This is a genomic window from Rhodococcus sp. NPDC059968 (genome assembly GCF_042738615.1).
Taxonomy (GTDB): Bacteria; Actinomycetota; Actinomycetes; order Mycobacteriales; family Mycobacteriaceae; genus Rhodococcus_F.
Map to the genome: position 1 here is coordinate 1 of NZ_JBHWUE010000071.1, position 49,549 is coordinate 49,549.

The 49,549-nt window shown below is 63.4% G+C and carries 43 protein-coding genes; 21 read left to right on the top strand and 22 right to left on the bottom strand.

What is annotated here, in order from left to right:
- Nucleotides 1-244: 244 nt before the first annotated feature.
- A complete protein-coding gene (locus ACFWAY_RS38245; protein WP_378457602.1) occupies nucleotides 245-757 on the bottom strand; it encodes a DoxX family protein in 513 nt (170 codons plus the stop codon).
- 309 nt (nucleotides 758-1,066) lie between these two features.
- Between ACFWAY_RS38245 and ACFWAY_RS38250 the strand changes: the two genes are divergently transcribed.
- The 3 genes from ACFWAY_RS38250 to ACFWAY_RS38260 all read left to right on the top strand — a co-directional run bounded on the left by ACFWAY_RS38250 (nucleotide 1,067) and on the right by ACFWAY_RS38260 (nucleotide 5,430).
- On the top strand, nucleotides 1,067-2,635 hold the full coding sequence (locus ACFWAY_RS38250) for an MFS transporter (protein ID WP_378457601.1): 1,569 nt from the start codon (nucleotides 1,067-1,069) through the stop codon (nucleotides 2,633-2,635).
- Between the two features lie 616 nt (nucleotides 2,636-3,251).
- A complete protein-coding gene (locus ACFWAY_RS38255; protein WP_378457600.1) occupies nucleotides 3,252-4,010 on the top strand; it encodes an alpha/beta hydrolase in 759 nt (252 codons plus the stop codon).
- Nucleotides 4,011-4,557: 547 nt separating this feature from the next.
- Nucleotides 4,558-5,430, top strand: a complete 873-nt coding sequence (locus ACFWAY_RS38260) for an LLM class F420-dependent oxidoreductase (protein WP_378514221.1) — start codon at nucleotides 4,558-4,560, stop codon at nucleotides 5,428-5,430.
- Nucleotides 5,431-5,443: 13 nt separating this feature from the next.
- On the opposite strand, the gene ACFWAY_RS38265 is transcribed toward ACFWAY_RS38260, so the two are convergent.
- Nucleotides 5,444-5,821, bottom strand: coding sequence for a tryptophan-rich sensory protein (locus ACFWAY_RS38265; protein WP_378514242.1), 378 nt, complete (start codon nucleotides 5,819-5,821; stop codon nucleotides 5,444-5,446).
- A 417-nt stretch (nucleotides 5,822-6,238) separates the two neighbouring features.
- Here ACFWAY_RS38265 and ACFWAY_RS38270 point away from each other — a divergent pair, with 417 nt between their 5' ends.
- The gene (locus ACFWAY_RS38270; RefSeq protein WP_378457597.1) at nucleotides 6,239-8,479 is read left to right on the top strand and encodes an NADP-dependent isocitrate dehydrogenase; all 2,241 of its coding nucleotides are present in this window, start codon (nucleotides 6,239-6,241) and stop codon (nucleotides 8,477-8,479) included.
- Between the two features lie 276 nt (nucleotides 8,480-8,755).
- Here the strand turns inward: ACFWAY_RS38270 and ACFWAY_RS38275 are convergent, their stop codons facing one another.
- Nucleotides 8,756-9,388 (bottom strand): hypothetical protein, encoded by a 633-nt coding sequence (locus ACFWAY_RS38275; RefSeq protein ID WP_378457596.1) that lies wholly within the window; start codon nucleotides 9,386-9,388, stop codon nucleotides 8,756-8,758.
- Between the two features lie 363 nt (nucleotides 9,389-9,751).
- Here ACFWAY_RS38275 and ACFWAY_RS38280 point away from each other — a divergent pair, with 363 nt between their 5' ends.
- The 3 genes from ACFWAY_RS38280 (at nucleotide 9,752) to ACFWAY_RS38290 (ending at nucleotide 13,391) form a co-directional block, all read left to right on the top strand.
- Nucleotides 9,752-10,936 carry a DUF2207 family protein gene (locus ACFWAY_RS38280; protein ID WP_378514222.1) on the top strand — a complete coding sequence of 395 codons (1,185 nt, stop codon included), beginning with the start codon at nucleotides 9,752-9,754 and terminating at the stop codon, nucleotides 10,934-10,936.
- A 730-nt stretch (nucleotides 10,937-11,666) separates the two neighbouring features.
- Entirely contained in the window at nucleotides 11,667-12,698 is a 1,032-nt protein-coding gene (locus ACFWAY_RS38285) for an IS110 family transposase (RefSeq protein WP_378514223.1), read from the top strand.
- Nucleotides 12,699-13,196: 498 nt separating this feature from the next.
- Entirely contained in the window at nucleotides 13,197-13,391 is a 195-nt protein-coding gene (locus tag ACFWAY_RS38290) for a hypothetical protein (protein ID WP_378458370.1), read from the top strand.
- A gap of 63 nt (nucleotides 13,392-13,454) precedes the next feature.
- On the opposite strand, the gene ACFWAY_RS38295 is transcribed toward ACFWAY_RS38290, so the two are convergent.
- The 3 genes from ACFWAY_RS38295 to ACFWAY_RS38305 all read right to left on the bottom strand — a co-directional run bounded on the left by ACFWAY_RS38295 (nucleotide 13,455) and on the right by ACFWAY_RS38305 (nucleotide 14,824).
- On the bottom strand, nucleotides 13,455-14,066 hold the full coding sequence (locus tag ACFWAY_RS38295) for an FHA domain-containing protein (protein ID WP_378514224.1): 612 nt from the start codon (nucleotides 14,064-14,066) through the stop codon (nucleotides 13,455-13,457).
- A complete protein-coding gene (locus ACFWAY_RS38300) occupies nucleotides 14,063-14,485 on the bottom strand; it encodes a hypothetical protein (protein ID WP_378514225.1) in 423 nt (140 codons plus the stop codon). The genes ACFWAY_RS38295 and ACFWAY_RS38300 overlap by 4 nt, the downstream gene beginning before the upstream one ends.
- 63 nt (nucleotides 14,486-14,548) lie before the next feature.
- The gene (locus ACFWAY_RS38305) at nucleotides 14,549-14,824 is read right to left on the bottom strand and encodes a CD225/dispanin family protein (RefSeq protein WP_378458373.1); all 276 of its coding nucleotides are present in this window, start codon (nucleotides 14,822-14,824) and stop codon (nucleotides 14,549-14,551) included.
- 789 nt (nucleotides 14,825-15,613) lie between these two features.
- Here ACFWAY_RS38305 and ACFWAY_RS38310 point away from each other — a divergent pair.
- Together ACFWAY_RS38310 and ACFWAY_RS38315 are read left to right on the top strand one after the other, a co-directional pair.
- A complete protein-coding gene (locus ACFWAY_RS38310; protein ID WP_378458374.1) occupies nucleotides 15,614-16,138 on the top strand; it encodes a dimethylarginine dimethylaminohydrolase family protein in 525 nt (174 codons plus the stop codon).
- A 282-nt stretch (nucleotides 16,139-16,420) separates the two neighbouring features.
- Nucleotides 16,421-17,113, top strand: coding sequence for a response regulator transcription factor (locus ACFWAY_RS38315; RefSeq protein WP_378458375.1), 693 nt, complete (start codon nucleotides 16,421-16,423; stop codon nucleotides 17,111-17,113).
- On the opposite strand, the gene ACFWAY_RS38320 is transcribed toward ACFWAY_RS38315, so the two are convergent.
- Nucleotides 17,079-18,470, bottom strand: a complete 1,392-nt coding sequence (locus ACFWAY_RS38320; protein ID WP_378514226.1) for an ATP-binding protein — start codon at nucleotides 18,468-18,470, stop codon at nucleotides 17,079-17,081. The genes ACFWAY_RS38315 and ACFWAY_RS38320 overlap by 35 nt on opposite strands.
- 175 nt (nucleotides 18,471-18,645) lie before the next feature.
- Between ACFWAY_RS38320 and ACFWAY_RS38325 the strand changes: the two genes are divergently transcribed.
- Complete coding sequence (locus ACFWAY_RS38325; RefSeq protein WP_378514227.1) at nucleotides 18,646-19,551, top strand: phosphatase PAP2 family protein; 906 nt, start codon at nucleotides 18,646-18,648, stop codon at nucleotides 19,549-19,551.
- Between the two features lie 138 nt (nucleotides 19,552-19,689).
- Here ACFWAY_RS38325 and ACFWAY_RS38330 read toward each other — a convergent pair whose 3' ends face one another.
- The 4 genes from ACFWAY_RS38330 to ACFWAY_RS38345 form a co-directional block, all read right to left on the bottom strand.
- Nucleotides 19,690-19,983, bottom strand: coding sequence for a hypothetical protein (locus ACFWAY_RS38330; RefSeq protein ID WP_378514228.1), 294 nt, complete (start codon nucleotides 19,981-19,983; stop codon nucleotides 19,690-19,692).
- Nucleotides 19,984-20,129: 146 nt separating this feature from the next.
- A complete protein-coding gene (locus tag ACFWAY_RS38335; protein WP_378458379.1) occupies nucleotides 20,130-20,603 on the bottom strand; it encodes a hypothetical protein in 474 nt (157 codons plus the stop codon).
- Nucleotides 20,604-20,837: 234 nt separating this feature from the next.
- Nucleotides 20,838-21,182, bottom strand: coding sequence for a hypothetical protein (locus tag ACFWAY_RS38340; RefSeq protein WP_378458380.1), 345 nt, complete (start codon nucleotides 21,180-21,182; stop codon nucleotides 20,838-20,840).
- Nucleotides 21,183-21,838: 656 nt separating this feature from the next.
- Nucleotides 21,839-22,540, bottom strand: a complete 702-nt coding sequence (locus ACFWAY_RS38345; RefSeq protein WP_378514229.1) for an MspA family porin — start codon at nucleotides 22,538-22,540, stop codon at nucleotides 21,839-21,841.
- Nucleotides 22,541-23,198: 658 nt separating this feature from the next.
- Between ACFWAY_RS38345 and ACFWAY_RS38350 the strand changes: the two genes are divergently transcribed.
- The 3 genes from ACFWAY_RS38350 (at nucleotide 23,199) to ACFWAY_RS38360 (ending at nucleotide 25,922) form a co-directional block, all read left to right on the top strand.
- Nucleotides 23,199-23,444 (top strand): hypothetical protein, encoded by a 246-nt coding sequence (locus ACFWAY_RS38350; RefSeq protein ID WP_378514230.1) that lies wholly within the window; start codon nucleotides 23,199-23,201, stop codon nucleotides 23,442-23,444.
- 194 nt (nucleotides 23,445-23,638) lie between these two features.
- Complete coding sequence (locus ACFWAY_RS38355; RefSeq protein ID WP_378514243.1) at nucleotides 23,639-24,610, top strand: methyltransferase; 972 nt, start codon at nucleotides 23,639-23,641, stop codon at nucleotides 24,608-24,610.
- 163 nt (nucleotides 24,611-24,773) lie between these two features.
- On the top strand, nucleotides 24,774-25,922 hold the full coding sequence (locus tag ACFWAY_RS38360) for an ATP-grasp domain-containing protein (protein ID WP_378458383.1): 1,149 nt from the start codon (nucleotides 24,774-24,776) through the stop codon (nucleotides 25,920-25,922).
- Between the two features lie 25 nt (nucleotides 25,923-25,947).
- Here ACFWAY_RS38360 and ACFWAY_RS38365 read toward each other — a convergent pair whose 3' ends face one another.
- The 5 genes from ACFWAY_RS38365 to ACFWAY_RS38385 form a co-directional block, all read right to left on the bottom strand.
- Nucleotides 25,948-27,207 carry an acetyl-CoA carboxylase biotin carboxylase subunit family protein gene (locus tag ACFWAY_RS38365; RefSeq protein ID WP_378514231.1) on the bottom strand — a complete coding sequence of 420 codons (1,260 nt, stop codon included), beginning with the start codon at nucleotides 27,205-27,207 and terminating at the stop codon, nucleotides 25,948-25,950.
- A 237-nt stretch (nucleotides 27,208-27,444) separates the two neighbouring features.
- Nucleotides 27,445-28,299 carry an aminotransferase class IV gene (locus ACFWAY_RS38370; RefSeq protein WP_378458385.1) on the bottom strand — a complete coding sequence of 285 codons (855 nt, stop codon included), beginning with the start codon at nucleotides 28,297-28,299 and terminating at the stop codon, nucleotides 27,445-27,447.
- Entirely contained in the window at nucleotides 28,300-29,226 is a 927-nt protein-coding gene (locus ACFWAY_RS38375) for a hypothetical protein (protein ID WP_378458386.1), read from the bottom strand.
- Complete coding sequence (locus ACFWAY_RS38380) at nucleotides 29,192-32,635, bottom strand: ATP-binding cassette domain-containing protein (protein ID WP_378514232.1); 3,444 nt, start codon at nucleotides 32,633-32,635, stop codon at nucleotides 29,192-29,194. The genes ACFWAY_RS38375 and ACFWAY_RS38380 overlap by 35 nt, the downstream gene beginning before the upstream one ends.
- Nucleotides 32,629-33,681 (bottom strand): cupin, encoded by a 1,053-nt coding sequence (locus ACFWAY_RS38385; RefSeq protein WP_378514233.1) that lies wholly within the window; start codon nucleotides 33,679-33,681, stop codon nucleotides 32,629-32,631. The genes ACFWAY_RS38380 and ACFWAY_RS38385 overlap by 7 nt, the downstream gene beginning before the upstream one ends.
- 517 nt (nucleotides 33,682-34,198) lie before the next feature.
- Between ACFWAY_RS38385 and ACFWAY_RS38390 the strand changes: the two genes are divergently transcribed.
- Together ACFWAY_RS38390 and ACFWAY_RS38395 are read left to right on the top strand one after the other, a co-directional pair.
- A complete protein-coding gene (locus tag ACFWAY_RS38390) occupies nucleotides 34,199-35,455 on the top strand; it encodes a hypothetical protein (protein ID WP_378514234.1) in 1,257 nt (418 codons plus the stop codon).
- A gap of 2 nt (nucleotides 35,456-35,457) precedes the next feature.
- Nucleotides 35,458-36,453: a methyltransferase gene (locus tag ACFWAY_RS38395; RefSeq protein ID WP_378514235.1), complete on the top strand. Its 996-nt coding sequence runs from the start codon at nucleotides 35,458-35,460 to the stop codon at nucleotides 36,451-36,453.
- 178 nt (nucleotides 36,454-36,631) lie between these two features.
- On the opposite strand, the gene ACFWAY_RS38400 is transcribed toward ACFWAY_RS38395, so the two are convergent.
- Together ACFWAY_RS38400 and ACFWAY_RS38405 are read right to left on the bottom strand one after the other, a co-directional pair.
- The gene (locus tag ACFWAY_RS38400; protein ID WP_378514236.1) at nucleotides 36,632-36,772 is read right to left on the bottom strand and encodes a hypothetical protein; all 141 of its coding nucleotides are present in this window, start codon (nucleotides 36,770-36,772) and stop codon (nucleotides 36,632-36,634) included.
- Nucleotides 36,769-37,761: a potassium channel family protein gene (locus ACFWAY_RS38405; RefSeq protein WP_378458391.1), complete on the bottom strand. Its 993-nt coding sequence runs from the start codon at nucleotides 37,759-37,761 to the stop codon at nucleotides 36,769-36,771. Before ACFWAY_RS38405 ends, ACFWAY_RS38400 begins: the two co-directional genes overlap by 4 nt.
- A 1,336-nt stretch (nucleotides 37,762-39,097) precedes the next feature.
- Between ACFWAY_RS38405 and ACFWAY_RS38410 the strand changes: the two genes are divergently transcribed.
- Complete coding sequence (locus ACFWAY_RS38410; RefSeq protein ID WP_378458392.1) at nucleotides 39,098-39,472, top strand: CD225/dispanin family protein; 375 nt, start codon at nucleotides 39,098-39,100, stop codon at nucleotides 39,470-39,472.
- A gap of 60 nt (nucleotides 39,473-39,532) precedes the next feature.
- Here the strand turns inward: ACFWAY_RS38410 and ACFWAY_RS38415 are convergent, their stop codons facing one another.
- From ACFWAY_RS38415 to ACFWAY_RS38425, 3 genes are all read right to left on the bottom strand, one after another.
- On the bottom strand, nucleotides 39,533-39,946 hold the full coding sequence (locus ACFWAY_RS38415) for a sigma factor-like helix-turn-helix DNA-binding protein (RefSeq protein ID WP_378458393.1): 414 nt from the start codon (nucleotides 39,944-39,946) through the stop codon (nucleotides 39,533-39,535).
- Between the two features lie 161 nt (nucleotides 39,947-40,107).
- The gene (locus ACFWAY_RS38420) at nucleotides 40,108-40,410 is read right to left on the bottom strand and encodes a hypothetical protein (RefSeq protein WP_378458394.1); all 303 of its coding nucleotides are present in this window, start codon (nucleotides 40,408-40,410) and stop codon (nucleotides 40,108-40,110) included.
- A 706-nt stretch (nucleotides 40,411-41,116) separates the two neighbouring features.
- Nucleotides 41,117-42,298 carry a PucR family transcriptional regulator gene (locus tag ACFWAY_RS38425; RefSeq protein ID WP_378514237.1) on the bottom strand — a complete coding sequence of 394 codons (1,182 nt, stop codon included), beginning with the start codon at nucleotides 42,296-42,298 and terminating at the stop codon, nucleotides 41,117-41,119.
- Nucleotides 42,299-42,443: 145 nt separating this feature from the next.
- On the opposite strand from ACFWAY_RS38425, the gene ACFWAY_RS38430 reads away from it, so the two are divergent.
- From ACFWAY_RS38430 to ACFWAY_RS38450, 5 genes are read left to right on the top strand one after another with little or no spacing between them, the layout of a single operon-like run.
- Entirely contained in the window at nucleotides 42,444-43,955 is a 1,512-nt protein-coding gene (locus tag ACFWAY_RS38430) for a long-chain fatty acid--CoA ligase (protein ID WP_378514238.1), read from the top strand.
- Nucleotides 43,956-43,957: 2 nt separating this feature from the next.
- Nucleotides 43,958-45,649, top strand: a complete 1,692-nt coding sequence (locus tag ACFWAY_RS38435) for a PHA/PHB synthase family protein (RefSeq protein WP_378514239.1) — start codon at nucleotides 43,958-43,960, stop codon at nucleotides 45,647-45,649.
- Nucleotides 45,650-45,668: 19 nt separating this feature from the next.
- Nucleotides 45,669-46,121: a MaoC family dehydratase gene (locus ACFWAY_RS38440; RefSeq protein WP_378514240.1), complete on the top strand. Its 453-nt coding sequence runs from the start codon at nucleotides 45,669-45,671 to the stop codon at nucleotides 46,119-46,121.
- Nucleotides 46,118-46,951, top strand: a complete 834-nt coding sequence (gene phaZ, locus ACFWAY_RS38445; RefSeq protein ID WP_378457573.1) for a poly(3-hydroxyalkanoate) depolymerase — start codon at nucleotides 46,118-46,120, stop codon at nucleotides 46,949-46,951. The genes ACFWAY_RS38440 and phaZ overlap by 4 nt, the downstream gene beginning before the upstream one ends.
- Nucleotides 46,948-48,132, top strand: a complete 1,185-nt coding sequence (locus tag ACFWAY_RS38450) for an acyl-CoA dehydrogenase family protein (protein ID WP_378514241.1) — start codon at nucleotides 46,948-46,950, stop codon at nucleotides 48,130-48,132. Before phaZ ends, ACFWAY_RS38450 begins: the two co-directional genes overlap by 4 nt.
- Nucleotides 48,133-48,896: 764 nt before the next feature.
- On the opposite strand, the gene ACFWAY_RS38455 is transcribed toward ACFWAY_RS38450, so the two are convergent.
- Nucleotides 48,897-49,154, bottom strand: coding sequence for a hypothetical protein (locus tag ACFWAY_RS38455; protein ID WP_378457575.1), 258 nt, complete (start codon nucleotides 49,152-49,154; stop codon nucleotides 48,897-48,899).
- Nucleotides 49,155-49,549: the final 395 nt, after the last annotated feature.

Below are 49,549 nucleotides of genomic sequence, written 5' to 3' on the forward strand. Positions count from 1 at the left end.
ACGGGTAGTTGTTCGGGAGTCGCGGGGGGGCCCCCCCCCCCCCCGCCCCGGATTCGAGTCCGGAGCGGGCGGGCGGGCCGGTTCGTGTAGTGCCCTACTCCGGTAGCACTGTCGATCGCTCCACCGCGCTGACGCCTCGTGAAACTGAATATGTCAGCGGGGTGGACAACGGATGGCCTTCCACAGATACGGCTTGGGCCCCCACGGGATACGTGGGGGCCCAAGCCATTTGCCGGGCGGACTTTTAAGCCACCGTCTCGATCTTCGCAGGGCGATAGAACAGGAGTAGTTGGCCTACGCCGCCGAGGATTCCCAGCCCGGCCGCAACGGCGAGGCCGGCCCACCCCTCGGCCGGGTTGCCGCCGAACACCACCTGGTCGATGCTGATCCGTCCGGCACCGAGCATGGCAACGCACACCGCCGCTACGGCAATGACGAAGGTGTACTCCCAACCCGAGGTCATCACATAGAATCCCTTCGTGCGGTGCACCGTCCACGCTGCCACCAGCATCAGTGCCACGAATGCTGCCGCGGCGAGGGATGTGAAGATTCCAACCGCGAGAGCGATGCCGGCGACGATCTCGGTCCCGGCGGCCACCCGAGCATGAAGGAAGCCAGGGCGCATGCCGAGGCCCTCAAACCATTTGGCATTACCGGTAAGTCGGGCCCCGAGAAATATCTTGTGATAGCCGTGGGCGGCCATCGTCACGCCGAGGCAGGCACGCAACAGCAGCACGGCGAAATCGAACGAGCTCATCGCTGTGGCCTCCCGGCGACGGCCCGGGCGCAGGGGCCCTCATCTCTGTCGACCATCAGTGCCGGCCCGAGACGATTTCTGACGTGTGTCGCCGGTGGCGCATCTTTCGTGCTCAATGGTTTCTCCTTGACGATGTTGTGAGGTAGACCGCGGTCTCGCGGTGCCCAATGATCGACGTCGCTCCCACCAATCCGACGGCGAGCGTGTGCGCCCCTCGCTCGAGGGCGGGCGAATGTGCCCGACGATTGCGAGACCCCGGCGAGCGAAGCTTACGTTTCTATTCGATTACGGTCAATCGTCGTAACGTAATTGAAGGGCTCAAGGGTTGGGTTCGACGGCTGTTCCATTACAGCTGTTGACTGTAATGGAAAGCGCATCTACGGTTTCATCACCGACGTCGATGCCCCTCTGCTTCTTCCAGAAGGCGCGGCGCGACGACGGTCGCACGACCGACATCAACTCAACGCGCACCTGACCGAAAGTGAAATTGCAATGGCCTCTGAACTTTCGAGTTCGCACGTACCCGTAGCCGGTGTACGAGTCGGTGAACTCATCGACGGGCGGCCCGTGGGCCGCTTCCGTTACCTGCTCCTCGCTCTTGCCGGTGCGGTCATGTTTCTTGATGGCTTCGACACTCAGGCAATCAGCTTTGCGGCCCCGGCCATCGGGCGGGAGTGGGGACTTTCCGTTTCCGCCCTCGGTCCTATCTTCTCCGCGGCCATCGTCGGATTGATGGTTGGCTACCTATGCCTTGCGCCCCTCGCCCAACGATTCGGGCATCGACGCACGGTGCTTGTTTGTACAGCGATGTTCGGGATCTTGACCCTGCTGTGTGCGCTCGCAGAATCATCGATTCAACTGATCGCACTGCGATTCCTCACCGGAGCGGGGTTGGGCGCGGCCATTCCCAGTCTCGTTGCTCTGACCAGCGAATTTGCACCGGCACGGCGACGCTCTTCGTTCGTGATGTTCATATACTGCTGGTATGCATTCGGATTCGTCGCAGCCGGTGTCGTTTCCGGGATCGTGATTCCGACATGGGGATGGCGCGCGATGTTCGTCGTCGGAGGCTCGGTGCCCTTGGTGCTGCTGGTGTTCTTGCTGCGCTACTTGCCGGAATCTCCCCGGTACCTACTCCTGCGCGGTGCCCACAATCGCGTGCATGCCATCCTGCGCCGCCTCGACCCGGGCCTGCCCATCGATGCCATCGTCCTGGCGGACGCATCAGACTCCGCCCAGCCTGCCGCGCCCGCCAACGGCAAGGTGTCGGTGGTGCTCGACCTCGTACGGGGCCGCTGGTTCCTCAATACCCTCCTACTCTGGCTTGCCTTCGTCGCGAACCTGGCAGCGTTCTATGCCATCCAGAGCTGGCTGCCGACAATCGTTGGCTCCCTGGGCGAATCGTCACGCGTGGTCATCGCATCCACGGTTCTCACCACTGTCGGTGGCATTGTCGCGGCGATCTTCATCGGCCCTGCCATGGACAGAACCAGTCCGTTTCGCACGCTCGGTGTGGTTTATCTCGTTGGTGCCGGATTTGTAGCCCTACTCGGATGGGTGATCGGGGGAGGCAGCACTTGGCTACTCCTAGGAGCGGCTTTCCTGACCGGAACGTGTGTGACCGGTGGTCAGATGAGCGTGATCGCGTTGGCGACAGTGCTCTATCCGACAAGCATGCGCTCGACTGGTGTGGGATGGGCGCTCGGGATGGGGAGGCTCGGTGGTATTGCCGGACCCGTGATCGTCGGTGCGGCGCTGGGCGCCGGTGTAGCGCCCCGCGAAGTCTTCTTCGCGATAGCGATGATCCTCATCGGCGCCAGCATCTGCGTGCTGGCGCTCGAACGGCGCGTGCGATCCCAGCGCCGCACCGCGAGCTGATCGAAATGCCTGAGATGAGATGACGTCTCGATGTCCACGGCCATCGAGACCAGGACCGGCAACCTGCCGCACGAGCTGACAACTCTGTCTGACGTTGCCGGGAGGTGACCGAGGCCAAGCAACTGCTGTCGGTCGCGCGCCTGGTAACCATGGACCGGCACCGGTGGGGTAGGAGAGTCCGTCTCGCACTCCGAGTTGCCGCGGTGTCCGCAACGCTCGGACTCTCCATCGAGTCAACCGCAGATCCCGAGGCTCAAGTCGTCGAGTACTTCGCGACCAGGTCTGTACTGCTCGTCCCCGACTGTTGCGAGCAGCTTGTCGCACCGACCGCCGCGATCTGGGCCCCTGCTGAGACACCGTCCAGCAATACGAATCTTGACAACAAGCAGGCAGGCCTTGGGTGGCACCGGGGCTGGTACGCACAGCCCGCACTGCAAGCAAACTCGCCTGGATCGGTCGCGCACAAGTCGACTGGATCCTCGGCTCGAGGCCGAACGATCGAGCCTGCAGGCCGTGTCGGCACGAAGTCGGGAACTGGCCTCTCAAATCTGTTCAATACGAACGATATTGGGAGTGCGCTGGAACAGAACATACCAACCATGAACAAGGAGATTTCATGTCCTCTCATTCCCAGGAACGCCTCACAGTCCTCCTCGTGCACGGTGCATGGCATGGCGCATGGTGTTGGCAGGCCGTCAAGGAAGAATTGATCAGAAACGGATTGGAGGTCGAAACCGTCGACCTCCCCAGCGCCAACCCTCGAGGGGGACAACGAGGAGGACTTCACGATGACGCGCGTGTTGTGCGGTCCGCTCTCGATTCGATAGACGGGAACGTCATCGCGGTAGCACATTCCTACGGCGGCCTCCCACTGAGCGAAGGGGCGGCGGGCGCCCCCAATGTTGCACACCTCATCTATCTGACAGCGTTCCAGCTCGATATCGGCGAATCTCTGTGGAGCGCCCTTGGGGGGCAACCAACATCATGGTTGCAGATACGAGACGATGTCACGATGCCAACAGACACGCGAGAGATATTCTTTGCTGATATCAATGACGTCATTGCAGATGCTGCGACAGCAAAACTTTCGCCACAAAGCCTGTCCTCCTTCAAAGAATCGCAAACTGCCGCAGCGTGGAAATCGACCCCAAGCACTTACATCATTTGCGAGAACGACAATGCGATTCCGGTTCCGGCGCAGGAGGCCATGTCCGCACGGGCAGGACATTCCATACGCCTCGCCTCCAGCCACTCACCCTTCCTTTCGCGACCCAACGATATTGCGCAAATAATCACAGACCACGCAAACTCGACGTCAGCAGGATTCACTTCCTCTGCACCCCAAATACTCACCACAGCGATAAACGGCGATTGATCTGCGACCCACCGCGGAGGGAAAAGCCTCGATGGCAACGAGTGCCGCCGCGCAACCACTCGCCAACGGGGTTGCGCCGTCCGATGTACGACGGATGATCCGCACGCCCCGCGGTCTGGCTTCATCGAATTCGCCTGCAGGTGGCCGCCATCCGGGGGGCGCTACCGAGGGAGAAGATCCTTGTGAACTTCGGAATGACGAAGACCGGGTTCCGGTACCGACTGGGTGCGGTGATGTTCGGCGCGCGGATGACGAGGTGGATGGTGCGTGGCGCGGCCACGGACCAACGGCGTCGCGCGGCACGCAGGACGCGCTGGCCGGGATCTGATACGCGGGCGGCCACTGGATAGGAGATCCAGATCGCCCTCATCCGCGCAACTCGCTGCAAGACTACAAGAATGACCACGTCGCACACCTCGGACCGTCCGCAGCCACAGGAATCGAAACCTACTCGGCTCGACACCGAGACCATCTACCAGGCTGTCGGAGGCCAAGGTGGTACTGACGATCCCTGGGTAGTCCTCGGCAACACGCCTAACGTGGAGCTATGGAACTTGGACTGCACATCGCCGACTTCACCTTTCCGGACGGACCGTCGACCCTCGCGCACGACTTGTCTCGCATTGCCGTCACCGCCGAGGACGTGGGTTTCGCCAAGATCAGCGTCATGGATCATCTCTGGCAGATCGAACCGGTGGGACCGATCGACACCGAGATGCTCGAGGCCTACACCACTCTCGGCTACCTCGCTGCCGTCACGAAGAAGGTGGACTTGCTGGCCTGGGTCACCGCTACCGTCTACCGCGAGCCAGGCCTTCTTGCCAAGGCCGTGACCACACTCGACGTCCTGTCCAAGGGTCGTGCCTACCTGGGAATCGGCGCCGCCTGGAACGAGGACGAGAGTGTGGGACTCGGGCTCCACTTCCCGCCCACGGCCGAACGCTTCGAACGACTGGAGGAAACACTGCAGATCTGCCTGCAGATGTGGAGCGAGAACGACGGACCGTTCGAGGGAACGCACTACCAGCTCGGCAGCACGATGAACGTGCCGCAGCCGCTACGCCACCCACACCCGCCAATTCTGATCGGCGGTGGGGGTGAGAAGAAGACGCTTCGGCTGGTCGCGCAGTACGCGCAGGCCTGCAATCTGTTCGGTGGACCCGAGGTCGCGCACAAGCTGGAGGTGTTGAAGGGCCACTGCGACGCTCTCGGAACCGACTACGACGCCATCGAGAAGACCGTGATGTTCCCGCTCGACCCGGGTGCGGGCGGACAGAACGTGGACAGCCTTCTGGGTCAGCTCGAGGACTTGTCGAAGCTGGAAATCACCCACGTTCACGGATGGGTGCCGGAAGTCGCGTCGATCACGCCCCTCGAGATCTTGGGCGAGCGCGTCGTTCCGGTAATCGCGGACTGGTGATCCGACCGCTCGGTCATTGACCGGATCGCCGGGTCCGGTCATCCGCGGTTGTGCCGCCAGATCTCGGTGGAGAACATGGTGGCGAAGGTGCACCACACCGGGTAGGAAGCAGCGCCGCGGCCACCGTCCGATCGACCGCCGCCCTGCGCCGCGCCAGATTCGCGCTGCTGACTGCCATCAGGCTGGCGACGATCGGTGCCGCGGCGAGCGGGTGGACGCGGACGAACACCCAACTCCAGCTCTCATTGACTACCGGATTCACCCCAGGGCGCGGAGGTACTCGCGTTTGGCGGTCTCGGTGAGCCGGTCGGCGGTGACCGCCGAACACACGGCAATGGCCGGTGTAGTGGGCGGTCCCGACGATCGGGAACACCACCGGCGAAGGTTGGATAGTGCCTTCGTTGCCTGACTGTCATCGCGCGCTGCTCTCCGGGCGCCTCGACGTAGATGTTCTCGTTCGTTCTGGGCCTGGTGGTCACCGCGTCCACAACTCGAAATGCTTCGGCGACGCCGATGGTGGACGGATACTGGTCGTAGGAGGCGCGCAGCCTGGTCCACCGCAGGTAGACGGCGACGGGGCAGGTGCGGAGATTCCCGCGCCACGCAACGCCTCGGTGAACGCGATCGATGTGGGCTGACCACCGGAGTGTTCGAGTGGTGAACAACGAGTCGCAGTGAAGCGGAGATCGGAGTACCGCGCTTGAATATGGTCCTGGTGATGTCGCACGTAACCTGGTACTCGCCGCGATACGGATAGCCGCACGCGGAGCCCTTCGAAAGCGGACCGAACTGACGCGGGAGAACAACCATGAGCGCCGATAAACAGCCGACCATCATCTACACGCTGACCGACGAGGCGCCGTTGCTCGCGACCTACGCCTTCCTGCCGATCGTGCGCACCTTTGCCGGTGCCGCGGGCATCGAAATCGAGTCGAGCGACATCTCGGTACCGACGCGGATCCTGGCCGAGTTCCCCGACCGGCTCACCGAAGAGCAGCGCGTCCCGGACAACCTTGCCGAGCTGGGTCGTCTGACGCAACTGCCCGAGACCAACATCATCAAACTGCCCAACATCAGTGCGTCTGTGCCGCAACTCCTGGCCGCCATCAGGGAACTGCAGGGCAAGGGCTACCAGGTCCCGGACTTTCCGGACGACCCCAAGACCGACGAGGAACGGGACATCCGGCAGCGGTACGGCAAGGTCCTCGGCAGTGCGGTCAACCCGGTCCTGCGTGAGGGCAACTCCGACCGCCGCGCACCCAGGGCGGTGAAGGAGTACGTCCGCAAGCACCCGCACAGCATGGGTGAGTGGTCGATGGCCTCGCGCAGCCACGTCGCGCACATGCGGCACGGCGACTTCTACCACGGCGAGAAGTCGATGACGCTGGACCGGCAGCGCAAGGTCCGGATGGAGTTGGTGACCAAAGGCGGCGAGACGATCGTTCTCAAGCCCGGGTTGGACCTGGGCGAGGGCGACATCATGGACAGCATGTTCATGAGCAAGAAGGCCTTGCTCGATTTCTACGAGGAGCAGATGGAGGATGCGCGCAAGACGGGCGTGATGTTCTCCCTCCACGTCAAGGCGACGATGATGAAGGTCTCACACCCCATTGTCTTCGGCCACGCGGTGAAGACCTTCTACAAGGACGCGTTCGCCAAACATCAGAAGCTGTTCGACGAACTGGGCGTCAACGTCAATAACGGCCTCGCTGACCTCTACGACAAGATCGAGACGCTGCCCAGCACGCAGCGAGAGGAGATCATTCAGGACCTGCACGACTGCCATGAGCACCGTCCCGAGTTGGCCATGGTCGACTCCGCCCGCGGCATCTCGAACTTCCATTCGCCAAGTGACGTTATCGTGGACGCCTCGATGCCCGCGATGATCCGCTTGGGCGGTAAAATGTACGGCGCCGACGGGCGGCCCAAGGACGCGAAGGCGGTGATGCCGGAGTCCACTTTCGCGCGCATCTACCAGGAGATCATCAACTTCTGTAAGACCAACGGCGCGTTCGACCCGACGACCATGGGCACCGTCCCCAACGTCGGGCTCATGGCACAGAAGGCCGAGGAGTACGGCTCGCACGACAAGACCTTCGAGATTCCGGAGGAGGGCGACGCCAACTTCGTGGATGACGAAACCGGTGAGGTGCTTCTCACCCAGCACGTCGAGGCGGGCGACATCTGGCGCATGTGCACCGTCAAGGACGCGCCGATCCGCGACTGGGTCAAGCTCGCGGTCACCCGGGCGCGCAACTCCGGGATGCCGGTCCTGTTTTGGCTCGACCCGTACCGCCCGCACGAAAACGAGCTGATCAAGAAGGTCGACCTGTACCTGCAGGATCATGACACCGAGGGCCTCGACATCCATATCATGTCGCAGGTGCGCTCGATGCGGTACACGCTGGAGCGGCTGATCCGGGGGATGGACACCATCGCGGCGACCGGCAACATCCTGCGCGACTACCTCACCGACCTGTTCCCGATCCTGGAACTCGGCACGAGCGCCAAGATGCTGTCGATCGTGCCGCTGATGGCCGGCGGCGGCATGTACGAAACGGGCGCCGGCGGGTCGGCGCCCAAGCACGTCAAGCAGTTGGTGGAGGAGAACCACCTGCGCTGGGATTCGCTCGGGGAGTTCCTCGCGTTGGCTGTCAGTCTGGAGGACCTCGGCATCAAGACCGACAACGAGCGCGCCAAGATCCTGGCCAAGACGCTCGATGCGGCGACCGGCACGCTGCTGGACGAGAACAAGAGCCCGTCGCGCAAGACCGGCGAGCTCGACAACCGGGGCAGCCAGTTCTACCTCGCGATGTATTGGGCGCAGGAACTCGCCGCGCAGACCGAGGACGAGGAACTGGCGGAACGCTTCGCTTCGCTTGCCGAGGCGTTGACCAAGAACGAGGACACCATCGTGCGGGAGCTTATCGAGGTGCAGGGCGCGCAGGTTGACATCGGCGGCTACTACAAGCCGGACGGCGAGAAGGCCGTCGCCGTGATGCGGCCGAGCAAAACTTTGAACACCACGCTGGCTGCCGCGCAACGCTGAGCAGGAACCATCGAACCCCCGGTTAGGTCCTGGGGTCGGACTTGCATCAAAATTATTCCCGGACAATGTAGTTCAACGGTGTGGGTCGCCGGTGATGACGAGCGCATCGTCATCACCGGCCTCCCCTGCCGGGAACAACGGCCGCACACCTGCAGTGATACCTGGCGTGCGTCCGCTCAACCGGACCGGACCATGGGCGGTAACCATCGCCGGCACGTGAACTGTGCACGGGGCGAACGGTTCGATGAAGCGCAGGGCCCCAGCGGCCCCTGTGGGTCAGGTCCGCCCCTCCACGGACGGTGTGACCGCCAAGTCGTCGAGCAGCCCCAAAAATGCCCGGGCACAGGGGAGGTCGGCGGTGGCCCCCGCCACGGTGGTCCAGTCGACCTGATCGCGCAATGCGCGGGCGACCGGCAGCATCGGTACGAAATCACACCGATGAGAACCGAGATGACGGAGTTTGTCGATCATCAGATCGGTTCCGCTGAGGACCGGTGCCCAGATCTGCCCGATCCGCATCGTCTCGGCCCGCTCGAGGAGTCCCTCCCCGGTCCCGGTGGTACAGGCCGGATACAGCAGGGTGACCCGGAGATCACCGCCGACGAGCTGCCGTGATCCGAGCCGGGAGGACGCGATGGACCGCATCCCACCCGCAGCCAACGCGGTCCTTGCACCGGTCAGCTGTTTGTCCGGGGCGATGATGGTCACCTGGTGCTCGGCCGGCGGTCCGCCGCGGGCGTACACGGCGCAGTCCCCGCCGACCGCGAACGGCACGTCGGCGGTCGAGAGGATGTTCACCGCCCGCCCCAGCGTCCGCATCAGCTGGGCTTCGCGGGCCGCGACTATCCGAACGGTGGGGTAATCCTCCGCCCGCGGGGAACAGTGGCGCGACAGGTACTCGGTGGTCATGACCGGTGGATACCCGGCGTTGCGGACCTCAACCGTGCGATGGGTGATCTCGTTCCACGGAGTGCGCGGCCACGGGCGCGAGGGACCTTCGTGAGGGCGCGGCGAGTACTGGTCTGCCAGCTTGTCTCCGCAAGCGTGGAACGCACCGGCACCCCAACGGAGTAGTGAGCATCGGCGGCAGCGGGTGGATAGGGCTGCGGCCGCCTCGAGGGACACACCGTGCACGGCAACGTCGTCCCCCGAGCGGGTGAGGAGCCAGGCACCTCGAGGTGGGGTTGGTACTCCTGAGTGGTCTGGTTGCCTGGTGTGGATGTGTCGAGGATTGCGGTATCGGCAAATCTTCCCGGCAACGAGGTAGGCGAAATGTACGACAACGGCGATGACCGCGAGTCCAATTCTGGCGGAGAGGAACGCGCCGCGGCCCAGGCTGCGGCGGATGCGTCGAAAATGCGCGCTGCTGTTGCCGTTTTCCTCGGCGTCTCGGCATGCATAGGACTGCTGTGGCCCCTGGCGTGGGGACCGGCATCGAAGGTGCGTGGGCTCGCCGCGGTCGTCGGCGAGTCGTCGGTGCTTGCTGCGGTCGCCGTGGGGCTGTCGGTCGTCGCGTTGGGTGCGGGGCTTCTGTGGTCGCGAAGTGCCCGCGAGGAACTCCCCGAGGTTCCGGTGCAGTATGGGCCTGTCCCCGGTCTCGGGCCTGCGCAGACCGAATACGTGGTGAGGAAGCGGATCGGCGACAGCGCGTCGACGGCGACACTGCTCCACCTGGCCGAGCGGTCGGTGGTCCGGCTGACCTTTGTCGAGGACGACCTCTGGCAGATCGAGGGAATCGGCAACCCGGAGCGGTGGAAGCAGATCGACCCCATATCCCGGACGCTGGCCGGTGCCCTCGGAATCCGGACGCCGGGAGCGGTATTCGTCGCCGACGGCTCGGTGAAATCCGGTTACGCTCTGAAAGAGGGCATGCACGCGATGTCCGATGCCTGCCGGTCGTGGGCGGCGCAGGACGGTCTGCTCGCGATCTCCGTCAGAACGTGGATCGGACGGACGATGGCGTGCCTGTGCACGGTACTCGCCGTGCTCGGGTTCCTCGGCGTGCTCGGTCCCACGATCCTCGGTGTTCCCTTCGCCGTGTTCGTCATCGGCTCTCTCGGTGTGTTCGCGGCCGGAACGAGTCTTCGGCACACGCCGAGGGGACGGCAAATATGGGCGCGAGTTGCCGGTTTCGAACGGGTGCTGTCGGGTCGGTCGGCCGTGATCGGGTCCGCCGCGGTCGGTGAGTGCTTCCTCGCCGCCGTCCCCTACGCCTTCACCTTCGGTGTCGCGGACCGGTGGGCGGCGAGGTATCGCCGCGCGACCAGACGGGTTGCCCCCCAACCGGACTGGTACCCGGCGACCACGTTATACGACGACGCCGTGGGTTTGTACGCGGAGGTCGGATTCAACAACCTCGACGCCACGTTAAGTAACGCCCTCTATCGGCTCGAGGCGGCCGGGAGCCGGCCGGATGCCGGTGGAGCCGACAACGTCGGAGCGGTGGGCGGTTTCTGAGTGGGAACGCCCGGAGCGCCTGCGACCCGACGCCGGCCGGTCCCGCGACCGGCGTCGGGTCGCCTCTGATGGCGGCGCTGAGCTCGAGCGATCGCCTGTCTCACCGTGGCGGCGCGGGAATGAGTCTGCGGATCGTCGACCGTCCACGGCCGGGCCGACCGCACATGCAGATGGGCACCGCGTGACACGGAGTCGTGCAAGCGCGCCCGTGACGCTGCCGCCCGGGCAGCGCAGCTTCAGCGGTGTCCCCGCCGTGGATCTGATCGACACCGTGCTCCGCATCGGCGGTGCGGCTGTCCTCCTCCGCGACTGCCACGGGAGGCCAGGGTGCTGTGGTGTCGGCGCCATGCCACTTTCTCTGCGCCTTGAATGGCGCTCGCCGGTACAGCATTCGGCGCCCGAGTTGCGGCCGGTCTTTGTTTGTGAACTCAGGACCTTCCGGCACCTGTCGGCGCAGCGGCGGGTCGCGTTTTCGCGCACATCCGGCGGTGCGCGTGGTGGTCGGCGTGCGCGCTGCACACATCGTGGCTGCGCTCGCACGCGGGGAGGTAGGCCCCGACCTGGGCGCTGGTCCGGTTCGGGTGCCGCGCACCCGGGCGTTGGGCATTCTCCTCGCCTGCCCTGAGCACGGGAGCGTCCTGATGCGATGAAAGGGGCGGGGCCTCCCGCTCCTCGTGGTTCCCGGCGAATGCTGGGGGTGTCACATCCACACGTGTCGGAGGAGGCCCCTATGAGTGAGTATGACGGAAAACAGTTCGTCGGGATCGATCTGCACCGGCAACGCTCGGTGATCGTCCGGCAAACCGATTCCGGTGAGCAACTCGCGGTGACGCGAATCGTCAACGACCCCGCCTCACTGGCCCTGCAGCTCGAGAAGGCCGGAGAGCATCCGGAGGTGGTGCTCGAGGCAACCTATGGCTGGTACTGGGCGGCCGACACGCTGCAGGCCGCCGGCGCGAGCGTGCATCTCGCACATCCATTGGGTGTCAAGGGGTTCCGGTACCGGCGGGTGAAGAACGATGTACGCGACGCCCGGGACCTGGCGGATCTGTTGCGGATGAACCGGTTGCCCGAGGCGTGGATTGCACCGCCACCGACGCGGGAACTGCGGGAACTGGTGCGCTACAGAGCCAAGCTCGTCGCGTTGCGGTCGGGCCTCAAGGCCCAGGTGCACTCGGTGCTCGCCAAGGCCGGGGTGTTGATCCCGGTGTCGGACCTGTTCGGCGTCGAGGGACGTGAGCGTCTGACGCAGGTCCCGCTCGGTGTCGCGTACGCGCAACGGGTGATTTCGCTGCTCGAGCTGATCGACGTCCTCGACGCGCACGAGGGACGATTCTTCGACCAGATCGCCGCCGAGTTGCGTGGCCATCCTGGTTATCGGGCGATTCAGGAGCTGCCCGGGGTCGGTCCCACCCTCGGTGCCGTGTTTGTCGCGGAGATCGGTGACGTGCACCGGTTCACCGACCCCAGCCGCCTGTGTTCGTGGGCCGGCCTGACCCCCAAGCACCGCGAGTCCGACACCGTCGTGCGCCGCGGGCACATCACGAAGCAGGGCTCCAAACTGGTGCGCTGGGCGGCGGTGGAGGCCATCCAGCGGCAACCGGCCGGCACGAAGATCTCGGTCGACCGCAAACGCATCGAGGCCCGACGCGGCAGGAACATCGCCAAGGTCGCCGCGGCCCGCAAACTGCTCACCCTCGTCTACTACGGGCTGCGTGACGGACAGATCCGCGCGCTGGCCCACCATAAGGCGGCGGCGTGAGCACCCCGGACGCAACACGCGCGCGGCCGCAATCAGGTCTGACCCCCGTGTCAACGGCGTGGTCGTCGTTCTGAATGACCCCGCGTATTGCCAGCGCACCGCTCCATGCCCGCACCGCCGGGCGAAGGGATGACCGACAGCCGAGGGGGAACCCGGCCTGTCCCAACCCATTCGCATCACATTGGAGACCGTTCACTCCCACAACCGAATTGCCCGTTTCCGGGGGGCCGTGACCAGTCTGCGCCGGGCCGGGCCACGGTCAAGACCGTTCGTCCTCACTGGCGCTGCGGGCGCTCCGTCCTGACCGAAGGGGGCCCTCACCCAGCGTTGCCCGCACGGAGGCCGGAAACGGGCAAAACAGCAGGTCGGACAGGGGTTGACAGGACCCCGCCCTTTCAGGGATGACCTGATTTCTGCCACCTTCATGGGATCACTCGGACTGCCTGTGTGGGACCACCACCCTGGCGCGTCGCGCCGGAAATCCCGCGGGCGGCTCGTGTGATCGTCGTGTCGGTTTGCCCGGTCTCGAAGGCGGAGGGGCACGGCTTTCGGGACGTTGAAGTCAACGAAGTGAAGGAAGTGATCCCGCGTCTGGCTCGGTGCCCCCAAATTACCGCGTGGATGGTCGGCGGCGACAACCATCCACCGCTGACGATCACCGACATCGACGCTGAAGTCCCGCCGGGGCTGTGATCCTCCCGTGTCGGACGTTGCATCGCGCGGGTGTGTTGTCGATCTTGACGACGGTGACAGGTGTCAGGGGGTGTGTGGGGTGAGGGTGTTGTTGTGGGTCAGGGCCAGGGCGGCGAGTTGCGCGCGTTTGTGGTGTGGGGGGAGGTCGTCGAGGTGGAATTTGGTGTATAGGGCTTGCAGATGTGTTTTGACGGTTTCGGTGCGCACCTTCAGGGTGTCGGCGATGTGTTGGTTCGATGCGGGGATGGGGTGGTCGGTGCCGTCGTGGAAAGGCCGGCACAGTTCGGTGAGGACGGCGTTTTGGGCGGGGGTGAGGTCGAGGGGGCGCTCGAGGGTGCCGCCGATGTTGGTGATGCCGCAGTCCGTCGCGGGCTCACCGTGGTAGCTGAGGGTGCTTTCGCCGATCCGGATGACGTCTCCTGGGTGCAGGGTCTGGCGTCCCCGTATTCGTGTGCCGTTGACGAAGGTGCCGTTGCGGGAGAGGCTTTCGTCGATGACGGTCCAGTAGACGCCGATGCGTTCGAGTGTGGCGTGGAGGCGGGAGATGTCAGGGTCGGTCTGTAGTGACAGGTCGGCATCGGCGGAGCGGCCGACGGTGATGGGGGAGCTGTCCGGGATCAGCGGTATCTGGTGGGTGTGTCCGCGGTCGGTGTAGGTCAGCGTCGGGTCGGTCATTGGGGGCCTCCTTTTTGGTGTGGGTTGGTCGAGACGGGCCGGGTGGTGGGCATCTGGGCCAGGATCTGCTCGGTGGTGTCGAGCATCTGCTCGACGACGATTGCTGCGGCGATACCGAGGGCGAGACACACCGCGCTGGCGAGGGGGAGCCACGGGGTGAGGACTCGGGGAAGAACTACCACAGGACGGCCAGGACGAGAAGCGGGGCGGGACCGCGATCCGCTGGGCTCGGACAGTTGGTCGCGGAGCGCGGTCAGGGCGGTGCGTTGGGTGTAGTGGGGGTCGGCGGGCCGGTGTAGGTGTTCGTCGTCATGGGTTGCTTTCTTGTGGTTGTAGTCGTGGTCGGGGGTAGTGACTGGGTGTCGGCTGTCGCCGGTGTCCTTCCATCGTGGTGGGCTGGGGCTGTTGGCGTTAGCCACCCTGGGGGTGACTGTGACCACCCCTGGGTCCGTGCGCCTTCTGAGTGTGTGGTTCCGGTTCGGTCAGGTGAAGGCGGAGGACAGGCACAAGGCGGTGGAGAGGACGCCGATGCTCAGGGCGATGATGCCGAGGGTTCTGGCCCTTCTCGAGGCGGCGCGGGCGCCGGCGAGGTCGCCGCTGCACCAGCGGGGGAACACTTTCAGCGCGTCGCTGAATGCGGCGAAGGCCAGCGGCCAGAAGAACACCACGGCGGCGACGGCCCATCCGACGTTCGACGGCGGGAGTGGGGGCGGCGTCGGCGGCGGGGTGTGTTGTGTGGACAGTTCGGGCAGGGTCATGGGGTCCTCCTGGGCTGGTGCGGCGGGGGTGAGTGCCCCGTTAACAGTGGTCCACGACGATGTTCGGGCACATCCCCCTCAGGGTGGGGTGCGGCCATCCCTTGCTGGGCTCGGTAATGCGCTGGAGGACTGCGATTTCGGCGAATTTTCGGGGTGGGGCGATGTGCACCTTGATGGGGATGAGGGACCCCCGTGGCGCCGGGCATTGTTGACGTCATCGAAAGCTCCCGGCTTCGACCTGATGGTGCGGCGGGGATGCGGCGGCGGGGCCGGTGGTGTTGTCGAGGAGGGTGCCTCATCGGAATCAGGTGGTCGGTCGCCGCGGTGGCGGTCGACGAACTCCTCCGGTTTCGCTTCTTCAATTGCTCACTTTGCGGTGCCGGGGGAGCGCAGACTGGATTGATGGTGTCGTCGCAGCGTCACAGGGCAGGCAAATCTTGGGCCCGAGTTCGTCCTCCGCGCTGGAGGGGCTGCTTTCCGCCACGGGGCGGGTAGCGCAGGGCACGGTGAACCCGAGAAGCGTCTGGTACGGCACGCCGGTTCGGATCTGCTGCGCCACCACCGCTCGCTGCACCGCCGATCCGCGGACGCGGACACCGGGTGGCATCTGAAGGTTTTCGCCGGCAAGGCGCACACCGAGATCCGATTTCCCGGCGACGCGACCCGGTCCTGACGAAGCATGTCATCGAGCTGGCCGTCAAGACCCCCTTTCGGCGAAGAGAAGTCTTCAGTGTCCGCGACCTGCTTCAGCGGCGCGTGGCCGAAGACCCCCAGGCGCACTATGTCTCGATGCCCACTCCGCGCCCCGTCAAGCCGACGCGGCGGTCCGATGGCCCGGGTCCCTTTCTCGAAGGCGGCGACATCTTCGTCATGGGCGGCGACGTCCTGGTCGGGAACTCGGGCCTGGCGTCGGACCAGGCCGGCATCGACTGGCTGCAGCGCTACCTCGGTCCGGAGGGCTACCGGATCCACGAGGTCCCCCTCACCACGAACTGGCTGCACCTCGACTGCATCTTCGCCGTGGTGCGTCGGGGCCTGTGCATCTGCGACACCAGCGGCCTCGCACGCGGGCTGCCGTCGATCCTGAAGGATTGGGAGGTCATCCCGGCGACACCGGAGGAAGCGCATGCGCTCGGCTGTAACACGATGTGCCTCGAGGAGAATGTCGTGCTCATGGGGGAGGAGCAAACCCGGTTGATCGGGGAGCTCGAGAGGAGGCAGGCCACAGTCGTGTCCGGCTTCCGCATGGACATTGCGTCACAGTGGGGTGGGGGCATTCGTTGTGCGAGCCATCCCCTGCGTCGAGAGGAGTGAGCCCTCGGCCTGCGGTCACGATGGCGAAGGCGCGGCGGCGCTCACGGAAGCTCAGCCGCGAACGAGGCCCAACCCGGTGCCGCGAGTACTGCGGGGTTGGCCGGTTCGAGTCGGGAAGGTCGGCCTCGAGTCACGGCGCGCTTCCGAACTTCCAACGGCCCCCTTCTCGGGCATTCAAAGCATTGCTCTGTCTTGCTGTGAGCGCGCTGAGAACCGGGCCTGGCAGACGGTTCCGGGGCGATAGTGTGGTTCGGTGCGCGCCGGTAGCAAATGGAGCATCCCGTGAGGGTGTTGATCGTCGAGGACGAACCGCGCCTGGCGGACATGGTTCGCAGGGGTCTCGAACTGGAAGGGTTCGTGGTGGTCACGGCGTCCACCGGCCCGGACGGTCTGTGGCACGCTACCGAGGACACCTTCGATGTGATCGTGCTCGACATCATGCTGCCCGGGCTCAACGGGTACGAACTGCTCCGCACGCTGCGCGCCAAGGAAATTTGGACGCCGATCCTCATGCTCACCGCGAAGGACGGCGATTACGACCAGGCGGACGCATTCGAGTTGGGCGCGGACGATTATCTGACGAAGCCGTTCTCCTTCATCGTGCTCGTCGCGCGGTTGCGTGCTCTGATTCGTCGAGGTGCACCCGCCCGGCCCGTCGTCCTCTCGGTGGGCAGTCTGACGCTCGACCCGTCACGGCATCGGGTCGAGCGGGACGGCGAGGAAGTGTCGCTGACCGCTCGTGAGTATGGGCTCCTGGAATACCTGATGCGTAATCCCGATGTCGTGCTTGCGAAGAACGACATCCTGCTGAATGTGTGGGACACGCACTACGAAGGCAACGAGAACGTCGTCGAGGTCTACGTGGGTTATCTGCGGCGCAAGATCGACGGTCCTTTCGGGACCGACAGCATCGAGACAGTACGCGGCGCCGGTTACCGCCTCAGGACGGATTCGGCCCGACCACCGGAAGCGTGACCACGACCGTGGTACCGCCCTGTTCGGTGTCAACGATGTGCGCTGTCCCGCCGTGTGCTGCAACAATTTCCGCGACTATTGCCAGACCCAGCCCGGACCCTCCCCGCGCGCGCTCCCGCGCGTGTTCGAGGCGGACGAAGCGTTCGAATACCCGTTCCCGGTCACCTGCGGCGATACCCGGGCCGTCATCGGTGACGATGATGCGCGCACGATCGCCGTGCCGGGACACGTCGACGTGCACGGTCGCGGCGGCGTACCGGATGGCGTTGTCGAGGAGATTGCGCGCGACGCGAGAAAGCTGGGCCGCATCGCCACGGATCCGAACCGGAACGAGCGCTGCGGTGACGGAGATATCGGCGTGGGCGCGAAAGCGGCGCACCTCGCCGTCCATCACGTCGTCGACGTCGACGTCGGCGAGACGCAGCGGCAGCCCCCGCTCGTCGGCGCGGGCGAGGAGCAACAGGTCGTCGACCAGCAGGCCCATGCGCAGAGCCTCGGGTAGCAGGGTGTGCCGCACAAGATCCCGGTCGAGGAGTTCCGGTCGGGCGTCGGCGAGTTCCAGCGCTGCGGTCACCGTGGTCAGCGGGCTCCGCAATTCGTGCGAGGCGTCTGCGATGAACCGGTGTTGCGCCGCATGCCCTGCCTCAAGTCGGGCGAGCATGTCGTTCATCGTCCGCGCGAGGGTGGCGATGCCATCCCGTTGCGCCGGTACCGGAACTCGCTCGCTCAGATCGGCACTCGAGATCGCGGACACACGAGTTCGGATGTTCTCGACGGACCGCAGAGACAGACTCACCAGCCCGTAGGTCATGAACCCGGCGACGATCACGATAATCGGGCCGCCCAAGGCGAGGAGCCCGCCGACTGTCGCGAGTGTCGCTTCCACCGATTCCTCGGTCGCCGCCACGATGACGGTGTACTCACCCCCGACCCCGCGGGCAGCCTGAGCGGTGATGCGCAGGTCGCCGCCGTCCGGGGCGGCGGTCCTCACGCCCCGGACCGGTTGCCCGTCGACCGGTGGCCGAATGTCGGTGACTGCGTCTCCCGGCTCGTCGTCCGATGACCGCACCACTTGTCCGTTGCTGTCGACCACCTGCACGAGGGCGATGCGTTGATCGGTGTCGACCAGTTGGCTGTCGAGGTCGGCGGGTGCGTCTGTGCGCAACTGTGCGGTGATGTCCTCGGCGCGGGCGGTGGCAGCGTCGTCCAGCTCAGACAGCAGGGAGCGGTGGAGGACGTACACCAAGGCGACCGCGCCGAATGCGAGTGCGACGGCCACGACCGCTGCGGCAGTGAGTGCGGAGCGGATCGGGAGTCCCCACAAGGATGGCCTCGCCCACGTCGGCACGCTTCTCATGCCGCCATCATCCGCTACTCGTCTCCGCTCGGTGTCCAGGCTCGACGACCAGGATGGTGTCACGGCGCTGTGTAACCGCTGAGAACCGCACACTCATCAGAAAGTCCGCCTCGCGGCCCTGCCGGTTCGGAACTCCTCAGCGTCGCCACAGTGAGAGCTATCGATACTGCGAGGTGTGAGGGAAGTAGCAACGCAACTATTTCAGGCCGGCGCGCAGGCTTCGCCCGGGCATGCCCGGTTGATCGGTGTCGGTCGCGCCGCCCTGACGGAGGTTCGAGAGGGAAGCGCGGCGACGTTCGCTCTGGTCCTGATCGCCTCGTGTCTCGTGGTCTTCGTTGCCGCGTCACTGGCGCGCGGCGTGGGCGACACGCGACTGGGTCGGGCGTCGTGGGTGCTGACGGGAATTCGCCTCTGCGCTCTGGTGGTCGGATTCGGTGCGCTCGCCTACCAGGTGAGAATTTCGGGGACGATTACCGCAGCCGACCAACTCGTACTGAACTGGCTCACCGAGCATCGTTCGGCGTGGTTGACCGGACCGGCCATCGCGATCACCGATGCGGGTAGCCCGGTCGGCACCTTCGTTCTTGCGATCGTGATCGGCGCGATCGCCTCCCGGCGGGCGCACTCCCTCCTGCCCGCGATCATCCTGGTGGGCACCGTCGGCGCGGCCGGTGTGGCGTCCACCGTCACCAAGGGCCTGGTGGGGCGGCAGCGTCCGCCGCTGATCACGCAGGTTCTGCTCGAGACCGATCACTCTTTTCCGTCAGGGCACGTCACCGGGGCGATGGCACTGTTCGGGATGACGGCGGTCATGCTCGGATTCGGTCTGCCCACCGCCCAACGCTGGGCACTTGGTGTTCTTGCCGGTCTCGTGACTGTGCTGGTGGCCGCTACACGCCTCTACCTCGGTGAGCACTGGTTCACGGATGTGGTCGGTGGCGTCGTGCTCGGCGGCGCCGCCGTACTCGCCGGATCTGCGGTCTACGTCGCCTGGATGAGCCGGATCGGTGTCCGAGACTGTGGTGAGTACCCTGTTCGGTCCGTCGTCACGGATACGACGACGATGGGAACCGCGGCATGAACCGGCACCGGGAATCGGAATCCTGGATGCCTCGACACTTCTGGGCACCCTCGGACTGCTCGGGCCCGAATACGACTCTCGTGACTCTCAGCGTCGGGGAGTGCCCGATCTCGGGGCGGGATTCTTCTCGGGGATGGATCAGTTTCCGAACATCATTCCGCCATGGTTGTCCCGTACACCGTTTTGTGGCTGGCCTTGCCATTTGTTGCACCAGTCGTTCAGTTGGTTGCTCGGCGTGTCGGCACTCCAATTCGGGGCGTCTGCCCACGGACCGCAGGCGGGGGCATGGGGCGGCGGAGTGCTGGGTTGCGCCTGGGGGTGGTTGACGCTCGCCTGTACGGGCCCCGCCGCCGCGGTTGCGATCCCTGGCCCACCAAGTGCTGACACCGCAATGGCAACTGCCGCCACCATGGCCTTCTCGTTGAACTTCATGACTACCTCCGAGTCTATGAAGAGGCTGCGCCCGCGACTGTCGGCATTGTCCTAGTCGAGGGCATAGATGAAGTGTGGCTCTGCTTCCCTGTGAAAACGCTGAACGGCGCACCGGGCATCCGAGTCTGCGATCACCTATTCGTTAATCACGCAGATTGTGTACCTTGGCCCACCGCGACATGTCCGGGTTGGTGAGACGCACGGCTGGCGGTGTCGGCTACCCACTGCGCCGAGAACTGCCGCGTTCCATCCGGTCGGGTTCTGACAAAGTCAGCGGCACCGGCAGCAACCCACGGAACCACCACCGCGACGGCCTTGATCGCGCCTGATCGTCCCACCAGGCGGGCGCTGCAGATCCCGGCCAACAGATCGCCGGCGTCACTTGCAAGCCCGGCCGACGCCCAGCGCCGGAACTCCTCGCGGCGGCCCCTCGTCCGGGCCAGAACCGCACCGCCACCGAGGACGAGATCGCGGACCCCGACCGTCCGCAGCAGCAAGGCGTTCGTACCGTTCGCGGCGTCCTTGCGAGGCAGTACGACGGTCGGGGCGGCGATGAGCAGCACCCCGACACCGACTCGTGCGGACGCGAGCACCAGCGAAATATCGATGCGCCCAGTCATGACTAGGACTGTATCGCCGACCGCAAGCAGCCGGCTGTCGAACCTGCCTGCGTGGGCACCGGCGACCGCCCTCCCAAGTAGCACGTGAGCATGGTGAGCTTGCGTTCGAAGTCAGCGCGGGCGCGGTCGGTCATGGCGTCGTCGAGGCAGTCGAGAACATCACCTGTGACCCGGCACCCCGAGTCCGACTGACCCGAACGCGGACCGCGTGCCCCGGCACGGTGGGGGAGAGGTTTACGCCGGGTCGGTGCCTGTGCGGCGCTGATGGAACCGTGCACGCTGAAGATCGAGGAGTGCCGCGCTCTCGGTATCGACTTGCTGATGGTGGCGGGCGATTGCGGCTCGAACGGCTGCGGTATGGCGGTGCAGTTCTGCTGCTCGGTCGTCGGCGTTCTCGTCGTTGAGGAAGTGGCCGGCTGCTCGATCGCACTTGATCAGCAACTGTTCGTAGGCGAGGCGAGTTGGTGCCTGCTCGCTGAGTTGCGTGGCCGCGATATTCTCCACCAATTGCAAAGGAATACGGAACAATTGGTAATTGATTCGCAAAAGGGCTATCGGCGCGTCGCGCAGTGTTGTCACGATCGGCGTTGTCAGCACTCGTGGACGAACATCCGGAGCGATTCGAGCCGAGACTCGCGGACGGGTCACCGCGGTCGCCTGTATTCCGTGAACATGGTGCACGCGAGCAGTCCTGTCTCGTTCCGGGGTAACCGATATCCGATTCTTCTGAAGTCATGCGCTGAAAAGGCATTCATTGCCACCGCTCAGGCAGGACTCCCAAAATCGTACGCTGTACTTATTGAGAGTTTGCTGAGGAGACATTTCAGCGTTCCGCTGTGTGTGAAATGTCTGATTGCCCTGCAGGTCGATTGGTGGGCTCCGTCGAGTGGGAGTTCCTGATATTGCGCTGAGAATCGCGGTCGCAGGGTTACGTAATGTGATTGTGCTGGAATATTATTGGCGTGCTGCCCATCGCTGCAACCGATACGAGGCAGCGTGTCGGTCCTCATCCCGGGGCGAGAGGGGGAGTGGCCGGTACAGCGACTCCCGTCGGCGCAAGCTCATTTGCGCCGACGGGAGCCTTCGGTGCGCTTACTGTCATGACGCCGCCCGAGGGGCGGGGACCGGGGCCACGATACCGTGCGCAGCGCGCTGAGAACGCTACGCACGGTATCGCGACACCGTCTGCGAGTCGCACCCGCACCCGATGTCACCGGGACAGCATGGGGCGCTGTCTAGTTGAGCTTCTGAGGAACACCGTACGTCATGACGGTGTCACCGCTGGAAGTGACTGCCACGGCGTACGGACGGATGGTGACCGCACCGATCGCACCGGAGATCGAACCGTGAACTCCCTGCATCCTCACCGCGGCCGCCGGCCCATCGAACGACTGGTTCTCGAGGAGTGGAACAGTGGTGATTCCGCCCGGTTTCAGGTCGATGTCGAGTTCCTGCGAAGGAATGATGTCACCGACGAGGTCGGCGTGGTTACTCGCGTTCAGGCTCAGCGCGGGGTCCGGGACGAGCCCGAGGTCGATTCCGTTACTCGTGCCGATCGCAAACCCCAGGCCGGGTGAGTTGAGGACGATGGTCGCGCCGGTCAATGAAATCGGGTACCCAATTTGATAGCCGACAGTCAGTTTGGTGCCCTTGAACTCTGCCGCGTTGGGCCCCGTGATGTTGACCCCCGCGTAGCCGTTGTGGAAGAACTCGACGCTGGTCGGCACCCCGTCCAGCGGCGGAACCACCTGGAACTGCGTATCGCCTTGCAGGACTTCGATGCGATTGCCTCGCGCGTCGATGACGGAGCTGGAATTGTCCACCCCCGCCATGGCGGTGCCATTGCTCATGGTCAGGCCCAGCACCGCGATTCCCACGACTGCGACTGCGCGCGTGACGATTCGGAACCTTCGTCGAGAGCTGCCTGTGTCTGTCATGTCTACCCCATTCTGAGTGCACGTCGATCGAGACGAGAATGAAGGCTGAGCGTATCCAGTGTGGGAGTAGAGCGTCTTCGTATTGATCAGAAATTCACGAAAAGGATTCGTGGCCACTAGATTTGACGGATATGTCCGTGCAGGATCCAACGCTGCGGCATCGGTGTTGCGGGCAGGTGGCACCCTCGTGCGAGCAGTGGTGTGCTGCTTGCATCCCGCTTGACGAGCGCCGCAATTCCCGACGCTCGTCGATCGCGGTTGGAGGGCTGATTGCCACGTTGTGGATCAGCGACGACCGCGGACGCGACGGTAACACCGGTCCGCTGAGGATTCGCTGAGAGGCCGGCCGGCCGCCCTGTCCGGATCGGGACTTGTCGACCCGGATTCGTTCGGCGAACCTCCGCGGACGGTGTGCAGGCACTCGAGAGGGTCGCTTTGTCGGCATGTCCGCTGAATCAGTGCGAATGTCGGTAAGAACTTGTCGCAGAAGTGGAGATCGTCCCAGCTGCTGAGGATCGGGACGGCACTGTCAACTCGAGCAATCCGCGGGCGATTTCCGCCGGTTCTCCTCTTCGATTCACCAGGTCGCGTGTGACGAATGCGGCTTATGTGGTTAGCAGATTGTCCTACACGACCTCGAGTTGACAGCGCCCTCGAGATGGTCGGTTGCCTGCGCCGACTCCGCTTCCAGATCAACGATCTGGAGGATCGGATCAAGACCGTCCTCGACGAATGCGGGTCGACCCTGCAGAACATCCGCGGGGTCGGGCCGATCATGGCCGGCCGCATCCTCGCCCGCACCGGGTCCGTCGTGACCGGTTCGGCGGCCGTGCTCACGCTGCCGCGATGTCTCCGGGGGGTGAATGGTTGCCAGCCCCGGGGTATCTATCGAGTGACGCGGTGAAGCCTCACGCTGGTTGAACGCCCGGGAGTCTGGGAGTTCAACCGCTGAGATCAGGGAGTCATCCATGACGCATCCGTCCATCGTCGGCCAGTCGGGCGCGGGCATTGCAGTATTGCTGTTCTCCACTACCTATTCAAAGGCGCACAATGTATTTCGATTTCCGTGATAAGCCCGAACGTCTCTGTGTCAAAGAGATGGTCCATGGCTACAACATATCCTGCTGCTTATTCGTAGCCGTCAAGCTAGAGCTCGCCGATCTGCTAGCGGGGGGCCCGCTAGCGCTTGTCGATCTAGCCCAACGAAGCGGAACTGATCCCGATGCGCTCGAGCGGATCCTCCGCCTACTGATGAGCGCGGGAATCTTCTCCGTGGACGAGCAGGACAAGTGCGCACTCACGCCGCGAGCCGAATTTTTGCGCAGGGATAATCCGGAATCGATCGCAAGCGAGGTGGAGCTCTTTGCTGGCGCAGAAACTTATCTGGCCTGGAGCGAACTGCTCCATTGCGCTCGTACGGGACAGACAGGATTCGGCCAGTTCTTCGGCAAACCCCTCTTCGAGTACCTAGCCGATCACCCCGACTCCGCCCAGCGCTTCCATTTAGGCTGGCACGAGATCTCGATCCGCGCCGGTCTCGAGACCGCGGAAGCGGTTGATTTCACGGACAATCGGCACGTCATCGATGTCGGCGGTGGCTACGGCATCGTGACCGCCCAGCTGTTGCGCAAATACGATCATCTGCGGGGTACGATCTACGACCTGGAGTTCTCGCTGGCCAGGGCCGGTCACACCTTGCGGGAATATGGCGTCGATGAGCGCTGTGACATTGTGCCCGGCGACGGTCTGACAGAGGTGCCTGGCGGGGGCGACGTCCACCTGCTCAAGAGCGTTTTGCACACGCTGAACGACGATGACTCGGTACGCATCCTCACCAATTGCGCGAACGCGCTCGAGCCCGGCGGCAGGATTCTGGTCCTGGAGAGGGTGATCAGCGAGGATGGCGGATACGTCTGGGGGAATGTGGTAGATGTCGCCATGCTGGTTATGACGGGCGGCCGGGAGCGAACCATTCACGACTACGCACGCCTGTACCAGCGCGCCGGCCTCGAACTCACCGGCAGTACGCTCCTGCCCTGCGGCTTCAGCGTAATCGAGGGCCGGAAGTGAGACCGGCCCGACGAGCGCGACCTCCAAACGCCGGAATCGCCCCCGATCCGCCGAGATCCGCTAGGGGTGGACACGAGCCGGTATTTCACTTCAACGGACATGGAGGAGCCGGGTCGGCATGGCTCACATATTGATTGTCGGCGGACATGACGAGACTTTCCGAATGATCGAAGATCTGCCGGTCGAACTGTCTGTTTTTCAGAATTCTGAATCGGTCACCGTGCGCCAGGCCAGGCGCGCCCACCGGCTGTGCGTATTCGACTACCGCAACCAGAAAGAGGCGCTCTGCATGGCACGGGCGCTGCACGAGCTCGAACCCGTCGATGCCGTCGTGTCATTCACCGAGCATGGCCTTATGCCAGCCGCCGTGATCAGAGAGGCTCTAGGCATCAAGGGCAACGCGCGGGAAGCCGTCCGGTTGACCCGCGACAAAATCGCCATGCGCGAGCACCTGGCCAGCCGTGATTTCGGCGCTGTGCTGACCCAGAGCTGCCATTCGGCCTCCGAGGTACGGAACTTTCTTCTCGCAGTGGGCGGCCCAATTATTGTCAAGCCGGCTGGAGGCGCCGGCAGCTCCGGCGTCTATCGCGTCTCGAGCCTTGACCAGGTCGAGTCCGCATTCGCCCACTCTCGCGGCGAGTACCCCGGGCCGACCCTCGTGGAAGAGTTTATCGACGGCCCCGAATACAGCGTCGAATCCTTCACCACGGATGGCCGGCATGACATCATCGCGGTGACCGCCAAGACCACGACTGGCCCGCCACGGTATATCGAAATCGGTCATCTAATGCCGGCCGTGCTCGCAGCGTCGGCCCTTGCTGAGCTCCGCGGTCTCGTTACCGATTTCCTCAGTTCGATCGGTCATTCCTTTGGGCCAGCCCATACCGAAGTGCGTTTCGGCCCGGCCGGGCCCCGGATCATCGAGGGCAATACCCGTCCTGGAGGCGATTTCATCTGGGAGCTAGTGCTCCGTGCAATGGGTCGCGATCTGGTCCGGGAGTCGATCTGTCATCTTGCCGGGCTGCCGCCGCATTCGCGAACACCCGGGCGCGGGGCGGGCTGCATCGCGTTCTTTGCCTACGAGAATGTGGTGATCGAACGGGTGCAGGGCATCGAGGCCGCGCGTCAGACCGAGGGGATAATCCGGTTACAGTGTTCTCTCGAACCAGGGCAACGCCTCGGTCCGCTCCGATCCTCTGCGGATCGTCAAGGTGTAATTGTCGCGGTCGGCACTGATCTTGTGGATGCCAAGCGCCGGTTGGCAGGGGCGCAGGCTCAGATTCGGGTGGAGACGAGCCCGCTCCGGCACTGACAGGGCAGATGTACGCACCGCCCGGTCAGCAAGATGTGGGGCATTGCATGGGCTGCTCAATTGGTATTACTTGCACGGTCGTCAAAATTTCGCGAATAAGTGATGTCACTTCAGAGCTCGACCGACCAGCGACGATGCCGCTGACGGGTAATTCGAAATCGAAATAGCTAACGGTCTTCGGAAGAGAAGCGCCTGCATCCAGCTCCTTCCAACGAACGACATCTGGGTGGCCTTGAAATCTTTCGCCGCCCGAGATCGCACAGTGCCGCGACCGAAGCAGGTGACCTGGGAACATGAAATCCCCGTAGACCTTGCTACTCGCCGACCTTTCGAACCACCGTTTCAGTGGATTAATTTCAAGAGGTGACCAGTCGAGGTTGCAGGCCAAACCGGCCGCGACCAAGTCGATGCCCGTGGCAAGCCGGAATGTCTCCTTGATATGTCCGCCGCCGGGGCGGGCACCGACCTCCAGGAAAACCATTCCATCTACGGTCTCGATCATTTCAAGATGAAATGGGCCATTGTAGATACCCACGGCCCGAAGATACTCGACCGCTACCTTGCAGCGCCCGCCGTCGTCGTCGACTTGAATCGATCCCTGCGGAACTCCTTGGGCAAACTCGAGGCAAGTGCCTAAATATTTGCTGGCGACGATCGCCACCGGCGCACCGGCGAGCATTACGCCATCGAAGTGGAAGATCGGCCCCTCCACATATTCTTCGAGCTGGAAGCGCTCCGGATCCCAGTCTTCCAGACCTGTTCGGCCCTTGAAGATCGCAGTGCTGGCGTCAGCGTAGGTGGCGAAAACGAAAACATCCTTGCTGGCGGTTCCATCGATTGGTTTGAGCACCGTCTTCCCAGCCCAAGGAGCGACATCGGCGGATGAAGCTGTGAGCGCCTCATCGCACCGAACAAATCGAGGTACGCGAAGTCCGCATCCTGCGACTGCGGCTTTCATCGCTACCTTGTCGTTCACGATGTGGACCTGCTCCGGTAATGGCCCGTCTACTCCGAGGCTCCGCCTTATCTGCGCTGCTTCCATCATCTCGTATTGGGAAACGCTGATGACTCTGTCGAAGGAATCGTCGGGAGAGAACAGGGTGAGAGCTTCCTCGGCCAGACTTGCTTGACCTGGCCGTTCAACCCTCTTGCAGGGAAGGTCGGGCGGCACGGTAGCAAGTTGCGCGGCTGTGCCCACGTAGACGGCATCGTGAATTCCATGATCTATTACACGATGGTATTCGATGAAGGAATAGGGAACGCGATGGAGGATGAGCAGTTTCATTCAGGAGACTCCGCTGGATGGAATATCGATTGGCGCAATGGCGCTTTCAGCGCGCTTATCCGAAGGTTGAATATCGTTGATTGCGCGCATACAGCTCCTGCGGTGCGGGGGACTCGGTTTGCTTTCTAGTACTATCCCGAGCCGGCGGACTTGAAGCCAGGAACCCTGGGGGGAAAGATCGCCCACCCCCTTGTGGTAGTCCGGGTCGACCACCCACAGAAGACAGCCTTTGAACCGTTATCGAATCGCGGACCGGCCGTTGGTCAAGTTTCGATACTCGGTTGCAAGCGCATCGACCAATGCGGACTTCTCATACCGGATCTCGTCGATACCGGTAACCCCCATGATTTCGACCGCAGTGCCACACAGAAACGCCCCGTCGAACGATCCGATCTCGCCGTACGCGATGTCGCGTTCCGTTACCGAGAGCTTCAGTCGCGGACACAGCTCATCGATGATCACCCCTCGGGTAATCCCGTCGAGCGCTAATTCGGTAGTGGGCGTGAACAATGCGTCTCCCCTGACGAAGAACACGTTCGATCCGCTCGACTCGCAAACAGCGTCGGCTATCGAAAGGAAGAGCACATCATTGTAGCCGTCAGCCCTTTGGCGGTGGCTCAAGTAGCTCAACGCGTAGGTAGACGACGTTTTCGCCTGATACGGGTGGCATGAGGCGGGTGCACGCCGCCACGCTGCCGTCGAGAGCCGATATTGCTCCGTGGCCGAATTCGAAGGAAAGGGCAGGGCAAACAGGACCACCGTGCTGGAAGAGTCCTGCGCCTTGAAACTGACATCTGTGTCGTCATAGAAAACCAAACACTTTATGTACGCATCGGCCAGTTCGTTGGCCCTCACCAATTCCCGGCAAGCATCGGCCAAGTCCGCATCCGAATATTGCAAGGTGTGCCCGAACAACTCAGCGGACCGCCGCAACCTGGCTATGTGGTCGTCACATTTGAATATGCTTCCGCCGTAGGTGCGGATACCGTCGAATACCGATGTGGCATACGACAACCCATGGGTGGCAGGTGACAGGCTCACCTCGTCAAATCGGACGCATCTTCCATCTGCCCAGGCTATTTCGCTGATCATCTAGTCTCCATGTCGCGATCTCGCGTATTCCTGCATCGCCTGCGTACGCCGTGTATTGACTGGAATCAGCCAGTTGTCCAGGTCGACAATGTGAATTGCGCCTACCCGGACCTTGGCATCGATAGCGCCTCGGCCAAGGCAGACGTCCGCGAAACCCAGCCGATCCGCGAAATGATACATTTGATAGTAGTCGGTGATATACAGATTCAACCCGCGCGGAATTCGGTCGTGGTCCAGCCCCCGAACGAGCTTCGTAAACACGCCACGGTCATCGTCGGCGTAGCTCAGTGATCCGGCCAACGGAGTATTCGAAGACTTCTCGTAGTCCAGCTTCACGTAGTATTTCGTACCTTCGGACGAGCGTGCCAGCATACGCAGCACATCGCGCGTATAGAGGTTCTTGGCGTGTCCATATTTCGCCACGTTCAATGCCTGAAGGTTGGCGAAATCGCGTAGTACTCGATTGTCTTCCGCCACTTCCGAGAGACGGTGTATCTCGGTGGTGCACGCTGCCTCAGCCTTCCTTGTGAGCCTGACTATTGATTTGTATTGACTGGCTCCTACCGCTGTTCGCAGGGCGAGATCCACACTTCGGGAAGACCGGAAGAATGCCGCTTTCATGAATGGAACTGCAATAGCGTCGGCGCGACGACAGCGATCGTATCTGCGAAGGGATGGGACCAACAACCAGTCGGCGGTTGATGCCAGGTCCAACAACTCCGCCAGTGTCCGATTGTCGGGCTCGTCGCACACGGGCATGTAGAAGTATCCGGGTGCGACGTAGGCTCGCTCGCGATGCAGGGCGTCATCGCCGCTCACGCTGCCCTGGAGCACCGCGTTCCAGTGCGCGATGTTCCTCAGCGGGAGTTGTGGCTGTGGAACGTTGTGGCTGTTACAGAACGCATCGCGTTGAGGCTGCCATTCCATGGACTTCCTCCTTTTCATTCCAGTTCCGATCGGCTGTCGTTTGCGACTGGCCGGAAATATCGAGGAGACGTCGCTCACCGTTGAAATGGAAGATTCGATTGGCAAGTTTGGTCAGCTCGGGATTGTGCGTGATGATGAAGAAAAGCGTGTCCGGCAAGGCAGAGATCACGGCCCGCAATATCGAGAGCTCTGCTCCTGCACTCAACTCGGAAGTCGCTTCGTCGAGAATTGCGACCGTCGGGCGATTGATCAAAAGGTCGAGGAGCGCCAGCCGCTGGAGTTCCGTCTTGCTCAGATTCAACTGACCGGTGGCGGGGACGGGCTCGTCGAATCCAGAGGGGAGTCGGCGGGCGACGTCTGCCACGTCGAGATAATCGACCACGCGAGCCAGTTCGAGCGGTAACGGGCTGTTGAAGTGTTCGATCAGTCTTCCTGGCTTGAAGATCGGACTCGACGTCATCAAGAGGACGTCTTCGGCGTGGGAATTCGACACGTATCCCGTCGTCCGGCCCAATGTCGAGAGGACGCCTGTTGTCGGCTGCAGACTGCCGACAACCAGCTTCGCAAATGTCGACTTACCGACCCCACTCGGACCCATTATGACCACGACGTCTCGGCTAGCGAACGACTCTGAGAGATCCTCCAGCAGCACCGCCCCGGTGTGCGGCGCGACGTACCCGACCTTCGAAAACGACACGAGCGCTGTGTCTTCAACTGCTGGGCCAGTCCAGCACGGCGCCGGGTCGGTCGGAGGCGTGAGGAGACGATCCGCGCTGTCGAGAACCTGCCTGAGGTCGACCAGACAACGGCCCACTCGCGCGAAAACAGCGATGAGGCTGTACGAGAGACTGAGCGCGAGAACACCTTTTAGGCCGGGTCCGCCGCCGACATGGACAAACACGGTTGAACCGACGACGACCGACAGGAAGAGCACACCCATCAAATCGAGCTTGTAATTGAACCAGCGGCGCGCGCCCGCATTGTCCATCGAAGCGAAGGCACGATTCATCAAACTCTTGTTCAGCCAGTTTACGAGAGCCGAGTTGTCGCGTGCCAAGTCGAATCTAGCTGAGCTGCACGTAATAGCCTCGACCCGCTCCAACACTGTCGACGTCGTACCGATCTCTCTATCGTTGAAGTACTGCAATCGCTTTCCCGATCGCCTCGAACTGTGCCAGTAAGCGAAGCACATCCCAGCAAGGGGCAACAGGACGAAAATGTTCTTGCTCAATACGAACCCGGTGGTCGTGAGCAGCAGCGTAGCCGCACCCAGCGTATTCAGAACTACTTCGGGCAGAACTTCGTCGATACGTCGTTGATCCCATGTCAGTTTGCTCTGATAGTCCTGATTGACCTCGACAAAGGCCGACCTGGAGAGCTTTGGGCTCATGACAGTCGAGAAATAACTCTGACACTTGCGGGATGCTGCCATGATGCTGCGCTTGACTACAAGTAAGGCGGTGAAAATCGACAGGATTGCCCCAGCCGACAGTACAGCGATGAGGGTTATCGCTGTCGTCCGCGCATTCGTGGTCGAAATTCCGCTGGCAGCTATATAGTCACCGACAATCGTCAGAAGGTCGCGGCACGCAAACAGGACGCATGCAACAACTGCAACCTTCGCGATGCCCAGGCTCATCAGACTGCGGCGTGACGAGGTCGAGAGTTCCGGTCGGTCGATGCCCTGGGGATGTCGAGATACCGACCGATCCTCGGCAGCGCGCCGCTCTTTGCGGTCTTGAACAGGATTCGCCGCCCGTGGTGTGGGGTTACGTATCACCTCCACTACCTCGCCTCCGGCCACTACCCAAATCTCGTCTGCAGCATCTTTTTCATCGGGCTTGTCCGTTGCATAAATAACCGTGGTGTCGTGCCATGGCCCGCGCAGAAGCGAGGCCAACAGCCCTCTCGCCAGGTCGTCGTCCAGCCCTGCGGTGGGCTGATCGAGGTAAACGAACATCGGTTCGGCCAATATTGCCCGTGCCAGCTCCAGCCGCTTCCCCTGCCCGCGGGACACGTCCCAGCCCTCGGTCCGGTCGCGTGACTTGCTTGCGACGTAGTCGCCGTAGAAGGTTTCGGGAAGTCGGGACAGCTTCAAAGCTTGACGGGCCTCGGCGTCCGTAAAATCGCTTCGATATAGACACAAATTTTCGTAGAGCCCGCCAGGGAATATCCACGGTTCATCCGGTACGAAGAACGTTTTGCTGTTCACTTCGCTGCTGCGGCGTGCACCGATTTTCAGAACGGATGTCTTGCCACTGCCGGCCTCGCCGACCACAGCGATGTGCTTCGCCGTTGTTGCCGGCAGGTGCGTTGCCGTCGCATCGGTGTCTGCCGGGTGGGGACTGGATAAATACTTCGCAATGTTGGTGTGCCCGACGATGCCCTGGGAAAGGCTCTGAACTATGAAGGGAATATTGTTGGCGACGGATTTCAAACCCCCGACCAGCGCCATTGCGGACAACAGGCCCGCTGGATCGACGTAACCAACGTAGGCCAGCTGGGTAAACACCGCGGCAAGCATGGCAACGATTGGAGTGAGTGTCGATATGAGGTTGATCCGCGCGACAAGGCGCGCCGCTTTCAGGAGCGCGCGCTCCTCGCCATCTCGCTTGTCGGCATAGCGCCGAAACAGTTCGTCGTTCCAGTTCTTGAGCCACGCGAGCAGGCGATTGTTTATCGAAAACAGGCCGACTTCGATGCGATCTGCCGCCGTCGCGGACAGTGCGGCATGCGCGGCATTCAATTGTCTAGCGTTCCAGTAGATCACCACAGAACTAAAGAAGATTACCGACAGACTTGCCAGAGCACTCAGTCCCAACGCCACGAAGAAGTACGCGGAGGTAAAGGTGATCGTTGCGAGTGCAAGGATGATGAAAATGAGGCCTGACCATGCAGTTTCGACGCGTGCCGCCTCCCGGTCCAGTAGCGTGACAAGGTCCACCGGTTGGTCGGAGGGTGCAACGCTGCGCTTCTTGTGCAGCAACCTTTGTTCTATGTATGTCCGGGCTCCGATGCCGACCACGTCGGCTTGCATAAAGGTGTGATTCAACGCAAGCCACGCCAGGTACGTCAGCACGATGCAGGTGATACCAAGCGTGAGGTTGGTCGTGAGCGCTGAACCGCCGGCGGCGAGGTGCTGTATCAGTGCTTTCAGCGTGATCGCAGCACCGAAGGCGCATCCTGCGTTGATCGCGATGGCCACGAGCCCGAGCATGATGTCACGACGGAGCCCGCCGAGGACGGATCTGCTGAGTCGCTCGCCTCGGGGCGCGTTCACGTTGTCCCGCTGCGCCGCGTCGCACCACCGCTGCCATCTGGAGAGGTGCGCGGCGTTGGACAGTGGGTCGAACCGAGTTTGGGGTTTGGGAACCTCAAACCAGACGACTTTCCTGAGGACGCTCAGCATGTGGAGTACGTGGGGACCACCGTGTCGGCCACGGCGATCGACGCGATTCTGTCGCACAATTGCGTGATCATCTTCCATCCCTCAGCGAGTGCTTCGCGGAGTTCTTGGATCTCAGCCGGCGTTGCTCGATTGAGCAGATCGATCCCCATGCTCACGTGCTGGCCGTCGTCTTCTCCGTGTTCTTGGAAGTGAGGAATTGTTGGAAACGCTCGCGCCGCTTCTCGGTGCCAGATTTCGCCACTACCTTCCAGCACCACATGCATCAGCAGAGTGCGCACCATGTCGCTCCGGTAAAGCATCTGATGCCTGAACCAATCCATTGTCGATACGAACGTCGCATCGGTGACCGGCGTGTGCGCCGATTCCCGTTGGTTGCGCAGGTTGTCGTTATGCCCCAGTTCCTCGACCAAATGATCGAGCGCTACTTGCTTGTGCGCCGGATCGGTAGTCATCGCGACACGCAGGTGCAGCAGGTCCTGAAACCTGTCCGACCACGTTTGCTGGCAGTCGAGCAACCGTTCCCGAACGTGTGGGTTGTCAAACGAGGGGTCGTCGATCAGCCGCAACAGATTGCTGATTCCGAATTGCTGCAGGTACGTCTCGTTGTCCGCTAGGAGCACATCCGCCCGATTCGGTACATCGCTTGCAAACATCGCGTTGGGCTTCTCGGCGTCCTCGTAGAGTGCCTTGCCGTTGAACTGGATCGAGAGCGCCCAGAAACCGTTCTGGGTTCCTTCGAAGCCATGCCAGGAGTCGCCGGGTACGAGGATCATGTCCCCCGCAATGACCTCCTGCTCTGCACTGCCCATCGTTCGTCCGGAACCCTCACAGATCAGGATCAGGCTGGACTCGGGATGCTTGTGCACCGCGAGGACCTCACCGCACTCCAATCTGACCCAACTGATTGCCAAATTGCTGGCACCAGGAATGAATTGCGCCAACTGAGGGTGTTGGTTGAATATCTTGACGACACCCAGGTTGTGGATGCTCCCGCCTACAACGACTTCGTTGATCGTCTCGAGTGCGCTTCTGGCGATTACGTGCATTGATTTCTTCCTTCTGTGGGACATCTGCGACTTCATTAGATTTGCGTCACGAAAAGGTGGCGTCGATCTCGTCGATGCGGTGGCTCGCGCACGCTGCGAGAAGCCCGCTCCCGAGAAAGTAAAAGCCGCGGTCGACCTGCCTCGAGCTCGTTATTCGAGCCGTTGCAAGTGACGGCTGTCTCGGTGATTGGAGTAGTTACGGGCCATATTTGGTTGCGGCCAGCACGGATCCGGCGATCGGCTATTCACAAGCGCTTTGGCGGCGTATGACCCCGTCCGGGCAACACACGGAAGTTGCACTCATCGATGGTCAATGGTCCTCGCTATCGAAGCCTGGAATCTGTGTCGCACCCAATCGTGGGCGGGTGCCTGCCCGCTGAATACGCACCCCAGGGGTGGAAACTTCACCCCCCGCGGAAAGGGTGTCGAGAAATCTCCCTAGGGTGTCTATCCGTATTCGCCGCGCGCCGTCGAAGATAGCTGAACACCGCAGTATGGATGAAAGGCGAGTTTCGCGTTGATTTCCGAAACGATGCTCGAAGCCGAGGAGAAATTCGTTCGTTCCGGCGTGATCGGCGTCGGGGGCACGTGTCTTCAGGCTGCTGACGTGACGAGCGATGAATTATCTGGCCGCAATATTGAGAATGCGCTTCGGCAATGGGAAGCGGGGCACTCGGTGTTTCCCCTTGCGGCTGTCGCGGCCCATTATCAAACAGTCGGGCGTCACGGGGTCCGGCCTCACCTGGTCGCCATGCTGCGAAACTTCCATAGCAACAACCGCGCGAATCATGTTCTCGGTGCCTGGCTACCGATGACGTTCGATGCGCAGAACGGCGACTATTTGTCATATGTCGGGCTCGACTATTTCGACCAGGTCGTCCGGTCCGACGACGCGCAGCGCGTGGACGCATTCGTGGCTGCCGCGGCCATGGACCTCGCATTGCTGGAGGCACGAGCCCTCGGGAGGTCGGCACATGCACCCCAGGTGGTCCGGACGCGCGCAGCGACACGAGTCGTGACACAACTCGCGAGGCTCGCACCCGATTTCTCGCTCGATCCTTCCGTGGCTGCGGCTGGCCTTGTGGCGCTGGCTCAGCCAGGCGCCAACTACAGTTCGTTTGCTTCAGTCGCCGCGCCGGCGCTGAACGGTGTCCCCGAAGATATCGGAATTGCAGTTCGGCTGACGTTGTTGCCGACGACTCGCCTGCACGACGAGCAGATGTTCATCCGCTGCATCCAGATCTTCGAAGGTCTGTATCGGCAGGTTGCGACAGCGATTTCGATGGCGATCCTGGACCTGCACCACGGTCAGGCCGCAGCGGCAAAGGATCGCCTCGACAGGGCATCGATCCGCCTCGAAGCGGTGCCTGCGCTCTTTCGGGTTCTAACGACGATGCCGGTTGACGCCTTCTCGATAATTCGCGGCTTCACCGATGGGCGGAGCGCGGTGCAGTCCCGCGCGTTTCGTGAGGTCGAGTTCGCCTGCGCTCCACCCGATCCTCGTGACTTCGAGCACATTGCGAAAATCGATATCGGGGAGGCTACGTTGCAGGACGTCTATCTCGCGATGCGGAAAACGCATCCGGATGCAAGCGTTCTCGAGGAGTCGATGCGGCGCCTGGACCGTGCGTGGGGTGCGATGAAGCGAGGCCACTGGGGCATCACCCTGAAAGTCATCGGAACGGTACCTGGCACCGGCGGGACGGCAGGCGCGTCGTATTTGCAGAATGCTGCCAGGATCTCACTCTTCCCGCGGCTGTCCGAGGTGGCGTGAACATGAGCGACATCAACCACCGAGTGAGAAAACAAATCATGGGATACATTGTTTCCCAATCTATTGCAGCCGTCTGCGAACTGGGGGTGCCCGACCGATTGGCGGACGGCGCGTGCTTGCTTGGTGATCTCGCGGCGAGCGTGGGCGCCGACGCCGACGCACTTGGTCGATTCTTGCGGGTACTCGTCGCGGAAGGCTTGCTTGCGGAAGACGGTGGAGGACGATTTGCGTTGACGGAGGCCGGTGAGCTTTTGCGGGCAGACACTCCGGGTTCGCTTCGTCACTTGGTCGGCTTGATGTCACACGAGGCCTACCTCGTGTGGGGGCACGCAGCCCATTCGATCCGAACGGGGAAGGAATCGTTTTCAGCGGCATTTGGCAAGCCGTACTTCGAATGGTTGTCCGAGAATCCGTCGGCAGCCGATGAGTTCGCACGGGGCCAAGCAGGGCTGGTCGAGCTGCGTTTGTTGCCTTTGCTCAACCACGACTGGTCTGACGCGGGAACCGTCGTCGACGTCGGAGGCGGGACCGGCGCGCTGATCACCCGGTTGCTTGATCGGCACGCGCATCTACGCGGAATTCTGCTCGATCTGCCTCATGTGGTCGCGGAAGCGGCGTCGAAGTTTTGTTCGGCTGGCATCGGTGAACGAACGACAGTTGTGGGTGGAAGTTTCTTTGACGACATCCCAGAAAATGGTGATGTTTACGTGCTGTCTCAGATTCTGCACGACTGGGATGACGTGTCCGCTGGCAAGATCCTCAGCAGTTGTCGGCGAGCGATCCCGAAAAGCGGACGATTGATGATTGTCGAGCAGGTCTTGCCGGAAACAGCGACAACCCACCCCATGGCTCTGCTGGATCTCCACATGCTGGTTCTCCTGGGAGGTCGCGAGCGCACGTTCACCGAATGGCGCCGACTGTTGACTGACCACGGATTCATGCTGGATTCGATCACACAAGGTCCCCGATCATCCGTCATCGAAGCGGTTCCGGTGTGAGCCCGCCAGCTCGACAACTGTCAAGGTCCGGTAACCGCTTGACGAACGAGTTCCGGTAGCTGGTCTACGGTCGCGGCCCTATCCTGTCGACCGAGCCGCGTGGACACCCCGCACGCCCGCCGGATGCGCGAGACGTTCGGATGCGATCTGAGAGAACAGCGTTGTTGCCGGTTCCTATTCAGGCAGCGACGGTGCTCCCGGTGGACTCGTACCAGACGACCGACGGCATGAGCTCGCGGTGCGCGATCTGGTAGCTGGCCAGCTTGTCGGTGATCAGTAATCTATCTATGAAACTGTGACGACTGGCGTCTGGCATCATTGGTTGACATGGTGGCGTACCGCATCGAGTTCTGCTGGGGTGCCGAGGACGATGAGGATCGTTCCGGACCCGAGTTGGAGTATGAGTGCCGGGTTGGCGACGAACTGTCCAGATGTGGTGCGTATTGCGAGAAGTAGTGCCCCAGTGGTCTCCTGAAGCGCGATCTGTGCCAGCGTGGACCCCACCCATGGTGAGGTGGTTGCGACCGTGATCTCCTCCATCCGGTAGTCCAGGCTTTCGTCGTGCATCACGACGTCGAAGAACTCGGCCACATGAGGTTGCAGCGCAAAGGATCCCATCCTGCGGCCGCCGATCAGCTGCGGGTTGACGACCCGGTTCGCGCCGGCGCGCATAAGTTTGGACATCGACCCCTCGTTACGGGCGCGGGCGATGATGGTGAGATCCGGGCGCAGGGCCCGGGACGACAGGGTGACGTAGACGTTGTCGGCATCGGTGTCGAGTGCGGAGATCAACGCGTGCGCGTGTGCGATGCCGGCGGCTTCGAGGATTCGGTCGTCGGTGACGTCTCCGATCACGGTGGGGTAATCGATATTGTGTAGTCGCTCGGGGTCGCGGTCGATGACGACGATTTCCCGGCCGAGCGAGTCGAGATACTGTGCACTCGCAGTGCCTACGCGGCCCCATCCGCAGATGATGATGTGGCCGGACATCCGGCTGATGCGTCGATCCATTCGTCGTCTTTCCATGTGGTGGCGCAGGTGGCCTTCGATGAGCGCTTCGAGGAGTACACCGAACATGTAGAGCGCGGTGCCGACCCCCGCCAGGATCAGGATGATGGTGAACAACTGTCCGACGCCGGTAAGCGGGTGCACTTCGCGGAATCCGACGGTCGTGATCGTGGTGACGGTCTGATAGAGCGCGTCCAGGAGCCCGAAGCCGAGGTCAACGTAGCCGACCGTGCCGATGACAACCACCAGCACGAACGCGAGGAGCGCTCGGCCGATCCGTCGCAGGGGGCTCACCGTCATGATTGTTCCCCCGTATCGGTCGACGCCGGGGCGTTTCAGGCCTCGAAAGCACTTGGTCCCTCCGTCCGTGGCGGCAAAGACAAGAACCTGGAGGGGGAGCCGGCGGGGCCGGATCCATGGCGGTCGCGCTCGGCGCATGACTCAGCGGTTCGTCCGCGGGGACCATCGGCGGAGGAGAAGGCCTGAATCCGTGGGCCTCGATGACGCCGATACGTGGCGGTTGGACCGCGTGAGTCCGCGGCGATGTGGGTACTGCCTCTCCTACTCCTTGGAGGTAGTGATGAAGATCGAGAAGACGGTTGTCGTGGTCGCAGTTGCCACGGCGTGAGTGGGACTCGGTGGTCCAGGGATCTCCGCTGCCGCGGCGATGCCCGTTCAGACCGTTCCAATCAGCCGCTTCAGCCGACCCCGCCGCCGAAGCTCCCAGCGCCATGGAAGGACGCACCCAACTGGGATTTCGATGCACCGGACAACCCACTGGACGACTGGTGCACGACATGGCAGAACCGGACTCGGCCGAGCGTGCACGACGGTGGGGTGGCCTCGTCTTCGAAGACTGAGAATCCCCGAACCCGTTGGCGGCCAGTATCGTTCGTGTCGAGGTCGCGGCAAGGGGACATCTGGCCGGGGCGAAATGACACGCTCTGGTCACCAGGCGGTACGACTGGGGATGCCGATCGACCTGATACCCGGGTCGGGTGGGGTGTGCGAATGTGTGGGGTCGGGAATCGGGGCCGTCGGTCTTGTTTTCGGCGACAGCGTCGGGAAGCAGCGGGTCACCACTGTGCGGCCGGCATGATCGATGGGGAGTCAGTGAGAGTGTCCAGATCTGGTCGCGGACTGCTGAAATTCCGCTGAGAATCCCCACCGCCGTCTTCCACATCGTGTCGGGCACGCCTAGCGTTCGATGTGCCACCGATCGCCGCAACCGAGAGAAGGTGGCACACCGGCCTCACCGCAGGCGAGGGGTGGGGCCGGTGACGGCGGGATTCCCCGGTCTGCCACGCAGCGGCGAATGACTTGGATTCGGAGCATTGGCGTATCGGTGCCCCGGATCGGTTGGGTTCACTCGAAAGAAGTCGGCGGCGGTGATCGCCGCACCGCCCGGGGTCATCGCGCTCGCGGGCATGGACCGGAGGAGCACGTCCCTCTATCGGTCCTACCTCCTGGTCGCCTCGGTGCGCATCGGCATACCGGGTTCGTCTTCCCTTCCGTCCTCGTGACCCCGATGTGGTGATCCGAAGGTCAGCGCCGCTATTGCCAGCTGGATCTCAGGCGCTCCTCAGCTTCGACTCCTACCGTGAAAAGTGAACCCCTTGATCCCAGGAGCGTTGCGATGTCGTCCTCCGCCACCGATCCGATTCCCTCGGACCCGACCCCACCCACCACCGCCACCCGCACCTCGGATGCGCAAGCCAGGTCTCAGCCACGGCCGGTCGTCAACGCCGGATGGGCAGTGGCGACCTTGCTGTTCTTCTGGCCGCTGGCCTTCTCCGCATTCACCCACGCGTTCAACGTGTATCCGCTGTGGGCGAGCGGTGACGTCGAGGCTGCGCAGGACGCGTCGGACCGGGTCCGCAGACTCGGGCAACTCTCGCTGTGGATCTTCGGCGGTCTGCTGATCGTCTTCGCGATCCTCTACACGATCGTCACCGTCGCGGTCATCACCCATGGAGGCGGCCATCACGGCATGATGCACCACAGGATCTGACCGGAAACGGTGCTTCATCGTTCTCCCCGCCCTGCGTGCGGTTGCCTCTTGTGCCGGTCGTTACGGGGTTTCGGTCCCCGCACCGGCGAGGGCGCCGCGCAGGGTCTGCAGTGCCCGGTGCTGGTCGAGGAGCACTTCACCGGGCGTGCGTCCGAGCGCTGTTGCGGTGTCGTCGGTGTCGAGTCCGACGATCAACCGCAGGATCAGGACGTCACGCTCGGGTTGGGGCAATGCAGCGAGGCATGTGGACGGTGCAGTGCGGCGGTCCGAAACAGGGGATCGGGCGATCAGCTGAGTCGTCGCGGCGTACAGAACGTGTAGAAACGGGTCCGCGGGGGTGCTGTCCGCGAGTGTCTTCAGGATTGACGCGCACGCGGCGTCCGCGACCGTGTCCGCGACTCGGGGCGCAAGTTCGGCGCGGCAGCGGCGCACGACCATCGGCCGGATAGCGGCGTACAACCGGGCTCTTGCCACCTTGTCTCCGCTATCTACGGCTGCTGACGCAAGATTGTCGAGCGAGTGTTTTTGGAGTGAAGGCCTCATCGCGGCCTCATCTACCTCTCATGTCTGGCCGGCGTCGGGTCGTGGTCGCTGGGAGCGCGACCCGCGGTCCGGAACTCCGATGCTCCCCAGCGCTAGCTGGACCCGAATAGGCCCGAGAACGGATTGGTGGTCGGGGCCGGATTCTGATTGGTGATCGGCAGCCACGGGACGATGTCCTGCCAATCCTGGCTTTGGTCGCCGCGGCGGTCCCAGTCGTGGTGGTGGTCGCTGTCACCGCCCCGCGCGCTGCGATCTGCCTGCACGACCCGCACAGCGGTAGCTGCGGACGCCGGCGCCGCGAGCGCGGCCAGGGGAATTGCAGTGAGGGCGCCGACCACAGCGACCCTCGTCAGAAGCCGTCGATTGCGCGCCAGTGGTGTTGTCTGTCCGGTCATGGTCGATCCTTTCTCCGACAGCCTCGTGTGGGCTGATTGGCGGCGTTCCCAGTGGGGGGTATATGAACCAGTGCAGGCCCGCATCCTGGCTATTGGCTGGCACGAGCCTGGCAATCTCCTGGCAGGAATTTCAACGGCCAAAATATGTTGTGCTGCACTGCATTCAGTGAAGTCGTGACCCGAATGTGTGAGATCGATCGACGGTGAACCGGCGTCCAAACGGCTCGCTGCGGGTGGTCACGCGACCGGCACCGCTGGGTCGGTGGACCGGCAACCTGTAACCGACAGCGACGATGTGGGATCCGAATATCGCGGCACCCGGGTTGCGGCGGTGAGCACGGTGGCTCGAGGCGATCCGTCGATATGCCGTCATCTGGATTCTTGCCGCCACCGAGCGCACAGCGGACACCGTTGCTGTTCGAATGATGCCGTTCTGGCCGACCATCGCCGCCAGCGCTGTGGGAATGATGGTACTGCTGCGGTGTATGTGCGCGTCTAGGCGGAGTCGGCGACAGTGAGCTGCCTGGCGCAGCGGATCTTCGGGTCGACGTGTGACCGTCCCCGCAGTGTGCCCGAAAGTCCGATTTCCCGTACGCCGCCGCTCGTTCCCGCGGAGCGCGCCTGTTCCCTGCATCGACGTCCAATTGATCGCATAAGGGTGAGACGAGGTGCTGCTGCATGTGGCGGCAGCGTGGCGCTGGGTCGCTCAGGGCAGCAGGCGGTCGATCTCAAATGCCAGGCAGAGCTCGGCGACATCTTTTGGCCGCGACAGCGACTTGCCGGTCCACTCTTCGATGCGGTGGAGTCGATGCCGGACAGTGTTCGGATGGCAGTAGATCTTCGCAGCGGTCTCGTTCGCTGAACCGCCGGCATCGAGCCATGCTGCGAAGGTGTCCACCAGAATCTGGCGCTCCTCGGGTGGCAGGTGATCGATCGGTCCGAGCACGGACTTCCCGATCCGTTTCATGGCCTCGGGTGCACTGGCGGCGGCGAAAGCTAGCGGAGATCCGTCGAAGACCGTGATCAAGGAGTCGCCGGACGGTCTCTCGCCGATGGCTATCCGGGCGAGTCGGAGTGCTTCGCTGGTCTCGCTGAGGTCGTCGAACTGCGGGCTGATGCCGACGCGCGAGGAGGCAGCGGTGTCGAGGACATCGATCAGCTCGCGGAGGATGTCGGGGCGGCGGAGGAAGACGATTCCGACCTGTTGGTCGGGCAGCAGTCGCCACGCTGAGCGGATGTCGCGGACGTCGAGCTTGCTTGCGATTTCGGGTAGGCCGAGTTTGCCGATGGCGGGAACCTGGGCTGCTACGACGACATACGGGCCAGCCGTCGGCAATCGCAGGAGGTCGGCTGTCTCCCACAGGCTCTGTATGTTGGTGATGCGGCGGAACAACAACGCTTCCACCAGCGCCGAACGCTCCTCCTCGCGGCGGAGGACCTGAGTCGTTTGTTGGTGCCGGTAGGCGTCGGTCATTGCCTGAGTGAACATGTCCTGGGCGATGAGGATCTGCGAGGTGGCGTTCAGGATCGCGTCGAGCGGTACGTCGCGATTCCTCGCCTCGGTGACCGTATTCTCCCACATGAATCGGAAGCCGATCCGGAATGCCGCCATCACTGCCGGCAACGGGACCCCAGCCAGTGCCCGGGCTGTCCCGGTTGCTTCCGCTGCGGAGACGTCCATCTCGGTGTCTCCGGCCAGCGAATGAAAGACGAAGGTCAGGTTCGCGGTGCAGCTGCGCTGGATCTCGTCGTTGGTCACGAGGGTGTTCGACCGGTAGTGGTCGATGTCCCGACGGATGACCGAGGCGAGCGCAGCACCGAGCTGGTCGGCACGGGCCAGCATCGCGACGGCGAGTTCGACGATGAGCGGATCGGTCTGTCCCTCCATACGGACACGATAGGCCCGATGAACGCCGGTTGTGAGCGCACACACCGGCGGCCCATCGACGTTGTTCCCGCCACCATCGACTCAGGCTGCGCCGGGAGTCACCCTTGAATTACCGGCAAAACGCCAACAGTCACCGGAGGTTCTCTTGTCCAACCTGAGTCTGAATCTTGTTGCCTCAGCACGAAACTACCCCGATTCGGTGGCGCTTCGCTGCGATGATCTGGAATTTACCTTCACCGAGTTCGATGCGGCGGCCGCGCGAGTCGCCACCTTTCTCGACCGCGAAGGCATCGGGCCCGGCGAGCGGGTCGGGCTGATGCTGCCCAATACGCCGGCGTTCGCGCTGGCCTTCTACGGAATCCTGCGCAGTGGTGCCGTCGCGGTCCCCATGAACCCGCTGCTCAAATCCCGCGAGATCGAGTTCTATCTCTCCAACACGGGTGCGACGGCGCTCTTCGCGACACCGGCGTTCGCCGCGGAGGCCACCGCCGGCGCCGCGGGCGCCGGAGCGAAATGCTTGCTGGTAGACGATGCCGATCTGGTGAGACTGACGGCGGATCTGCCCGAACAAGCGAGTCCGGTCGACCGCGACGACGCAGATACCGCCGTCGTCCTGCACACGTCGGGGACGACCGGCAAGCCGAAGGGGGCCGAGCTCACCCACGGCGGCCTCAACCGCAACCAGCAAGTCGCCGCGCGCACCCTTATCGAACTGGGGCCCGACGACGTCGTGATGGGGTGCCTGCCGCTCTTTCACGTCTTCGGGCTGACCTGCGGGCTGAACACGTCGGTGTCGGCGGGCGCGACGCTCACACTGATCCCCAGATTCGATCCGCACAAAGCCATCGAGGTGATCGAACGCGACGCAGTCACCGTGTTCGAGGGCGTGCCGACGATGTACTCGGCGCTGCTCGGTGAGGCGACGAGATTTCCTTCGTCGGCGACCGAGACCCTCCGAGTCTGCGTATCCGGCGGCGCCTCCCTGCCGGTTCAGGTTCTCACCGATTTCGAGAAGATGTTCGGTGCCACGATTCTCGAGGGCTACGGGCTGTCCGAGACCTCCCCGGTAGCCTCCTTCAACCACCCGCACCGCGAGTGCAAACCCGGGTCGATCGGTACCCCGGTCGAGGGTGTCGAGATGCGAATCGTCGACCTGGTGGGCCAAGAGGTCCCGCAGGGCGAGCTCGGCGAGATCCAGATTCGGGGACACAACGTGATGAAGGGGTACTGGAACCTGCCGGACGCCACGGCGTCAGCCCTCTCGGCCGATGGCTGGTTCTCGACCGGTGACGTCGGCAAGGTCGACGAAGACGGCTATTTCTACATCGTCGACCGCAAGAAGGACCTGATCATCCGCGGTGGTTTCAATGTCTACCCCCGGGAGATCGAGGAGGTGCTCTACGAGCATCCGGTGGTGGTCGAGGCTGCGGTCATCGGTCTTCCGCACGACTCACTCGGCGAGGAGATCGGCGCTGCGGTCGTCCTCGAGGACGGTGCACGGGTCGATCCCAGCGAACTGCGCGACTTCGTCAAACAGCGAGTTGCCGCCTACAAGTACCCGCGCCGCGTGTGGATCGTCGACAGTCTCCCGAAGGGAGCGACAGGCAAGATTCTCCGCCGCGAGGTGGCCGTTCCGACAACCGAAAGCGCCAAGTAGTCATGACGAACCCGACCAACAGTCCGGACGCGCTCGCCGCGCCGTTGGACCTGCTGCTGACCAGCTCCACTCGAGGATTCGTCGGCCGAATGCTCCCGAATGGGGCATGGGCCCGCTTCGGGGTCAATCTCACCACACGGCAGCGCACCCTCGCGCACCGTGGCACCGCCCTGGCCCGCGAACTGGGCACGATCGCCGTCGGGACCTGCGAACGTGTCCCAGCGAAGGGTGACAAACGCTTCGTCGATCCGGCATGGCAGGGCAATCCCCTGCTCAAGCGAACGATGCAGGCGTACCTGGCGGGGGCGGACACGGCCGACAAGCTGTTCGACGATGCCCAGTTGGATTGGCGAGACGCGGAGAAGATGCGGTTCGTTCTCGACAACATCGTCGAGGGGCTGGCGCCGACCAACAACCCGTTGATCAGCCCGGTCGGCTGGAAAGCACTGATCGACACCGGCGGACTGAGCGCCGTGCGCGGACTGAAAGCCTTCGCCCGCGACATGCTGTCCCAGCCCAGGATTCCGGCGATGGTCGATCCCGACGCGTTCGCCGTCGGCGAGACCGTCGCCACCACCAAGGGGGCGGTGGTGTTGCAGACCCGGGCGTTCGAGCTGATTCACTACGCGCCGCAGACACCGAAGGTGCGCTCGACTCCGCTGCTGATGATCCCGCCGGTAATCAACAAGTACTACATCATGGACATCGCTCCCGGTCGCAGCATGATCGAGTACTTCCTGCAGCAGGGCCAGCAAGTCTACGCGATCTCGTGGCGCAATCCCCAAGCCCGGCATCGTGATTGGGATGTCAACACGTACGGCGCGGCGATCATCGAGGCGCTCGATGCGGTGCAGACGATCGCCGGGACCGACAGCGCGCACCTGCTGGCGACCTGCTCCGGCGGCATCCTCGCCGCCATGACCGCGGCCCATCTCGCCGAGATCGGCGAGGGAGATCGGATCGCCGGACTCACGCTCGCCGTCACGGTGCTCGACCAGAGCAGAGCCGGCTTCGCCTCGGCCGCAATGAGCGAGCGAGCAGCGCAGGCCGCCATCCGAGCGTCGAGGTCCAAGGGATACCTCGACGGACGGGCGATGGCCGAGGTGTTCGCGTGGCTGCGACCGACTGACCTGGTGTGGCGGTACTGGGTGAACAACTACGTGCAGGGCCGCCCGCCCGCAGCCTTCGACGTGCTGTTCTGGAATGCCGACACCACCCGGATGGCGGCCGCGCTGCACCGGGACCTGGTGCTGATAGGGCTACGCAACGCGCTGACCACCCCCGGGGCGGTGAGCATGCTGGGAACCCCGGTCGACCTGTCGAAGGTCACCGCGGACTCGTACGTCATCGGCGGCGTCGCCGATCACATCTCACCCTGGCAGGCCTGCTACCGCAGTGCCCGGCTGCTCGGCAGCAAGGACAACCGGTTCGTCCTCTCGTCGAGCGGCCACATCGCGGCACTGGTCAACCCGCCGGGCAACCCCAGGGCCTCGTTTCGGATCGGCCACGTCGATCAGGACACGGCCGAAGACTGGGTGCAGACGGCCGAGCAGACCACCGACTCGTGGTGGCCGGACTACAACAGCTGGCTGGCCGACCGCAGCGGCCCCGAAGTCGACGCACCGCAAACCCTGGGCGGCCCGGGCTATGCACCCGTCGCCCCGGCGCCCGGCACCTACGTGCACCAGAACTGACACCACCTGAGAGAAGACGATGACCACACATATCGGCAACCCGACGGACCTGCTCGACCTGCCCGGACAGACTCTCGGAACCACGGCGTGGTACGACGTCCGCCAGGACCAGGTGAACCGTTTCGCCGACGCGACCGGCGACCACCAATGGATCCACACCGACCCCGAGCGCGCGGCCCTGGGACCGTTCAAGGGGACTGTCGCGCACGGCTACCTGACGCTCTCGTTGGCGCCGCGAGTGCTCGCCGACGTCCTGACCATCGACAACGTGCAGGCCGCGCTGAACTACGGGCTGAACAAGGTGCGGTTCCCCGCGCCGGTGCCGGTCGGTGCCAAACTCCGGGCAACGGTGACCGTCACGTCGGCCCAGCACAAGCCCGCCGGCGTCGAGGTCGTGTACGGACTGACCTACGAGGTCGACGGCACCGAACGCCCGGCCTGCATCGCCGACGTCGTGGTGCTGTACCGATGAACGCGGCCATCGAGGCCGAGAGATACGTCGCGGCCGCCGGTCAGCGGATCCGGGTCAGCATCCGGCCCGGATCCGCCGACGCCCGACGTGTGCCGCTGGTCTTGTGCAACGGCATCGGGGCTAGCTACGAGGTGCTCGATCCGTTGGTGGCTCAGCTGGATCCGGAGATCACCGTGGTTCGGTTCGACGTTCCTGGCACCGGCGGATCGCCCGCGTCGCTTGCTCCCTACGGGTTTGCATACCTGGCGTGGGTGCTGGGGCGGGTGCTGACCAAACTCGGCCTCGGCGTCGTCGACGTGCTCGGGTTGTCCTGGGGCGGCGCGCTGGCACAGCAGTTCGCCGTCCAGAATCCGCGCCGGTGCCGGCGACTGGTCTTGGCCGCGACCGGCACCGGCGCACTGATGGTTCCGGGCATGCCGCGGGTGCTGGCCAAGATGCTGACACCGCGCCGGTTCCGCGACCCGGCCTACGCGGCCTCGATCGCCGGTGACCTGTACGGCGGTACGGTGCGCCGGCAGGGCGACGACGTCGCCGCGCTCTTCCTGCAGCAGCTGCACGCCGGATCGAAGATCGGGTACGTCCATCAACTGCTTGCCGGAGCGGTGTGGACGAGCCTGCCCCTGCTGCCCGCGATCAGGCAGCAGACCCTCCTTGTCGCGGGTACCGACGACCCGATCGTGCCAGTTGTCAACGCCCGAATCATGAATCAGCTGTTGCCGCACGCAACCATGCATCTGCACTCCGGCGGACACATCGACCTGGTCACCAATGCCACCGAACTCGCGCCGGTGATCACCACCTTCCTTCACGACCCAGGAGTAAGCCCATGAGCCCGAATCCGAACACCGACACATCGGATTTCTATGCATTCGAACAGATGCTCTCCGACTCCGAGCGCGCAATGCTGCACTCCGTGCATAATTTCATGACCACCGAGGTCGACCCGATCATCAACACACATTGGAATGCGGGAACCTTCCCGTTCGAGATCGTGCCCGGACTCCGGAAACTCGGCATCGCCGGTGTGCCTTACCAGGGCTACGGCTGTGCCGGGCGGAGCTACTTGCTCGACGGGATGATTGCGATGGAGCTGGCCCGCACGGATTCCTCGATCGCCACCTTCAACGGCGTGCACGGCGGCCTGGCCATGGGATCGATCTACCTGTGCGGTTCGGACGAACAACGCGAACGCTTCCTCCCCTCGATGGCACAGTACGAGACGATCGGATCCTTCGGGCTGACCGAACCCGAAGTCGGTTCCGGTGCGTCGGGCGGGCTCACCACGACTGCCGAACGCGATGGTGACACCTGGACCCTGAACGGGCAGAAGAAATGGATCGGCAACGCGACGTTCGGCGATCTCACGGTGATCTGGGCCAAGGACGTCGCCGACGGCCAGGTGAAGGGATTTGTCGTCGAGAATTCCTCGCCCGGATTCACGGCGGACAAGCAGGAGCACAAGATCGCCCTGCGGATCGTGCAGAACGCGCTCATCACACTCGACAACGTGCGGGTTCCGGAGTGCAACCGCCTGCAAGGCGCGAACACGTTCAAGGACACCGCCGAGGTGCTACGAGTGACACGCGCGGGCGTGGCCTGGATGGCGGTCGGATGCGCGCGCGGCGCGTACGAGAACGCGCTGAAATACGCCTGCGCCCGTGAACAGTTCGGCCGGCCGATCGGCGGCTTCCAGCTCGTGCAGGACTTGCTGGTGCGAATGCTCGGGAACATCACCTCGTCCTTGGCTATGTGTGCACGGCTGTCCCAGTTGCAGGACCAAGGGGAAGCCGAAGACCGGCACTCATCGCTCGCCAAGGCGTTCTGTACGGTCCGCATGCGTGAAACTGTCGGCTGGGCGCGGGAGCTGATGGGCGGCAATGGAATACTTCTGGAACACAACGTGGGCCGATTCGTCGCCGACGCGGAAGCGATCTATTCGTACGAGGGAACCAGGGAAATGAATACCCTGATCGTCGGACGGTCGTTAACCGGACGAAGCGCTTTCGTGTGACGACTCGCTTGCGCCGACTCAGCGCCGTCCTCGCGCCTGTGCCCAGCAAGAACCCGACCCGGACAGTCGCGTCCTCGGTGACGGTCGCCGTCACCGAGGGCGAACCTGTAGCCCCGCCGATGATCGGGCCACGAACCACGACCACGGGGATGAAACAAGCTCATCGGTTGCACGCCGGATGTGAACGGACGCCCGCCCAGAATATCTCAACTGTCCGGTTCGATATCGCGCACGTGAAGGCGATTGCGCACCGTACGGACCCACCGAGGTCCTCTGTGAAAACGGCAGCGGCGGGCCCAATCGAGACCTGGCGGGCACGCACTGACCGTCGAATCGATTGTCTGCAAAGTGAATTTGCGGTCGATCCCATGTGCTCGTGCGCGTTACCAGGCGACGGTGTGGCTTTGACCGGGGTGGTCGTTGGGGCGCAGGCTTGGCGTTGTGAACTCGGTGGATGAGGGAGATTTCGTGCCGTCGTTCGCCGAGCGCGATGCTGCGGCGCAGCTGGCCGCGCTGATCGGGTCATGACCCGCCGGCAGGCGCGGTCTCCGGGACCGGTTCGTTTGTTTGTCGGGGCGCCCCAGATCATCGGCCCTGCGGGGTTCCGCATCAGTCGCCGCACTGTTTCGATCGGGTACCACCATCGACGCCGCGGCGACGGCATCAGCGATCGGGTCTCAGCTGTGCTCGGCGACCTGTTGCTCTCGGCCCGGCAGCGGTGTCTGCCCCGGGTAGGTTCAGGACACCCGTTGAGTGCGCGTTTCTCAGCCGTGGCGTGGTGCGGTGTCGGTGAGCTGTTCGTAGTGGTCGTCGAATCCGTCGGTCACGATCGTTCGGTGACCGGATGCGGGGCGGGAGAGCGCCCTGAAGAACAGCACGAGCAGTGCCGCCACCGCGTGCAGAACCAGCATCACCATCGTGACCACGAACTTTCCGTTGAATCGCGCGTAATGGACCCCACCGGCGGCAACACCATCCCGGCCGGCGCCCGCAGGTTGACGGCTGAAAGCGTAGCTGATCAATGAACCGGCCGCCTCCTGGCTGCTACGACTGGGTCACTCGCTGCCCGATGTGGCCTCCCCGGACGGCGGCCCGCGGTGGCCGGCCGGCACTGACCAGATGGGGTGGTTCGCGTCGCCATCATGACCAGCGGTTTCACCCGAACCGCGTTTCGGTGAGGGACTTTCGGCAGGGACCGCCGCTGTGCTCGGCATCGTTGCGGTCGGTGCTTCCGCGGTCGCTGCGGTTACGGTCGGCGACCCACCCGACATTGGAAACTGGTTTTTGTCGGGTTGTCGCCGGTTCGTCGCCTTACACTGGGCCGATGACCGTTCCGTCAGCGCCGGTGGCTCCGTTCGGGCGCGTACTTACCGCGATGGCTACGGCGTTCACCGTGGACGGCGAGATCGATGAGGAT

What these genes read in the sequence shown, in the direction of transcription:
- ACFWAY_RS38355 (WP_378514243.1), top strand. Translation starts at nt 23,639, where the DNA reads ATGGTCCATGGCTACAACATATCCTGCTGCTTATTCGTAGCCGTCAAG.
- ACFWAY_RS38385 (WP_378514233.1), bottom strand. Translation starts at nt 33,681, where the DNA reads ATGCACGTAATCGCCAGAAGCGCACTCGAGACGATCAACGAAGTCGTT.
- ACFWAY_RS38275 (WP_378457596.1), bottom strand. Translation starts at nt 9,388, where the DNA reads ATGACCACCGAGTACCTGTCGCGCCACTGTTCCCCGCGGGCGGAGGAT.
- ACFWAY_RS38400 (WP_378514236.1), bottom strand. Translation starts at nt 36,772, where the DNA reads ATGATGCCAGACGCCAGTCGTCACAGTTTCATAGATAGATTACTGATC.
- ACFWAY_RS38335 (WP_378458379.1), bottom strand. Translation starts at nt 20,603, where the DNA reads ATGACTGGGCGCATCGATATTTCGCTGGTGCTCGCGTCCGCACGAGTC.
- phaZ (WP_378457573.1), top strand. Translation starts at nt 46,118, where the DNA reads ATGAACGCGGCCATCGAGGCCGAGAGATACGTCGCGGCCGCCGGTCAG.
- ACFWAY_RS38320 (WP_378514226.1), bottom strand. Translation starts at nt 18,470, where the DNA reads ATGAGAAGCGTGCCGACGTGGGCGAGGCCATCCTTGTGGGGACTCCCG.
- ACFWAY_RS38310 (WP_378458374.1), top strand. Translation starts at nt 15,614, where the DNA reads ATGCCCACTCCGCGCCCCGTCAAGCCGACGCGGCGGTCCGATGGCCCG.
- ACFWAY_RS38365 (WP_378514231.1), bottom strand. Translation starts at nt 27,207, where the DNA reads ATGAAACTGCTCATCCTCCATCGCGTTCCCTATTCCTTCATCGAATAC.
- ACFWAY_RS38295 (WP_378514224.1), bottom strand. Translation starts at nt 14,066, where the DNA reads ATGACCGACCCGACGCTGACCTACACCGACCGCGGACACACCCACCAG.
- ACFWAY_RS38450 (WP_378514241.1), top strand. Translation starts at nt 46,948, where the DNA reads ATGAGCCCGAATCCGAACACCGACACATCGGATTTCTATGCATTCGAA.
- ACFWAY_RS38255 (WP_378457600.1), top strand. Translation starts at nt 3,252, where the DNA reads ATGTCCTCTCATTCCCAGGAACGCCTCACAGTCCTCCTCGTGCACGGT.
- ACFWAY_RS38410 (WP_378458392.1), top strand. Translation starts at nt 39,098, where the DNA reads ATGTCGTCCTCCGCCACCGATCCGATTCCCTCGGACCCGACCCCACCC.
- ACFWAY_RS38425 (WP_378514237.1), bottom strand. Translation starts at nt 42,298, where the DNA reads ATGGAGGGACAGACCGATCCGCTCATCGTCGAACTCGCCGTCGCGATG.
- ACFWAY_RS38360 (WP_378458383.1), top strand. Translation starts at nt 24,774, where the DNA reads ATGATCGAAGATCTGCCGGTCGAACTGTCTGTTTTTCAGAATTCTGAA.
- ACFWAY_RS38380 (WP_378514232.1), bottom strand. Translation starts at nt 32,635, where the DNA reads ATGCTGAGCGTCCTCAGGAAAGTCGTCTGGTTTGAGGTTCCCAAACCC.
- ACFWAY_RS38375 (WP_378458386.1), bottom strand. Translation starts at nt 29,226, where the DNA reads ATGGAATGGCAGCCTCAACGCGATGCGTTCTGTAACAGCCACAACGTT.
- ACFWAY_RS38245 (WP_378457602.1), bottom strand. Translation starts at nt 757, where the DNA reads ATGAGCTCGTTCGATTTCGCCGTGCTGCTGTTGCGTGCCTGCCTCGGC.
- ACFWAY_RS38345 (WP_378514229.1), bottom strand. Translation starts at nt 22,540, where the DNA reads ATGACAGACACAGGCAGCTCTCGACGAAGGTTCCGAATCGTCACGCGC.
- ACFWAY_RS38270 (WP_378457597.1), top strand. Translation starts at nt 6,239, where the DNA reads ATGAGCGCCGATAAACAGCCGACCATCATCTACACGCTGACCGACGAG.
- ACFWAY_RS38435 (WP_378514239.1), top strand. Translation starts at nt 43,958, where the DNA reads ATGACGAACCCGACCAACAGTCCGGACGCGCTCGCCGCGCCGTTGGAC.
- ACFWAY_RS38305 (WP_378458373.1), bottom strand. Translation starts at nt 14,824, where the DNA reads ATGACCCTGCCCGAACTGTCCACACAACACACCCCGCCGCCGACGCCG.
- ACFWAY_RS38350 (WP_378514230.1), top strand. Translation starts at nt 23,199, where the DNA reads ATGGTCGGTTGCCTGCGCCGACTCCGCTTCCAGATCAACGATCTGGAG.
- ACFWAY_RS38395 (WP_378514235.1), top strand. Translation starts at nt 35,458, where the DNA reads ATGAGCGACATCAACCACCGAGTGAGAAAACAAATCATGGGATACATT.
- ACFWAY_RS38260 (WP_378514221.1), top strand. Translation starts at nt 4,558, where the DNA reads ATGGAACTTGGACTGCACATCGCCGACTTCACCTTTCCGGACGGACCG.
- ACFWAY_RS38405 (WP_378458391.1), bottom strand. Translation starts at nt 37,761, where the DNA reads ATGACGGTGAGCCCCCTGCGACGGATCGGCCGAGCGCTCCTCGCGTTC.
- ACFWAY_RS38370 (WP_378458385.1), bottom strand. Translation starts at nt 28,299, where the DNA reads ATGATCAGCGAAATAGCCTGGGCAGATGGAAGATGCGTCCGATTTGAC.
- ACFWAY_RS38440 (WP_378514240.1), top strand. Translation starts at nt 45,669, where the DNA reads ATGACCACACATATCGGCAACCCGACGGACCTGCTCGACCTGCCCGGA.
- ACFWAY_RS38420 (WP_378458394.1), bottom strand. Translation starts at nt 40,410, where the DNA reads ATGACCGGACAGACAACACCACTGGCGCGCAATCGACGGCTTCTGACG.
- ACFWAY_RS38285 (WP_378514223.1), top strand. Translation starts at nt 11,667, where the DNA reads ATGAGTGAGTATGACGGAAAACAGTTCGTCGGGATCGATCTGCACCGG.
- ACFWAY_RS38280 (WP_378514222.1), top strand. Translation starts at nt 9,752, where the DNA reads ATGTACGACAACGGCGATGACCGCGAGTCCAATTCTGGCGGAGAGGAA.
- ACFWAY_RS38330 (WP_378514228.1), bottom strand. Translation starts at nt 19,983, where the DNA reads ATGAAGTTCAACGAGAAGGCCATGGTGGCGGCAGTTGCCATTGCGGTG.